Origin of the sequence: Spirillospora sp. NPDC000708 (assembly GCF_040299565.1) — a bacterium.
Lineage (GTDB): Bacteria > Actinomycetota > Actinomycetes > Streptosporangiales > Streptosporangiaceae > Spirillospora.
Genome location: NZ_JBEPCJ010000057.1, coordinates 1 through 54062, shown reverse-complemented (window position 1 = coordinate 54062; position 54062 = coordinate 1). Strand labels below are relative to the sequence as shown.

Genomic DNA, 54062 nt, shown 5'->3' with positions numbered 1-54062 from the left:
GCGGCCTCGCGACACCCCGCGCGCGCCCTGCGGCGCGAACTTGGCGGCGGCGACGAGCCGCCGGGCCTCGTCGGCGGTGCTCACCTGCGGGACGACGATGCCGTGCACGCCGAGGGTCAGCGCGCGCGCCACCAGCGACGGATCCAGCGTCCGCACCCGGTACATGGCGGCCATGTCCCACAGCTCGCAGGCCCGGCTGAGGTCGCCGATGCGGTCCCAGGTCACCGCGCCGTGCTCGCCCTCCAGCCACAGCCCGTCGAAGCCGAGCTGCCCGACGAAGTCGGCGGTGTCGGACGACGCGGAGTGCCCGGCCACGACGACCGCGACCTCTCCGCCAGCGAGGGCCCGCTTCACCCGGTTGCCGCGCGCCGGCCCGGTCATCCCACGCTCCTTCCGCCCGCGGGCCAGTAGGCGGCCCGCAGCTCGCGCTTGAGGATCTTGCCGCTGGGGTTGCGGGGCAGGTCGTCCACCACGTCGACCGAGGTCGGGCACTTGTAGTGGGCGAGCCGCTCCCGGCAGAAGGCGATCAGCTCGTCCGGCGCGGGCGGCTCGCCCCGCGCGACGACGAGGGCCTTCACGGTCTCGCCCCAGCGCTCGTGCGGCACCCCGATGACCGCCGCGTCGGCGACGGCGGGATGCGCCATCAGCGCGTTCTCGACCTCGACCGGGTACACGTTCTCGCCGCCGGACACGATCATGTCCTTCACCCGGTCGGTGACGAACAGGTAGCCGTCGGCGTCGAGGTGGCCCGCGTCGCCGGTGCGGAACCAGCCGTCCGGGGTCATCGCGGCGGCCTGCTCGGCGGGCCGGTCGCGGTACCCGGCCATCACCATGTCGCTGCGCGTCCAGATCTCGCCGACGCTCCCGGCGGGCAGCGGCTCGCCGGTGGCCGGGTCGCGGACGGACAGCTCGACGCCCTCGACCGCGCGCCCCGCCGACGCCAGCCGGTGCTCGGGCGCGCCGGGCGCGTGGTCGGCGGGGCCGAGGAACGTGATCGGCCCGCACGTCTCGGTGAGGCCGTAGCCCTGGACGAGGTCGCAGCCGAGCAGCTCCCGGGCCTCGACGAGGACGGCCGGCGCGATCGGCGAGCCGCCGTAGATCAGCGTCCGGAGCCGGGAGAAGTCGGTCTCCCGCGCGACCGGGTCGCGGACGAGCATCCGCAGCAGCGCCGGGACGACCAGGGCGTGCGTCACCCGCTCCGACTCCAGCAGCCGCAGCACGCCGGCGGGCACGATGTCGCGGACGTACAGGGCGTGGGCGCCGACGCCGAGGCACAGGAACAGCCAGCCGCTGCCGGAGACGTGGAAGGTGGGCGCGGGCACGAAGACGGTGTCGCCGGGGCCGATCGTCCACGGCGCGGGCTTGGCGAGGTTCGCGGCGACGTTCCGGTTGGCGAGCTGCACGCCCTTCGGGCGGCCGGTCGTGCCGGACGTGTAGAAGAGGAACGCCACGTCGTCGGGCTCGGCGGGCAGGTCGGGATCGTCGGCGTCATGGCCCGCGAGCCACGCGTCCAGCGGGACGGCAGTGCTCTCGACGACCACGTGGGGTTCGGCGCCGTCCGCCGCCGGGAGCCCGAGCAGCGGCAGGAACTCCGGCTCGCACACGACCGCGAGGGGCGCGGCGTCGGCGATCACCTCGGCGGTCTCCGGCCGGGACAGCCGCCAGTTCAGCGGGACGCCCATGGCCCTGGCCTTCGACGCCCCGGCCAGGGTCACCGCCCAGGTGGTGGCGTCCCGGCCGAGGAAGGCGACGCGGTCGCCCGGCGCGGCGCCGGCGGCGAGCAGCGCCCGCGCGAGGCGGGAGCTCAGCGCGTCCAGCTCGGCGAACGTCAGCGAGCGGCCGCCGCCCGTCGACACCGCCGGGGCGTCCGGGCGCGCCCGCGCCCAGCGCCGGACCATCCCCGCCGGAGATCCGTCCGTCCCCATGCGGCCTCCTCTGCCGAAAATAAATCTGACGTTGGAATCATGTTAGAGCCGGACGAGGTTTGACAAGCCCCCCGCCCCGTCAGAGGTCGGCCCTGGTCGCGAGCCCGATCAGCCCACCCGGTCGGCCCGCCCGGTCGGCCCGCCCGGTCAGCCGTCCTTGCCGTCGGCCTGGTCGTCGGCCCGCCAGTAGATGGCGCGGTACCAGATCTCGCCGAGCGTGCGGATCGCGGCCTCGTCGTCGATGTCGGCGTCCTCGCCCGCGCCGGCGAGGCGGTCGTAGCAGAACTGGTTGAGCATCGCGACGATCGCCGCGGCGGTGAGGCCCGGGTCGACGCCGGGGCAGTAGCCCTCCCGCTGGGCGCGCCGGACGCTCTCCGCGATGCTCTCCACGGCGTCGTCGCACAGCTCGCGCCAGTGCCCCGCGAACTCCTCGTTGATCATGGCGAGCTGGAAGACGCCGACCATCTCGGCGAGCCGTTCGCGATAGGTCATCCAGTGCGCGCGCGCCGACTCCATGACGCGCTCGCGGTGCGGCACGCCGTGCTTGTAGGCGACCACCGCGCGGGCCTTGGCCTCGGCGCGGAAGTCGTCCGCCCAGTGGGCGAGCAGGTCTTCCTTGGAGTCGTAGTAGTTGTAGAACGAGGCGGGCGAGCGGCCGGCCTCCTGCGCTATGTCGGCGACCGTCATCGCGAGGAAGCCCTTGCGGGCGATGATCCGGCGGGCGGCGGCCTCGATCGCGGCGAGCGTCCTGCGCCCGCGCACGGTCGGACGCGTGGTCTGATCCTTCTCCACACCTGAACCTAACACCGGTTTCTCCTCGCACCGTGGCGCTCCGCGTCCCGCCAGGGGGCGCCCCCGGACCTTTACAGCGAGGCCCCCGCGAGGGAGCATGTAAATCTGACGTTAGCATTAGGTTATCCGCCCATCCGAGGAGTGAGCATGAGCGCAGAGACCGCCGGCGAGGAGCCGGCCTTCCGCATCCGCGGCTTCAACCACGTCGCGCTGGTCTGCTCGGACATGAAGCGCACCGTGGACTTCTACAGCGGCGTCCTCGGCATGAAGCTGATCAAGACCCTGGACCTGCCGGACGGCATGGGCCAGCACTTCTTCTTCGACGCGGGCAACGGCAACTCCCTCGCCTTCTTCTGGTTCCCGGACTCCCCGGAGGCCACGCCCGGCGTCGCCGCGCCGGTGACCGTGCCCGGCTTCGGCGAGTGGACCAGCGGCATCGGCTCGCTCAACCACGTCGCCTTCGACGTCCCGCCCGACATGTTCGAGGAGTACCGGGCCCGGCTGAAGGCCAAGGGCGTGAAGGTCGCGCCGATCGTCAACCACGACGACAGCGAGACCCAGGTGGCCCGCGAGATGCACCCCGGCGTGTACGTCCGGTCCTTCTACTTCCAGGACCCCGACGGCATCCTGCTGGAGTTCGCGTGCTGGCTGCGCGACTTCACGCCCGAGGACGTCGCGCACGAACCGCGCACCGCCGCCGACCGCGACACGCCCCTCAAGGGCTGACGGGGCGCCGGCCGTGCAGAGCTGGATCCACGTCCTCGAATGGCGCGCGTCCGCGCACCGCGACCGGACCGCCGTCCGCGACGACCGCGGCGCCCGCCTCACCTACGGCGAGCTGCTGGACGCCGTGGAGCGCCGCGCGGGCGGCTGGTCCGCGCTCGGGATCGGTGACGGCGACGTCGTCGCGGTCATGGCGCGCAACAGCGCCGACTTCCTCGTCCACGCGCTCGCGCTGATGCGGGCGGGCGCGATCCCCGCCTTCGTGAACTGGCGGCTCGCCGCGCCCGAGCTGGCGCGGCTCCGCGCGCTGCTCACCCCCGTCGCGGCCGTCGCCGACCCCGCCTTCACCGCCACGGTCGACGCGGCCGCCCCCGGCCTGCGCGCGCGTGTGGTGATCGGGACGGCGGACGGCGGCTGGGTCCCGGACGCCGGGCTCGACGCTCCCCCGCCTCCCCGCCCGGCCGAGCGGCTCTCCGCCACGGGCGTGTTCGGGCTGATGCACACCAGCGGCACCACCGGGCGCCCGAAGGCGATCCCGCTGGACAACGCCTCGCTCATCCGCAGCCTGTCCGGCTTCGCCATCGAGATCGGCGACCAGGTCCCCGGGTCCCGGCACCTCCAGCTGATGCCGCTGTTCCACCTCGCCGGGTTCGCGCAGGCGATGCAGTGCCTGCTGACCGCCGGGGAGCTGATCGTGCACGCCGCGTTCCAGCCCGGCGCCGTCGTCGACGCGATCGAGACGGACCGCGTCGAGTTCTTCACCGCCGGGCCGACGCTCATCGACATGCTGGTCGCCGAGGTGCGGGGCCGCGCCGTCCGGCCCGACCTGTCCGCGCTGCGGGAGATCCAGTACGGGTCCGCGCCGATCACCCCGGCGTCGCTGCGCGCCGCGCTCGACACCCTCGGCTGCCGGTTCCGGCAGATCTACGGCAACACCGAGTGCCAGTCGTTCATCAGCCTCCTGCACCCCGACGACCACGTGCCGGACGGCCCGCACCTGGCCAGCGCCGGGAACGTCACCCTCGGCTGGGAGGTCCGCGTCGTCGGCCCGGACGGGGCGGAGGTGCCGCCCGGCGAGCCCGGCGAGCTGCTGATCCGCGGCGACTCCCTGACCAGCGGCTACTGGCGCGACCCCGACGCCACGGCCGCCGCGTTCACCCCGGACGGCTGGTACCGCACCGGCGACGTCGTCCGCATCGACGCGGACGGCTACCTGTTCGTCGTCGACCGCGCCAAGGACATGATCATCAGCGGCGGGGAGAACGTCTTCCCCGCCGAGGTCGAGGCCGCGCTCGCCGAGCACCCGGACGTGGCGGAGGTCGCGGTGATCGGCGTGCCGGACGAGCGGTGGGGCGAGGCCGTCCACGCCGTCGTGGTCGCCGCCCCGGGCACCGCGCCGTCCGGCCCCGACCTCATCGACTGGGTCCGCACCCGGATCGCGCACTTCAAGTGCCCCCGCACGATCGAGTTCACCGACGCCCTCCCCCGCAACGCCACCGGCAAGGTCGTCAAGACCGACCTCCGGAACGCCCGCCGCCGGCAACCGGAGACCGACCGAGCCTGACCCGCCCCTCCGCCCCTCCGCCCCGTCAGGAGGCGGCGCGGAGGGCGTGGGTCTGGAGGATCGCGGCGAAGCGCTCGTCGGCGCGGTCGAGCTGGCCGGTGATGTGCTGCTTGACCGGGGCGTCCAGCGGGGTGTCCGGGCGGTTGACCAGCTCGCGGAGCCGGGGGACGAGCGGCCGGTACTTGCGGGCGAGCTTGCGGACCTTCGGGCCCGTGGTGTGCATCAGCCCGACGCCGTTGTCGGTGAAGTCGGACACCTTGATGATGCGCGCGGCCGGTTCGCGGTCCAGGCTCTCGGCGACATGGGCGCGGTACTGGGCGTGGACGTCGCCGCCCCGGTCGTAGACGGGGTTCGTCACCGCGCGGACGAGCCCGGCGACGCGCGGCCCGAACTCCGCCTCCAGCACGTCCAGCGCGGCCTCGCGCGGATCGTCGTGCCCGTCGCCGGCCAGGTCGGCGGGATGGTCCTCGACGGAGTCGTGCAGCAGCGCGGCGGCGAGGACGTCCACGTCGTCCACCCGGTAGTGGCACATCACGCGCAGCGTGACGCGGAGCAGGTGGTTGACGGCGGGCTCGCTGACCCGGCGGTCCTGCCGGTGCAGGTCGCTCGCCAGGGCCAGAGCGGTGCTGAGGCGCCGCCAGTCCGCCTCGGGGAAGCGGAGGATCTCGCGGGCGAACCGGTCGCGGAGGCCGGCCTCGCCGTACACCGCGGTGATCGTGTGAAGCGGAAGGGTCTCGAGAAAGCCGGGCACCGTGCTCCCCTCTCGCGGGAAGGAGTCCCCGGGTCCGGAGTGTGCGATCCGTTCCCGCGTGCAGATCGGACGCGGACCGTGATCATCCGGTTCCGCGTTCCGGGACGGATCACGCGGTGCGCGAGAATCGGCCCCTCCCGGCCCGACGCGCCCCGCACCACACCGCCCCCCGCCCCGCACCGCACGGCGAAAGGACGACTCGCATGGCCTACTCTCTCGCCGACTTCCCGGACCTGGTCGGCAAGGAGCTGTTCCGCTCGGACTGGGTGCCCCTCCGCGACGAGGACGAGGAGGCGTTCGGGCACGCGACGTTCCTGCGCGAGGACTTCCTCGGCCGGCCGCCGTCCGGCGCCCCGGACGGCGAGCGCCTCGTCTCCGGCTTCCTGCTCCTGTCGATGCTGGTCGCGTTCCACAAGCGGGAGCTGGAGCTGCGCGGCGCGAACGGGCTGAACTACGGTCTCGACAAGGTCCGGTTCCTGCGCCCGGTGCCGACCGGCAGCCGCGTCCGCGTGCGGGCGACGCTCCTCGACGTCCGGGAGAAGGACGCGGGGACGCGCGTGCTCACCCGGAACGAGCTGGAGGTGGAAGGCGCGGGCGCCCCGGCGATGGTCGCCGACTGGATCACGTTCTTCGCGCGGGACGGAGCGCGGAGCGCGGAAGCGGGTTCCCGCTGAGCGAGACACCGCGCTGCCAACGGCGGCGCCGTCCTGCACAGTCCGAAGGTCAGGTCCCTCGTCGCGAAGGAACCGCAGCATGGCCGGCTGGACTCATCGGTACGCGCGCATCAACGGCCTCGACGTCCACTACGTGGAGCAGGGCGAAGGGCCGCTCGTCGTCCTCCTGCACGGGTTCCCGCACCTGTGGTTCAGCTGGCGGCACCAGATCGGGCCGATCGCCGACGCCGGCTTCCGGGTCGTCGCGCCCGACATGCGCGGCATGGGCGGGACGAGCGGCCCGGACGACCCCCGCGAGTACGGCGTCGAGCACATCGTCGGCGACGTCGCCGGCCTCCTCGACCACCTCGGCGCGGAGCGGGCGGCGTTCAGCGGCCTGGACTTCGGCCTGTTCGCCGCCTACGACCTCGCCTACCACCATCCCGAGCGCGTCGCGGCGATCATCGGGCTGGAGAACCCGTTCTTCACGCCGAGCGAGGAGTCGCCGCTGACGCTGGCCGCCCGGCAGGCGAAGCGGCACTTCAACCACATCCACTACTTCGCCGAGCCCGGCGTCGCCGACCGCGACCTCGGCGCGGCGCCCCGCGAGTTCCTGCGCAAGGTCTTCTACGCCCTCTCCAGCGACTACCACTACCTCGACGTCTGGCGGAAGCCGCCCGGGACGACGTACATCGACGCGCTGCCGGAGACCCCGGCGCTCCCGTGGCCGTGGCTCACCGACCTGGAACTGGAGTTCTACGTCGACGCCTACAGCCGCAGCGGGTTCACCGGCGGGCTGAACTGGTACCGGGCGATGGACCTGTCCTGGGAGCACCGGAAGTCGTACGCGGGCCGCAAGAACCCCGCGCCGTTCTCCTTCATCGGCAGCGAGCAGGACGCCGACCTGGAGGGCTGGCACGGCGACGACCCGCTGGACAGGCTGCACGAGCACCACGAGGACGTCCGCGACGTCCGGATGCTCAAGGACGCGGGCCACATGATGCAGATGGAGCGACCCGAGGAGACGACCGCGACCATGCTGGAATTCCTCGCGAGGAGCGGCGAATGGGCCTGACCGGAGACCGGGTGGCGGTGGTCACCGGGGCGAGCCGCGGCGCCGGGAAGGGCATCGCGCTCGCCCTCGGCGAGACCGGCGCGACCGTCTACGTGACCGGACGCACCCGCGCCGACGGCGACGCCGACCTGCCCGGCAGCGTGTACGCCACCGCGCAGGAGATCGGCGAGCGCGGCGGCACCGGCGTCCCGGTGATCTGCGACCACTCCGACGACGACCAGGTCAGGGCGCTGTTCGAGCAGGTCGAGCGGGAGCGCGGCGGGCTGGACGTCCTCGTGAACAACGCGTTCACGATCCCGGACGGCCTGACCCGCAAGGGCCCGTTCTGGGAGAAGCCGCTGGCGCTGCAGAGCATGCTGGACGTGGGGATGCGGTCGGCCTACGTCGCGACGTACTACGCGGCGCCGCTGCTGATCCGCGGCGGCGGGCTCGTCGTCAACACGTCGTCGTTCGGCGGCCGCTGCTACATGCACGGCCCCGCCTATGGCGCCGGAAAGGCCGCCGTGGACAAGATGGCCCACGATATGGCGGTCGATTTCCGCCCCTACAACGTCGCGGTCGTCTCGCTGTGGATGGGCCTGCTCAAGACCGAACGGAACAGGGCCCTTTTCGACGGCGTCCCGGACAAGTACGCCTCGTTCGCCGCCGGAGCCGAGTCGCCGGAGTTCAGCGGCCGGGTCATCGACGCGCTCGCCCGTTCCCCGGAGCCGATGAAATGGACGGGGCAGGTCCTCATCGGCGCGGAGATCGGGGCGGAGCTCGGCGTCACCGACGTCGACGGGAGCCGGCCGCGCTCGCACCGCGCGATGCTCGGCGACCCGCCGGAATTCAACCCGGCCGTGGTCGAGTAGCGACGCCGCGCCACCGTTCCGGAAAGGCGCGCCTTTCCGTTCTCCGGGCGCCCGCGCGATGCCTTATCGTCCAAGCGTGGCCTCGATCCTGCTGGTGGAAGACGACGAGCACGTGCGGCGCGCGCTGATCCGGGAGCTGACGGAGCTCGGGCATTCGGTGCGCAGCGCGGGCCGGGCGCTCGACGCGCTGCGGGAGGCCACGGCGAACGCGCCGGAGGCCGTCGTCCTGGATCTCGGGCTCCCCGACCTCGACGGCGGCGAGGCGCTGAAGATGCTGCGCGCGGTCTCCGACGTCCCGGTGATCGTGGCGACCGCGCGGGACGGCGAGGCGGAGATCATCCGGCTGCTCGGCGCGGGCGCCGACGACTACGTGGTGAAGCCGTTCTCCGCCGACCACCTGCACGCCCGGCTGGAGGCGGTACTGCGGCGCGCCCGCTCCCCGCGCCGCCGCGACGCGGTCGTGCTCGGCGAGCTGCGCGTCGACCTGGAGCGGCGGCAGGCGTCCATGGGCGGCGCGCCGCTGCGGCTGTCGCGCCGCGAGTTCGACCTGCTCGGCTACCTCGCGGAGAACGCGGGCCGGGTCGTCGGGCGGCGGGAGCTGCTCGCGAAGGTGTGGCAACAGCCGTACGGCGACGACCAGACCATCGATACGCACCTGTCGTGGCTGCGCCGCAAGATGGGCGAGAACGCCGCCGCGCCCCGCTACCTGCACACCGTCCGGGGCGTCGGCGTCATGCTCGTCTCTCCCGAGTAGCGCCCGAGCGGTGCCCGAGCAGCACCCAGAGCGGCACCCGGCGGGGACACGGAAACCACCCCGCATTGGCCTATCATCTCCGGAACCAGTTGCGGTCCGTCCATAGACCAACTGAATGCGCGATTCCGGGGGGAAGCCGATGAGAGGTGCGCTGGCGCGGATCGCGACGGCCGTGACCGCCATGGTGGCGCTGTCGTTCGTCGTGCCGCTCGGCCTCCTGGTCGGGCAGATGGCGCACGACCGGGCGCTGTCGGCCGCCGCGCAGCAGGCCGCCTCCCTCGAACCCGTCCTCACCGTCACCTCCGCCCCCGCCTCGCTCGCCGACGCGGTCGGCTCCACCCCCGCAGGGGCGGCCGGCCGGCTCGCGCTGCACCCGTCGCAGGGCGCCGCGATCGGCGCCGCGCACGCGTCGGACGCCGACGTGCGGAAGGCGCGCGGGCTGCGCCGGGCGTTCACCGCCGCCGCGGCCGGCGGGACGGTCCTGCTCACGCCCGCGCTGCTGGACTCCGACCGCGTCGCCGTCATCGAGGTGTACGTGCCCGACGCGGACCTGAACCGGGGCGTCGCCCGGTCCCGCACGGTCCTCGGGCTCGTCGCGGTCGCGCTGGTGCTGGTGTCGGTGGCGATGGCGGACCGGCTCGCGGTCCGGGTCGTCCGGGCCGCCGACGGGCTGGCGAGCGCGGTGACCCGGGTCGGCGACGGCGACCTCGCGGCCCGCGTCGCGCCCGGCGGGCCGCCGGAGCTGCGCGCCGCCGGGACGGCGTTCAACCGGATGGCGGACCGGCTCGTCCGGCTGCTGGAGGCCGAGCGGGAGTCCGCCGCCGACCTGTCGCACCGGCTGCGGACCCCGCTGACGGCGCTGCGGGTGAACCTCAACGGGCTGGCCGCGAACCCCGCCGACCCGGTCCGGATGGCGCACAGCCAGGACGCGCTGAGCCGCCTGGAGGAGGCCGTCGACCGGATCATCGCGACGGCGCGGCACCCGGCGGGCGAGCCGCCGGGGTGCGACGCGGCGGCCGTCGTCCGGCGGCGGCTGGAGTTCTGGTCGGAGCTGGCCGCCGACCAGGGCCGCGACTGCGAGGCGGTGGTCCCGGACGGCGCCGTCCCGGTGCCGGTCGGCGAGGACGACCTCGTCGCCGCCGTGGACGCGCTGCTCGGCAACGTCTTCCGGCACACGCCGCAGCGGACCGCGCTGTCGGTCACGCTGCACCGGGGGCGGTACTCCACCGGCCTGCTGGTCGGCGACGCCGGGCCCGGCATCCCGGACGCGGAGGCGGCGCTGCGGCGCGGCGCGAGCGGCGCCGGCTCGACCGGCCTCGGCCTCGACATCGCCCGCCGGCTCGCCGAGTCGACGGGCGGGACGCTGAAGATCGGCACGTCGCCGCTGGGCGGCGCGCAGATCGAGCTGTGGCTGCGCACCGAGTCCCGCGCGCCGTCCCGCCGGTCCGCGCGCCGGCCCCGCCGCCCCCGCCGCCCTCGCCGCGGCGCCCGCGGCTAGCCGCCGCGGGCGCCGCGGGCACCACGGGCGCCGTCGCTCAGCGGGTCACCTGTCCTTGCGGGGGACGTAGAGGCGGATGTCGTCGATGACCGCCTCGCCCTCGTAGTAGTTCAGGTGCGGGTCGCCAATGACGAACGAGTCGGGGTACGCCGAGCCCTTCGGCCAGGTGTGCCGGGTGACCCACGTCCCGTGCGGGCCCTTGTGGACGAGCCTGCGGTCGAAGCGGCCGTCGTACTCGCCGGGCGTCTGGTTGTAGTGCCAGATCGGGCGGCCGTGCTCGACGAAGTCGTGGTGGACGCGCAGCGTCGCCTGCCCGATGAACCGGAACGGGCCGCTCATCTCCAGCGTGTACCCGGTGTCGTCGCGCTCCACGGCGAACCGGTACGACGCCTTCGGCAGCAGCTGCGGCTGGAGCTCCGCGCTGGTCAGGTGCCCCTCGAACCGCTTCCCCGGCCCGTAGGGCTTGTCCAGGGACGCGTTGCCGCAGGCGGTCTTGGCGTAGTACTCGGTGCTGATGTTGTTGTCCGGGCCGCCGATGAACTTGTCGCCCCGCGCGAACAGCGCGTTCACGCCGTTGAAGGTGCCGTCGAACGTCCGGTACATCTTGCGGGTCTTCGGGTTGCAGGTCGCGGCGTGCTTCCAGCGGGGGAGGTCGCTGTAGTAGCCGTCCATGATGACCTTGCGCCGGAAATGGATGTCCGGGTTGCCGTGCGGCGCGGGCGTCGCGTAGTCGAGGATCGTCATGTAGTAGAAGCCGTTCTCCCGCGTCACGTCGTGGTACTGGCACCGCGACTGGCCGGGGAGCGCGCCGGTGAACGTCCACGGGAAGCGGGTCTTGCACGGCTCCTTCGTGTAGCCGTTGTGGCGGCCGTTGTAGTCGAACGTGCCGTTCCGCTTCCCGCCGAAGTCGATGCCGCGCAGCGTCATCTCGACGCGGTAGTGGCGGGGCAGCGGGCGGGTCGGCCGGATCAGCACGCCCGCGTCCCAGCTCGGCTCGGAGAGCCGCGCGGCCCGCTGCCCGCCGGGCAGCGTGACCGTCGACAGGCCGGGACGGGAGTCGGGGCGGCCGTCGTGGTCCTTGTCGACGGCGGCCACCTCGGCGGTCAGCCATCCCTTCCGGCCGAACGCGACGCGCTTGCGGAACACGTTCAGCGTGGCCATCTGCTTCTTGAACAGCGGTCCGCTCATCCTCGTCCACGCCTCGCCGTCGTCGTCGAACGCGTCGACGTTCCACGGGCTGCGCCTTCCCTGCGGGTCCAGCCGCCACGGCGCGCCGTCGACGCGCAGCGGCCGGTCGAAGTCCTCGGCGTCCAGCAGGACCCAGCGCCCCTTGCCGGACGCGCCGACGCCGTTCCCGGACGCGTTCCCGGCGGGCGCGGGCCATGCCACGGAGGCGGTCGTCATGGCGGTCGCCCCGGCGGCGGCGATCGCGGCCTTCCAGCTTCTCTTCACGGCGTGACTCCTCGGTTGCCCGGACCAGGGGGGCGCTGTGCCCACCGGTGGTCAATCAGAGAGCCCGGCCTTCGTGGTCGTGCCGTCCGACATGCGGTCTTGCCCCTTTCTTGGCCCGTCCCGGCGCCGCGTCTTGGGCGCTTCTGAAGAAGCCCTGGATTTTTGGTTATCGCCCGTCCCGCGCGGGGTCCGCTGCGTGTTCGCACAGCCCCGACGAGAGAAGGATGTGGCATCGCCATGAGCTACCCCCCTGCCCGCGGCACCGGACGGCCGCGTCCCGCGAGGCCGCGCCCGGGACGGCCGCGCAGGGCGTCCCGCCGCGTCGCCGTCTGGACGGCCGCGGGCGCGGCGGGCCTGCTGGTGATCGGCGGCGTCGCCGGGACGGCCGCCGGCGCGTTCGGGGACGGCGCGGACGGCGCGCCCACCGCGAGCGGCTCGTCGTTCTCTCCGAGCGCCGCGCCGACCGCCCCGGTCGCCGACGCCCCGCGGACGGCACCGAGCCGCGCCCCGCAGCCGAAGCACAGGAAGGCCAAGGCGTCGCACAAGCCGGCGCCGCGCGCGACGCACCGCCGTCCCGCCACGAAGGCACCGACGAAGGCGCCCGCGAAGCCGAAGGCCCCGGCCGCGCCCGCCGGCGGGACCGCCGGACGGTACGCCTCGCAGGTCGTCGCGCTGGTCAACGCCGAGCGCGCCAAGCACGGCTGCGGCGCCCTGACGGTCAACAGCAAGCTGGCGCGGGCCGCGCAGGGCCACTCGGCCGACATGCACGCCCGGAACTTCTTCGACCACACCAACCCGGACGGCAAGGACCCCGGCGACCGGATCACCGCCGCGGGCTACCGCTGGTCCTCCTACGGCGAGAACATCGCCAAGGGCCAGGCGACCCCCGCGAGCGTCATGGACGCGTGGATGAACAGCTCCGGCCACCGCGCGAACATCCTGAACTGCGGGTTCAAGGAGATCGGCGTCGGCGTGGTGCTGAGCGGCGGCCCGTACTGGACGCAGGACTTCGGCACGAGCCGCTGACCGCGCCGGGGCCTCAGGCGGGGGTCGCGAAGTCCTGCGTCCACCAGGGGCCGCCGGACCCTGGCACGAAGCCCACCCCGATCATCGTCAGGCGGCAGTTCAGGATGTTGGCGCGGTGCCCCTGGCTGTTCATCCAGGCCGTGACGACGGCGGGCGGGGACGCCTGGCCCTGCGCGATGTTCTCCGCCCACGCGCTCCAGCGGAAGCCGGCGGTGGTGATCCGGTCGCCCGGATCGTCGCCGCCCGCGCCGCCGTGGTCGAGGGCGTGCCGGGACGCCATGTCCTCGGTGTGCGCCTGCGCGGCCTTGTGCAGTGCGGGCGAGACGCGCAGCGGGCGGCATCCGGCCTTGGCCCGGTTCCGGTTGACCAGCGCGACGACCTGCTGCTCGACGCCCGGCTTCGCGGTCTTCGACGGCCGCGGCGGCGCGAGGTGCTCCTTGACGGACGTGGCGCCGGGACGCGGCGCCGGGGTGCGCGACGGGGTCCGGTGCGCGGCGGCGGGCGGGTCGTCGCGGGGCGGCGGTTCGGCGGGCGAGCCGCCCCGCGTGCCCCAGAAGACCACCGCCGCGCCCGCGACGCCGACGGCCGCGGCGCCCGCCACCCACTTGGCGGCCGCGAGACCGGCGCCCTTCCCCGCGCCCGCCGTGCCTGCCCCGGATGCGGCGCCCGCGCCGGAAACGGCGGACGCGGCCGTCGGCGTGGACGAGGCCGTGAGCGCCGCCGGGAGCGCGTGCAGCGGGTGCGCGGCGGGCAGCGGCACCATGACCAGGCCCGCGAGCAGCGCCTCCGGCGGGAGCAGGTCCCGCTGCCGGGAGCCGCAGTCCCGGCAGCCGCGGACGTGCTTGGCGACGCGCTTGCGCCACAGCGGCGACGGCCGCCCGTCCCATCGCGCGAGGACCGGGACGAGCGCCTCGCAGCGCCGCTCCGCCCCCACGACCCGCACAACGGCGCGGCACGTCGCGAGCTGCTTCTTCATCCGCTGCACCCGGACCGCCGCGTGCGCCGCCGACACGCCCAGCGCGTCGGCCAGCTCGCCGCGGGTGAGGTGGCCGGACGCCTCCAGCCACCACAGGCCGAGCAGCTCGCGCTCCCCCGCGTCGAGCCAGCGGGTCGCCTCGGCGATCTCGCGGCGCTGCCCGGACAGCTCCAGCCGCAGGACGGCGGCCTCGGCGAAGTCGGCCTCGGACGCGGCGACCCGCGCGAGGGCGTCGGGGTCCATGGGCGTCCCGCGCTGGAGCGACGTCCAGCGGCGGCGCACCTGGTTCATCGCGATGGACACGAGCCAGGAGCGGAACCGTCCCGGCTCGCGCAGGCCGTGCAGCCCGCCGAGCGCGCGCAGCACCGAGTCCTGGACGACGTCGTCCACGTCGGCGTGGCCGTCGAGGGCCCAGCCGACCACGTTGTAGAGCAGCGGCAGGTGCTCGGCGACCAGCCGCTCCCTGGCCTCGGGGTCGCCGTCCTGCGCCGCCCGGACCAGCAGGTCCACGTCCTCGCCCACGCGCGTCACCGTCCCTCCAGCGGATCGCCCCCGACCCCCTGGAGACCTCCTGGAACACCGCAGATAACAACAAGCACACCATCTCCGGCAAGTCCCCCACCCTCTGTACGGCGCCGGGCGCCCCGGAGGTTCCGCTCCCGCCCCGTCCAGGGGGCCGGGTTGGTAGCGTCGGCGAGCGTGCGGGATCGGTATGCGGCGGTGTTGCCGTCCTGGTGGCGAGCGGTGTCCGGGGCTTGCGCGCTCGGCGCGGCGGGAGCCGTCCCGTTCCTGGACGCGGGCTGGACCGCACGGGCGGCCATCCTCGCCTTGCTCCTCGTCCAGGGAGCCGCGGCGGGATGGCTGATGCGCGACCGCCCGGAGGCCGCGCTCGCGGTGACGGCCGCCGCGGGCGCCGGGATCCAGGCGCTCGGGCCCGAGCTGGGCCCCGGCATCCTCTTCGTGGTGCTGTGCGCGTTCGCGTGGCTGCGTCCCGCGCGGACCTCGCTGTGGGGCATGGGCGCCGTCGCCGCCGTGACCGCCGCCGTCGCCGCCGCGCAGGACCGGCTGGTCGCCCTGTGGCCCATCGCCGCCCTGCTCGCCTGGAGCTGGGGCGCGCTCGGACGCGCGGAAGCGGCGCGGCGGCACGCCGAGGCCCGGCGCGCGGCCGTGGAGGAGCGGGCGCGCATCGGGCGGGAGCTGCACGACGTCCTCTCCCACACCGTGTCCGTCATGGTCGTGCAGGCCGCCGCCGCGGACGACGTGTTCGACGCGAACCCCGGGCTCGCGCGGCGGGCCGTCCGGAACCTGGAGGCCGAGGGGCGGCAGGCGCTCGCGGAACTGCGGCACTTCCTGCGGTCGGTCCGGGACGCCGACGGCGGCGAGCCGGACGGGTCCGTCCCCGGCCTGGGAGACTTGGACCGGCTCGCCGCCTCCGTCACCGGCGCCGGGCTGCGGGTCCGGATCCAGCGGGAGGGGATGGCCGAGGTGCGGGTTCCGTCCGGCGTGGGCCTCGCGGTCTACCGGATCGTCCAGGAGGCGCTGACGAACGCGCTGCGGCACGCCCGCGCGGGCCGCGCCGACGTGGTGCTGCGGTACGCGGGCGGGCGCCTCGACGTCGACGTCCGCGACGACGGCCCCGGCGCCCTCACGGCCCCCGGCGGCCCGGGTTCCGAGGCGGCGGGGCTCGCCGGGAGCGGGCAGGGCATCGCCGGGATGCGGGAGCGCGCCCTGCTGCTCGGCGGCACGTTCGAGGCCGGCCCCGACCCGGACGGCGGGTTCCGGGTGCGGGCGTCGCTGCCGGTCGGGGAGGCCGGGTGACGATCCGCGTGCTGGTCGCCGACGACCAGGACCTCGTCCGCGCCGGGTTCAGCATGATCATCGAGGCGCGGGACGACCTCACCGTCGTCGGCGAGGCCGGGGACGGCGAGTCCGCCGTCCGCGCGGCCGAGCGGCTGCGCCCCGACGTCGTGCTGATGGACGTCCGGATGCCCGGCGTCGACGGCATCGCCGCCACCCGGCGCATCACCGCGTCCGCCGACCCGCCCAAGGTGATCATCCTGACGACGTTCGACCTGGACGAGCCGCTCTACGCGGCGCTCCGGGCGGGCGCCGCCGGGTTCCTGCTCAAGGACGTCCGGCCGGACGACCTGGCCGAGGCGATCCGGGTCGTCGCGCGCGGCGACGCGCTGCTCGCGCCGTCGGTGACCCGGCGGCTGCTCGACCGGTTCACCGCGACCGAGCCGCGCGCGCCCGTCCGGCCGGAGGCGCTCGCGGAGCTGACCGACCGCGAGATGCAGACGCTGGAGCTCGTGGCGCGCGCCGCGTCCAACGCCGAGATCGCGGCGCGGCTCGTCGTCACCGAGGCGACGGTGAAGACGCACGTGTCGAGCATCCTGCGCAAGCTCGGCCTGCGGGACCGCGTGCAGGCGGTCGTCCTCGCCTACGACCTCGGCCTGGTCCGCCCCCGCCCCTCCGCCTAGGAACCCGCGTTCCGGGGCGGGTCTCCGACGAAAGTCGCAGGGCGGAGACCGATCCATCGTTGGAAGCGCCCCGGGCCGCGCGTTCCTAGCGTTGGCGGCATGACGAAGCAGCGTTCTGAGACGGCCCCGCCTTCGAGGACGGCCCCGCGGTCGCGGCGGGCGGCGTGGACGCTGGTCCTGGTCGCGCCCGCGGTCGCCGAGCTCACCCTCGGCACCGTCCCGGTCCGGATGTTCTGGCTGGTGCTGCTCTACGTGCCCGTCTACGGCGCCGGGGTGCTGCTGATCCGGGAGCTGGTCCGCCGCTTCGGGGGCGGGTGGAGCAGCGTCCTGGCGATGGGCCTGGTGTACGGGCTGGTCGAGGAGGGGCTGGCGCTGCAGAGCCTGACCAGCCCGCACCTGTACGGCGCGGCGGACTGGGGGCCGCGCCCCTTCGGCGTCAACGCCCCGTACGCGGAGCTGAACCTGCCGTACCACGCGGTGTTCAGCGTCCTCATCCCGATCGTGCTCGTGGAGCTGGTGTTCCGCCGCCACGGCCGGGCCGCCTACCTGCGGCGCGGCGGCCTGGTCGTCACGGGTCTCGTCGCGGCCCTCGGGGCGCTGCTGCTCCGCGTCTCGGTCCCGCCGTCCGAGGACCCGCACTACGCGCTGCCCGGCGGGGCCGCGCTGATCATCCTCGCGCTGTGCGCGGCGCTGACCGTCCTGGCCCTGGGCGTTCTGCCCCGCCTGCCCCGCCCGCCGCTGCGGGGCGCCCTGCCTGCGCCCCGGGTGCTCAGCATCGTCTGCGGCGCCGCGTCGTTCGGGTATCTCGCCCTGCTGTTCCCGTTCGCCGGCGCCGACCACTCCGCCTTCGTCCCGCGCTCGTGGACGCCCGTCCCGATGGCCGCCGCCGCGCTCCTCGCTGCCGCGACCGCCGTCTTCCTGCGCCGGGCGGGCGGCTGGACGGACCGCCACCGCCTCGCCGCGATCTCCGGCGCCCTCGTCGCGCACACCGCGTTCGGGCTGGTCGCGAACACCGGGAACGTCCCCGACGCACTCGGCCTGATCGTCGTCGCCGCCGCGATGGTCGCCCTACTCGCCGCCCTCGGCCGCCGCCTCGCCGCACCCGGACCGGCCCGCCCGGCTCACACCACCCGGGAGACCTTGTAGGCGATGCCGCCCTCGACGAGGTAGCCCGTCCCCACGCAGACGGCGTCGTTCAGCCACGCGTACCGCTCGGCGCCCGTCTCGAAGAGCGGGGTCGTCCTGAAGTAGTAGCGGGACGGGTCGACGCGGTGCCGGGTGGCGGTGTCGGCCATCTCGTCGCGCAGCTCCGGCGGGGTGGTGTAGCGGCCGCCGTAGGTCATGTGCACGAGGGCTCCGTCGTCGGTGCGCAGCGCGAGCCGGACGTCCAGGCACATCGTCCCGCCGGGACGGAACAGCGCCCAGTCACCGCCACCCGGCAGCACCTCGCCGCGCAGGCGGGGTCCCTCGAAGGCGCCGCCCGCGGCGCCGAACAGGACGCGCCGCCCGGCCGGTCCCCTGCCGAAGTCCAGCGGCGGGTCCAGGTCGACCACGATGTCGAACAGGAGCTCCGTCCGGATCTCCCCGACGTCCTTCACACGCGGGTCCGCGAGCATGCGCCATCACCTTTCCCGGTCGCGGAACAGGCGGCGCCGGACGGCGTCGGCCGAGACGCCGGACTGCGCGCACAGCTCCGCGAGGTCGAAGAAGAAGTACTCACCGGCGATCAGATCGTCCTTGAACGCGAACCGGATGAACACCGGCAGCTCGGCGCGGCGCCCGCTGGGCTCGACGCCGAACCGGGTGCCGGTGAGGGTCATCCGGGCCGTCCCCCAGCAGACCAGGGCGTCGCGGTTCGCGGCATGCCCCTGCAAGGCGACGTCGTAGTCCGGGAACGAGGCGAAGAACCGGCGCAGCGCCGCCGCGTTCTCCGCCGGGCCGCGCGCGGTCGTCCCGAAGGCCGGGCTCTCCAGCACCATCTCCGGGTGCAGCAGCGCCATGGCCGCGGGCACGTCGTGGCGGCTCTTGGCGGTGGCCAGCGCCTCCGCCAGCTCGACCATGCGATCGGGGTCCATGCCCGCTCCTCTCCCGCCGACGAGAAAACAATACGATCGATCGTACGTATAGGCAATCTGGCACGATGGACCCGATGAGCGAGGACGACCTCCCGGCCGACGGCCGGCTGCTGCGCGGTGCGCGGACCCGGAAGACCGTCACCCGGCACGCCGTCGACGTCGCCTCCGCCGAGGGGCTCGACGGCCTCAGCCTCGGCCGCCTCGCCACCGACCTGCGGATGAGCAAGAGCGGCATCCAGACCCTGTTCCGGTCCAAGGAGAACCTGCACCTCGCGACCGTCGAGGCGGCCCGCGAGCTGTTCGTCGACGCGGTCGTGCGCCCCGCGCAGTCCGCCCCGCCCGGCGCGGCCCGGCTGCGCGCGCTCGTCGCGAACTGGATCGACTACGCCGAGAAGCCGCTGTTCACCGGCGGATGCTTCTGGGCGGCGAACCTCCCCGACTTCGACAGCAGGCCCGGCCCCGTCCGCGACGCCCTGGCCCGCCAGCACCGGGACTGGCTGGCCCTCCTCGCCGCCGAGTACCGCCGCGCGGCGGCCGCGGGCGAGATCGCGCCGCTCGACGCCGACCTGGCCGCCTTCCAGACCGACGCCGTCCTCACCGCCGCCAACACCGCCCTGCGCCTGGACGAGCCCGGCGCGACCGCCCTGGCCCGCCGCGCGATCGACGGCCTCCTCGCCCCTCCCTGACCCGCCGGACGATCTCCCGGCAGAACTTTCACGATTCGCGGAACGAAGCTGTCCGCATTGTCCGCGAGGCTTGCACCATGACCTCGAACACCAGCGGAACGCGCGCCGTGACGGCCCGTGAAATCCAGATCACCTTCGACTGCGCCGACCCGGCCGCCCTGGCCGCGTTCTGGGCCGAGGCCCTCGGCTACCGGCTCCAGGACCCGCCCGGCGACTTCCGGACCTGGGACGAGGCCCTCGACGCGATGGGCGTGCCGCCCGAGCGCCGCAACGACGCCTCTGCGGTCGTCGACCCGGCGGGCGACGGGCCGCGCCTGTTCTTCCAGCGCGTCCCGGAGTCCAAGCAGGTCAAGAACCGCGTCCACCTCGACGTGCGGGCGGCGCCCGGCCTCACGGGCGACGCGCGGATGGCGGCCCTGGAGACGGAGGCGGGGCGGCTCGTCGCGCACGGCGCCTCCCGCCTCCAGCGGTTCGAGCCCGCTCCCCCGCTCGGCGCCGGCCACATCATCATGGCCGACCCCGAAGGCAACGAGTTCTGCCTCGACTGACCCGCGTCAACCGGGGCGGCGGGGGCGTCCGCGCTAGGCGCCGGGTGCCGTGGCCGGACGGTCCTGCGGCGCCCAGGAGAGCAGGATGCGAAGCGCGTCGTCGGACGGCGTCCCCGGCTCGGCGGTGAGGACCATGAGCCGCTGGCCGCTGCCGTCCGGGCTGTTCCAGGTGTCGCAGTCGAGCGTGAGGTCGCCGACCACGGGGTGCCGGTAGCGCTTCGTGCCGTGGCCCGCGGAGTTGACGCGGTGCTCGGCCCACCAGGTGCGGAAGTCGGCGTCCTGGACGGAGAGCTCCCCGACGAGCCGCGCGAGCTCGGGGTCGTCGGGGTCCTTCGCCGCCTCCATACGCAGGGCCGCGACGGCGTCGCGGGCGTCGTGCCGCCACTCCAGGTGCATGCCGCGGATGCCCGGGTCGGTGAACATCAGGCGGACGTAGTTGCGCTCACCGGCGGGCACCCGGGCGAAGTCGGTGTAGAGGGCGGCGGCCGCGTCGTTCCACGCCAGGACGTCCATCCGCTTGCCGAGCACGACCGCCGGCGTCCCCGGGAGCCGGTCGAGCAGGCGCCGCACCGCCGGCCGCACCCTCTGCACGGCGCGGCGGCGGCGCGGCCGGGCGTCGGTCTTGCCCGCGATCTCGTAGAGGTAGGTCTGCTGGTCCTCGTCCAGGCGCAGCGCGTCGGCGAGGGTCTTGAGCACCCCGGCGGACGCCCGGACACGGCCCTGCTCCAGCCGGGTGTAGTAGTCGACGCTGATCGCGGCGAGCCGCGCGACCTCCTCGCGGCGCAGGCCCGCGACCTTGCGGCGCCCGTCGTCCTCGGGCAGGCCCACGTCGCGCGGCGTGAGCTGGGCCCGGCGCGCCTTGAGGAAGACCCCGAGGTCCCCGGCCTGCGATGAAGCGGTCATACCGTCCATTGTCGGCGGACGGGGGACGCGTTGGGAGGGCAGGATCCTTCCCAGGCAAGAACCCGCCTCTTACGGGCGCCTCATGGGAGCGCCACCGTGGAACCACGCCGCCGGAATCACCGGCGGCGGCCCCACGAAGCACTGGAGCGTCCCATGAAGATCGACGTCGCCTTCGACAGCAACGGCATCACCCTCGCCGGTCACCTCCACCTGCCCGACACCCCTGCCGACCGCCCGTGGCCGGGCGTGGTCGTCGGCCATCCCGGCACCGGCGTGAAGGAGCAGACCGCGGGACTCTACGCGTCCCGGCTCGCCGCCCGGGGCTTCGCGGCCCTCGCCTTCGACGCCGCCTACCAGGGCGAGAGCGGCGGCGAACCCCGCGGTCTCGAGGACCCGGCCCAGCGCGTCGAGGACCTCAAGGCCGCCGTCTCGTTCCTCACCACGCGCCCCGAGATCGACGCCGGACGCATCGGCGCGCTCGGCATCTGCGCCTCCGGCGGCTACGTCCTGCCCGCCACCGCCGGCGACCACCGCGTCCGGGCCGTCGCCACCGTCAGCGCCGTCGACATCGCCCGCCAGTTCCGGCTCGGCGCCGACGGCACCCAGGACCCGGCCGTCTTCCAGGGCATGCTCGACGCCGCGGCCGTCGCCCGCACCACCGCCGCGCGCGGCGAGGACCCGGGCGCGCTGCCCCTGTTCCCCGCCACCGCCGAGGAGGCGCGCCGGCTCGGCGGCGAGCACGGCGCCGAAGGCTTCGACTACTACCGGACCCCACGCGCCGCGCACCCGCGCTCGGCGACGGCCCTCACCTGGTCCAGCGTCGACAGGATCGCCGCCTTCGACGCCTTCGCGCCCGTCCCGCTGATCGGCCCGCGCCCGCTGCTGATGATCGTCGGGACCCGCGCCGTCACGTCCTGGATGAGCGTCGAGGCGTTCCAGAAGGCCACCGGACCCAAGGAGATCCACTGGATCGACGGCGCGAGCCACGTCGACCTCTACGACAGGGAGCGCCACGTCGGGCCGGCGGTGGAGAAGCTCGCCGCGTTCTTCACCGCCGCGCTCGCCGAGCCCCAGGCGCGGGCCGCCTAGCCGGGGGCGTCAGCGGACGACGTCGAACACGTTCTTCTGGATGCCGTTCGCGTACGCCTCGTGCTCGACGAGCTTCAGCTTCTGCGCGTCCTTGTCGGTGCCGCTGAACAGCCGCTTGCCCGCGCCGAGCAGCACCGGGAAGACGAGCAGGTGGTAGCGGTCGATGAGGCCCGCGTCGGAGAGGTCCCGGTTGAGGGTGGCGCTGCCGTGGACGATGATCGGGCCGCCGTCGGTCTCCTTCAGCGCGGCGACCTCGTCCAGCGAGCGCAGGATCGTGGTCTCGCCCCAGTCGGAGACGAGGTCATCGTCGGTGAGGGTGGTGGAGACGACGTACTTCGGCATGACCTTGTAGTCGGCGAACTCCGCCATGCCCGGCCAGACGGGGCTGAACGCCTCGTAGCTGACCCGGCCCATCATCATCGCGGCGGCCTCCTTCTGCTCCCGGCCCTTGAGCTCGTACGCCTCCGGGAGGAACTCGATGTCCTTGAAGGTCCATCCGGAGTTGCGGTACTCCGGCTCGCCGCCGGGACCCTCGACGACGCCGTCGAGCGAGACGAAAGCGGTGCTGATCAGAGTGCGCATCTGGGATCTCCCGAGCCTCTCGTGATGGTTCTCAACGGGCGGACGGGATCACGTCCGCCCTGGGGCCATTCGCCCCACCTTGACAGACCGCCCGCCGGTTCAGAACTCATCGCCGCCGAAGACCACTTCCGGCCGCCCGCACTCCGGTAGGTCGCTACTCGGAGTCCGGCGCCGCGCTCTTCAGGACGTCCAGCGCGTCCGCCTTCACGATGACCGCCTTACCCGGCACACCCCGCACCAGACCACGCACCCGCCTCCGGCACTGAGGAGCGCCGCCGGGTTCAGTGGGAGGGGCGGACGAAGACGCCTCGGCCGCGCACGCCGATCACTTCGCCGGACTCGCGAAGGATGCGGATGGCATCTGAGACGGTGCGGGAGGATATGTCGAATTCCTCGGCGAACTCGCGTGCCGTGGGCAGCTTCGTGCCGGGCTGGTACTTCCCGGTTGCGATTCGCTCGCGGATCACCGCCACGAGCTGATCCCGCAGCGCTTCGATGCCGTCCAGGCTGGCCATAGCGCTACGGTACGGCGCTGATCACAATGGTTCTGTTCGCTTCATTTCGCTTCTGTTCCTATGTCTGCGTAACTCTGCAAGACTTTGACCAGGCAAGGAAGCGCCCCGGCCGGACGTTGCACCGTCAGGCCGGGGCTAGGACCGGACGCCCCAGGAGGCGAACGACCCATGACACCCGATGCTAGGGCGCGGCTTGAGGCGCTCGGGACCGTTCTGCGCGCGCACGGGCTGAGCGCGTGGTTCACGCCGGACGGCCTTCATGTGGAGAACCCGGACGCGGACGGCTGCTGCACCGTCCACCCCTGCCTCGTCCTGACCGTGGAACCCCGCCCAGAGGACGCGGGGCGGCCGTGGTTCTGGACGGGGTGGCGCCATCCGGTCGCGGAGGCGGACCGGGTGGCGGATGCCGTCCTCGCGATCAAGGGCCTGCTGGACGGGGCGCCGGGAGCGGCCCCGTGACCGCGCTCGTGACGGCGGCGATCGCGCTCGCCGCGGCGGTGTCGGCGAGCTGGGCGACCGCGCTCACCGTCGGCCGCCGCCCCAGGTACGTCGGCAGGCACCGCGCGCCGTTCTAGCGCTCGTTGGCGAGGGTCCGGACGGCGTCGGCTATGGCGGGACGGAGTTCGTCCAGGGAGTGGTCGGGGCCGAGGAGCATGCGCCTGATCTGGGGCATCGCCAGGGGCCAGGCGACCAGGCCCAGGGTGAGGAGCATCAGGGTGGCCGGGTCGCCGGAGGCGCTCGCCGCGGCGTCGGCCTTGTCCCGGTAGTGGGCCGTCCGGGCCGCCTCGTCGGGGACGGGGCCGTCGCCGAGTTCGAGCGCCTCCCACAGCAGCAGGCGCAGCGCCCCGGGATGGTCGCGGTGGTAGTCGAACAGCCGCTCGGCATAGGCGCCGAGGTCGCCGCCGTCCGCCGGGACCGCCGCGGCGAGGTCGGTCATGAGGCGTTCGAGGACGGCGGCGAAGAGCCGGTTCTTGTCGCCGAAGTAGTCGTAGATGGCCCGCTTGTTGGCCTCGGCGTTCGCGGCGATGCGGTCGACGCGGGCGCCGGCGACACCGTGCTCGGCGAACTCGGCGGACGCCGCCGCGAGGATGCGCTCCCGGGTCGCGGCTGAGTCGTAGCCCATGGCCCGCATTCTAACGAACCGGTTCGTTTGACGCGGGCCGCGACTGTACTCCAAGATCGAACCAACCAGTTCGTTCGATTGGAGGACCGGATGGTCGCAGTACGCGCGCCGGCGGCACGGCCGGCGCTGTTCACGGCGATGGCGGTGTGCAGCGGCGCCGCCGTCGCCAACGTCTACCTCGCCCAGCCGCTGCTGGACCTGTTCGCTCGCGGGCTCGGCGTCTCACCTGCGGCGGCCGGAACCGTCGTCACCTGCGCACAGTTCGGGTACGCGGGCGGCATCCTGTTCCTGGTGCCGCTCGGTGACGCGCGCCGCCGCAGGCCCCTGCTGGCCGCGATGCTGGGCGTCACCGTCGCGATGCTGCTGGCGGCAGCGGCGGCGCCCGGCCTCGGTGTGCTCGCCGCGGCGACGGCTCTGGCCTGCGGTGCGACGGTCGTGCCGCAGGTGCTGGTTCCGCTGGCCGCCGAACTGGCGCCGCCCGAGAGGCGGGCCGGCGTCGTCGCCAACGTCCAGATCGGCCTGATGACCGGCATCATCGGCGCGCGGGTCGTGGGCGGCGTCATCGGCGAGGCGCTGGGCTGGCGGTCCGTCTACCTTCTGGCGGCCCTCCTGACCGGCCTGGCGGGTCTGGTCACCGTGTGGCTGCTTCCCGCGGAGAGCGAGCGCGGCGGCGCGTCCTACGGACGGCTTCTGGCGTCACTGCCAGGACTGGTGCGGCGAGAGCCCGCACTGCGGCACGCCTGCCTTCTGCACGGCGCCTTGTTCGGCGCCTACACCGCCACCTGGACGACGCTGGTGCTCGTCCTGACGCACGAGCCGTACGGCTACAGCAGCGCGGAGGCCGGGTTGTTCGGCCTGCTCGGATTGTCCGGAACGGTCGGGGCGCCATGGGCGGGCCGGTTCGTCGACCGGCGCGGGCCGACCCCGATCCTGGCGGCGTCGGCCGTGCTGACGCTGGTCGCCGCCGGGGCCTACGCCGCCGGGCGCGCCGTCCTGGCGTGCATGGTGGCGGCCATCCTGCTGGGCAACCTCGCCGTCCAATGGAGTCAGCTCGCCAACCAGGCGCGCATCTTCGCGCGCGTCCCGGACGCGCGCAGCCGCGCCAACACCGTCTACATGGTCGCGGCGTTCCTGAGCGGCGCCGTCTCCGCGGCGCTGGCGAGCGCCGTCTACGGCTCGTACGGATGGGGCGGCGTCTGCACCGTGCAGGCCCTGCTCGCCCTCGCCGGGCTGGCGGTGGTTCCCGCCGTCCGGCGCCACGACTCGAAAGGATCGTCATGACCTTCCCCGCCATGCCCGCAGCCGTCCTGCGCTTCTTCGCGGCCTCGCAGGAGGGCGACGCCGCGGCCTGGGCGTCCGCCTTCGCCGAGGACGGCGCGTTCCATGACCCGGTCGGGCAGCCGCCGATCGTCGGCCGGGACGCGATCCGCGGCTTCATCGCCTCGGTGCTGCCGAGGTTCCGGCCCTTCCTCGGGCTGACCCCGGTGGAGGCCCACACGGTGGGCCGGTCCGTCGCCGTCTCCTGGCGCGGCGCGGCCGTCTCGCTGTCGGGGGCGCCCGTCAACTGGTCGGGCATCAACGTCTACGAACTGGACGGCGACGGCCTCATCCGCGAGGCGCGTGCCTATTTCGACCAGAGGATCTTCCAAGCACAGCTCGGCTGACGCGGAGAGCACCGCGCGCCGTTGCGCTCGTTGAGTTGTGGCGTGCTGCCCTTCGGGCGGATCGCGTAAGCGCAACACGCCACAGGTCAACGCTCGAAGTGGGCGGCGGTCTCCGCGTCGGCCGGGTAGTAGGACTCGATGGCGACCTCGTCGAGGGTGATGTCCTGCGGGGTGCCGAACGTGGTGATGGTGGAGAAGAGGCGCAGCTCGCGGCCGGAGTGGCGGACGATCATCTGGATGACGACGTCGGAGTCGGCAGGAGGGTCGTCCGGGCCGGGTTCGAGGAGTTCCTCGTAGAGGGCGGCCAGGCCGGGGTCCGGGGCGGCGGCGAGCTGGCGCCGGACCCGGGAGCGGAACACCGCGCGGACGTCGGCCATGTTGACGACGAGGCGGGCGAGCCCGCGCGGGTCCAGGCCGAGCCGCAGCAGGTTGACGGGCGGCCGGAGCAGCTCCGGGTCGACCTCGGCGAGGAACGGCTCGACGGCGGCGTTGGTCATGACGATGTTCCAGCTGCGGTCGAACGCCAGCGCCGGGTACGGCTCGTGCGCGCGGAGCACGCGTTCGACGGCGTTCCGGGCGGCGGACAGCGCGGCGTCGTCGAGCGGCCGTTCGGCGTACCGGGGCGCGAAACCGGCCGCGAGCAGCAGCCGGTTGCGGTCGCGCAGCGGCACGTCGAGCTGGTCGGCGAGCCTCAGCACCATGTCGGCGCTCGGGTTGGAGCGGCCCGTCTCGACGAGGCTGACGTGCCGCGCCGACACGTCGGCCGCGATCGCGAGGTCGAGCTGGCTGAGCCGCCGGCGATGCCGCCACTGCCGCAGGAGCTCCCCGACCGTGTGCACGGTTCCCGAGCGTACTCATCGTGGCGCCGGACGCCATGAAATGGGATTTCATCGACAATCCGCAGCCGCCGCGGAAACACTGCGGCCATGACGAACAAGGACACCGTTCAGCGGGCACTGTCGGAACTGATCGCGACCGGCAGCACCGCCGGGCTCGCGCCGCTGCTCAGCGACGACTTCATCCACCACAGGCCGGACGCGACCTCCTCGACCAAGACCGAATGGCTCGCCAACGTGCAGGCGGCGCTCACCCCGCTCGCCGATATGCAGGTCGAGATCCGGCACCTGCTGGCCGACGGGGACCACGTGGTGCTGCACACGCGGCGCCGGCTGCCGGACGGCGGGCCGGAGATCGCGGTCGTCGACATCTGGCGGGTCGACGGCGGGCTGATCGCCGAGGCGTGGGAGATCATCGAGCCGACCGCCCACGCCGCGGCCAACCTCACCTGGTGGGAGCCCGCCGCCGCCCGGTGACCCGCTGGGCGGGGCCGGCGGTCACAGCTCGAACTCGGCGGGCGGCAGGCCGACGGCGAAGCACGCCTCGCGGACGACGGCCTTCTCCGCGTCGTCGAAGTCGCCGTCGGCGCCGCCGATGACGATGCCGATCTGGATGACGGCGCGGGCCTCGGCGGGCTTCTTCTTCACCTTGCCGATGTCCTGGAGGACCGCGACCTTGCCGAAGTCGAAGTCGGCGGTGAGCTTGGCCACGTAGTCGTTGAAGCGGCGCTGCAGGTCGTCGGCGGGGAAGTTCTGCAGCACCTCGTTGCCCATGATGAGCGACGCGGTGCGCTGCCGCTCGGCCGGGTCCACGTCGCCGTCGGCCGCCGCGACCAGCGCGCACATCGCCATGCTCGCGTCGCGGAACGCTCCGCTCGTCAGTTCGTTCTTCTTGTTGAGCAGCTGCGTCTGCATCGTCTGGGTCGACTCGCGGAGCCTGTTCCAGAGAGCCATCGCTTCCCTTCCCATCGCCGTGCGGACGGTCCGCACCTTCTTCTACAACTGTAGTAATTGAGGGAAGGTTCCCGGGCGCGGAACGAGGGCGGGGCCGCCGTCGGCCCCGCCCTCGGAAAGCGGCGTCTCAGGCCCGCAGGCCGCTCACGTAGTCGGCGAACCGCTCGTCCACCTCTTCGGCGGTCAGGCCGAAGTCCTCCAGCGAGTAGCGGTGCGCGGGCTTCGCGGCGCTCGTGGTGCTCTCGCCGTGCAGGCGCGCCATCGCCGTCCGGGCCTCGCCGGTGAACGGCAGCCCGAAGTGCGCGTAGACGCCCTCGACCGTGCCGATCGGGTCGCGGACGAAGTCGTCGTAGTGCACGTCCGCGAACCGCGCCTGGTCGTGCCGGGCCCGCTCGGCGCGGAACGCCTCCAGGCCGCGGCTCCACAGGTCGAGCTGGTCCCGGCCGATCGTCGCGCCGGTGAAGACGTCCGACCAGCCGGCGGTGGCGTGCGCGGCGAGGCTGCACATGGACGCCATGGCGGTGCGCGGCGTCCGGTGCGTCTGGACGATCAGCGCGTCCGGGTAGACCTCCAGCAGCGCGTCGAGCGCGAACAGGTGGCTCGGGTTCTTCAGCACCCAGCGGCGGCCGGGGTCGTTCATGCCGATGAGCTGGAGGTTGCGGCGGTGCCGGGCGTAGGCGGGCGTCCAGTCCTGCCCGGCGAGCCAGGACGAGTACGTCGGCAGGTGCGCCAGGCACTCGAACGAGATCGACAGCATGTTCTGGCGGAGGAGCTGCCAGCACTCCTCGACGGAGTCCGCCGAGATGTAGTGGACGCCCATGAACTCCGGGTTCTCGACGTGGTGCTTGCGGTACGCGGCGTCGATCGCCTGGTAGAGCGGGTCGTCCGCCCAGGTCTCGCGGGGCGGGCGCGGCTGCGGGATCTCCGCGAGCCACAGGTCGAGGCCCTGGTGGGCGGGGTCGGCGGTGAGCAGCCGGTGCAGCGCCGTCGTGCCGGTGCGGGGCAGGCCGGTGACGAAGATCGGCCGCTCGATCGGCACGTCCGCGTACCCGGGGTGCTTCTTCCAGGCGGCCTCGGAGAACTGCCGGGCGGCGAGGGCGCCGCGCAGCATCGCGCGCTGCGCCTTGTTCCCGGCCGGGGTGAGGCCGGCGTCCTTCGCCAGCGAGTCGAGCAGGACCTCCAGCCCGCCGAGGTAGTCGTCGTCACCGAACTCCGTCATGCCGGTGACCTTGCTCGCGGACGCGTGGAGGTCCTCGACGGTCCCCACGCTGTCGCGGCCTGCGCTCATCGCTGTGCCTTCCTCAACAGGGCGCCTTCCTAGTGGTGCCACTCGCCGGAGTTGACGTCCAGGCATTGCCCGGTGACCGCGCGCGCCAGCGGCGACAGCATGAACACGACGGCGTCGGCGACCTCATCCGGTTCCGGGAGTTTCCGCAGGTCGGTGGTGGCGGCGTTCTCGTCGTACACCTGCTGCGTCGGGACGCCGCGCTTCTCGGCGAGGTGGTTGAAATACCACTGGAGGTTGTCGGCCCAGATGTAGCCGGGCGCGATGGTGTTGACGCGGATGCCGCGCGGCCCGAGCTCGGTGGACAGGTTCTGCGTCATCGCCAGCAGCGCGGCCTTCGCCATCTTGTAGGCGCCGAAGGTGCGCCGCGAGTGCCGCAGCACCGCCGAGTTGATCATCACGACGGAGCCGCCGCGCTCCTCCAGGGCGGGGACGAGCAGCTTCGTCAGGCGCAGCGCGGCGAGCACGTTCGTCTCGAACCCGGCGCGCACCGCGTCGATGTCGACCTTCATCAGGTCCCGCAGCGGCGGCGTCGCGAACGCGTTGTTGACGAGGCCGTCGACCCGTCCGAACGACGCGACGGCGGTCTCGGCGAGCCGTTCGCACGCCGCGGCGTCGTTGATGTCGGTCGGGACGGTGACGGCGCGGCGGCCGAGGTCCTCGACCTCCTTGGCGACCTCGGCGAGCCGGGTCTCGTTGCGCGCGGCGAGGACGACGTCGGCGCCGGCCTTGGCGCACTGGAGCGCGAGGCCGCGGCCGAGCCCGGGGCCGACGCCCGACACGACGACGACCTTGTCCTTGAGCAGTTCGGAACCCATCAGCCGAGCATCCTCCGCGCCACGGCGACCTGGCGGGCCGCGATCCGTTCCTTCCACTCCCCCGGGGTGACGCGCTGGGCCTCGTAGTGCGGCAGGACGCGCGGCAGCTCGTCGAACTTGACGATCTCGGCGGTCGGGCCGTCGGCGGGGGTGAGGTCGCGGGTGAGCCGCTGCCAGCGGAACTGCAGGTAGCCGCGGCTGTGGCCGGTCCGCTCGATCCAGTTGGCGAGGCCGGGGTCGCGCTCGCTGACCACGTAGCGGATCTTGCCGTCCGGGTCCACGCGGGCCTGGTCGCGGGTGAGGCTCGTCTGGTGGTTGATGTAGTCGAGCGAGATGTACCACATGCTGCCGAGCTGGAAGCCCATGTACGGCGCCACGGACGGGTCGGCGGCGGGCGCGGTGATGACCATGACCTCGTCGTCGGCCAGGTCGTAGTGCCCGACGGACGAGAACTGCGTCGCGAGGCCACCGGGCGTCGCGCGCGGTTCGGTCAGCGTGTTGACCGGCAGCTTCAGGTAGTGCCACTCCGGGAACGCCAGGAAGGTCTTGATCCGGGACACCAGCATCTTCCCGGCCACCGCGTACCGCCGCGCCATCTTGGACGACGGGACGGGCTCCGGGGACGTCCCGAGGGTGTCGGCGCGGTGGATGCGGATCTCGCCGGGCCGGTCGTTGTCCCAGTCGGAGAACACCTCGCGGACGATCAGCATCGCCGAGCCGGGCGCGAGCGCGACGTAGTCGTCCCCCTCGCCGTCCTTCGGCGGGCCGAACCGCACCCGGAAGCTCCCGTCCTCGCCGATCGTCAGCTTGCGGTCGTCGAACGCGGTGAGGCTGTCGGGCGACTGCGTCGGCGAGTAGTCGCCGTTCATGATCTGGAAGCTGAGGTCGGCGGTGGTGCCGCGGCGGCCGGTGACGACGTACTCGGCGTCGTCCCTGAGGTAGGCGTGGAAGTACAGCGTGTCCGGGTTGTCCAGGCCCAGCTTGGTGTAGGGGCCGGTGGACGAGGCGAAGTACGGGTGGTCGTGCTGGTAGGCGCCGACCATGTGCAGCGACGCCTTGATGCTGCCGGCGAGGTAGTCCAGGCCCTCGGCGAGGTCCTGGTCCGTCTTGACGAACGGCGCGTTGCGGATGATCTGCTCGGCCTCGACGATCGCGTCGGCGAACGGGCGCGTCGCGGCGTCGGAACGGTCTGTTGCGTCGGTGGCCACCGGGCTCTCCTGGGGACGCGGGATCGGCGCGTGCGCGGGGCGCTGCTCGCGCGCATCGGACCGGACGGTAGAACGCGTTCTATGTGCGGGTCAACGAACGGGTCCCGATCACCGGGAGCCGGGCACCGGCGTGGTGAACTTCAGGCTCGGGACGTCGTCGAGCGACACCATGTACTCGTACGTCCGCTTGTGCCCGGTCCTCTCCACCAGCCAGCGGCCGTCCTCGCCGCGCCGGTAGACGTCGCGGTAGAACGCGGCGCCCCGGATGAGCAGCCGGTGCTCCGGGATGATGATCGTGTCGTCGAGGGACCAGACGCCGGTCGCCCGGTCGCCGTCGATGTCGATCTCCGGGGCGCCCGCGGTGTGCGCGCTGATCTTGTCGTCGCCCAGGTTGCCGCGCATGTACTCGACGATCGCGTCCCGCCCCTCCAGGCGGAGGGTCTTGCGGAGCACGGGGGCGTCGTACTCGGCGACGGCGCCGGGGAGGAACAGCCCGGCGAACTCGTCCCACTGCTTGAGGTCGACGCAGCGCAGGTAGCGGTGCTTGAGCCGGCGGATCTCTTCCAGGGCTTCCAGGTCCATGCGAGACAGCCTGACCGGTCCGCCCGCGCAAGACAAGAACACGTTCTAAAAATCCCCGGACGCGGCGGCCCGCGCCGCGCGCCGGCGGCGCTGCTCCGCCACGTCGGCGACCGGGGCCGAGAGCAGGAGCGTGCGGGTGTACGGGTGCTCGTGGGCCGCGGTGACCTGTGCGGACTCGCCCGTCTCGACGATCCGGCCGCGGTGGATCACCGCGACGCGGTGGCTCATGGAGCGCACCACCGACAGGTCGTGCGAGACGAACAGGTAGGCGACGGCGGTCTCCTCCTGGATCTCCAGCAGCAGGTCGAGGATGGTGCGCCGGGTCGTGAGGTCGAGCGCGGACACGGGCTCGTCGCAGACGATCAGCCGCGGCCGCAGCGCGAGCGCGCGGGCGATGGCGATCCGCTGCCGCTGCCCGCCGGAGAACTCGCGCGGGAGCCGGTGCGCGGCGCCGGCGGGCAGGTGGACGCGGTCGAGCAGCGCGGCGATGCGGGCGCGGGTGCCGCGCGCGTCGCCGCCCTGCGCGATGAGCGGCTCGGCGAGGGTGTCGCCGATCGTCAGCGACGGGTTCAGCGACGTGTACGGGTCCTGGAAGATCACCTGGAGGTCGCGGCTGAGCGCGCGGCGGCGGGCGGCGGTCGCGGTGTCGATGCGCTCCCCGTCGAAGACGACCGTGCCGGACGCGACCGGGACGAGGCCGAGGATCGCCCGGCCGATCGTCGTCTTCCCCGAGCCGGACTCGCCGACGAGGCCGAGCGTCTCGGCGGGCCGGACGTCCAGGTCGACGCCCTTCAGCACCTCGGTGCGGGCGCGCCGCCGCCCGCCCGGGAAGGACACGCGCACGTCGCGCAGCGACAGCAGCGGGCCAGTAGGTGACGCGGTGGTGCTCACGCGGTCTCGCTCCTCGCTTCGACGGGCCGCCAGGGCGGGCGCGGGGGCGCGTCGTCCAGCACGGCGTCCAGCAGCCTGCGGGTGTAGGGGTCGCGCGGGTCCCGCAGGACCCGGTCGGTGGGGCCGGTCTCGACGATCCGCCCGCCGTTCATCACCGCGACGCGGTCGCAGAGGTCGGCGACGACGCCGAGGTCATGGGTGACGAGCAGGACGCCGAGGCCGCGCTCGGCCTGGAGGCGGCGCAGCAGGTCCAGGACGTCGGCCTGGACGCGGACGTCCAGCGCGGTGGTGGGCTCGTCGGCGACGAGCAGCGCCGGGTCGCAGGACATCGCCCCGGCGATGAGCACCCGCTGCGCCATCCCGCCGGAGATCTGGTGCGGGAAGCGGCGCAGCACCCGCTCGGGCTCGGGGATCTCGACCATGCGGAGCAGGTCGAGGGCGCGCTCGGCGGCCTGCCTGCGGGACAGGCCCATGACGTGCCGCATCGGCTCGGTGAGCTGGCTGCCGATGGTGAACGCCGGGTCGAGGTTGCTCATCGGCTCCTGCGGGACGTACGCGACGGTCGTCCCGCGCAGCCTGCGGTGCCGCCGCTCGGACAGCCCGGCGACCTCCTGGCCTGCGACGATCACGCTGCCGCGGGTGACCCGCCCGCCGTCCGGCAGGATCCCGAGCACCGAGAACGCGGTCTGCGTCTTCCCGGACCCGGACTCGCCGACCAGCCCGACGATCTCGCCCGGCCGGACGTCCAGGTCGATGCCGTGGACGACCTCGGCCTCGGAGCCGTCGGGACGCGCGTAGGCGACGGCCAGCCCGCGGATCGACAGCAGATCGGCGCGGTCGTCCCCGGGGACGTCCCCCGCCGGGGCCTCGACCGGAGCCGGGGCTGCGGCGGCACGGCGGCGGCGCCGGGCGGGCGGCGTGCCGGTGCGGTCCTCCAACGCGTCCCGCAGCGCGGTGGCCAGCAGGACCAGGGCGCCGGTCGTCACGCCGAGGGCGAGGCCCGGCCACAGCAGCAGCATCGGGGCGCGCTGGATGTTCTGGAACGCCTCGTTCAGCATCGCGCCCCAGGTCGCGGCGGAGCCGCTGCCGACGCCGAGGAACTCCAGGCCCGCCTGCAGGCCGATGGCCAGCCCCGCGACCAGTGCGATCTGGATGATGACGGGCCCGCGCACCACGATCAGCACGTGCCGGGCGACGATCCGGAGGTCGGACAGCCCGGACACCCGCGCCGCGTCCACGTACGGTTCGCCGCGCACGTCGGCGACGATGCCGCGCACCAGCCGGAAGAACGACGGCGCGACGAGGAACCCGAGGACGACCATCAGGACCCACACGTTCGAGCCGAGGACGGCGCGGGACGCGAGCAGCACCACCATCGCGGGCAGCGCCATCACCAGGTCGGCCGTCCAGCTCGCGGCGGCGTCGAACCCGCCTCCGCGGTACCCCGCGTACAGGCCCGCGGGGACGCCGAGCACCAGCGCGATCGCCACGCTGACGACCGCGCCGCCGAGCGTGCCGCGACCGCCGTACAGCAGGCGGGACAGGATGTCGCGGCCCGCGGAGTCCATCCCGAGCGGGTGCCCGCCGCTCGGCCCGTCGAAGGCGTGGGCGAGCGACGCGGCCTGCGGGCCCTGCGGCGCGAGCAGCGGCGCCAGCACCGCGGCCACCACGAGCAGCGCCAGCAGCAGCAGCGACGCTGCGCCGAGCGGGTTGCGGACCAGCCGGCCGAACGCGCCCCGGCGGCGGACGCCCTCGGTCGCCCCCTCGGTCACGCCCTCGGTCACACCGGTGGTCACTCCCCCGGTCACGCCCTCGGTCATGACCGCCTCGCCTTCGGGTTCAGCCAGCCGATCAGCACGTCGGTGACCAGGTTGATCAGGACGACGCCGACGACGGTGAGCATGACGAGCGCCATGACCACCGGGATGTCGCCGCGCGAGGTGTAGGTGACGGTCATGCCGCCGATGCCGGGCAGCCCGAAGATCTGCTCGACCAGCACCGCGCCGCCGAGCAGCCCGACGAACTGCATGCCGAGCAGCACCAGCGCCGGCGCGGACGCGTTGCGCAGCACGTGCTTGAACACGATCCGCGGCGCGGACAGGCCGCGGGCGCGCAGCGTCCGGACGTAGTCCTGGCGCAGGACGTCGATGACGGCGCCGCGCACCTGCTGCGAGACGCCCGCGACGGACGCGATCGACAGCGACGCCACCGGCAGCGTGATCGTGGACAGCCAGCCGCCGGGCGACTCGGCGAACGGGGTGTAGCCGATCGCGGGGAACCAGTCCAGCTTCACCGCGAACACCAGCACGAGGACGAGCGTCACCAGGAAGCCCGGCAGCGCGTACCCGGCGACGCCGAGCACCTGCACGAACCGGTCGACGGCGCCGCGCCGCACCCCGGCCCACACGCCCAGCAGGAACGACACGACGGCGGTGACGAGCGTGACGCCCACCATCAGGCTGACGGTCACCGGCAGCCGGTTGGCGATCGCCTGCGTGACGTCCTCGCTGGTGAACCAGGACGCGCCGAGGTCGCCGCGGACGGCGTGCGACAGCCAGTCGGCGTACTGGACGGGCACGGGCCGGTCGAGGCCGAGCGCGGCGTTCTTCGCGTCGACCGCCGCCTGGTCCGCGCTCTGCCCGAGCAGCTGCCGCCCGACGTCGTTGTCCGGGATCGACAGCAGCAGGTACGACAGCAGGGAGATGACGAACAGGAGCACCGCTCCCCCGGCCAGCCTCCGCACGACGAACCTCAGCATCGGCCTCCTCCTTCTCCGTCCCCGTCCTCGGCCCCGGCCCCGTCCCCGGCGTGGGCCGCCCCGGCCGCGTCGGCGGCCGGGACCGCGACCGCGTCCGGGGGCGCGAGGAGCCGCATCACGTCGGCGATCGGCTGCTCCATGTCCATCGAGCGGTCCACGAGCCACTGCATCTGGACGCCGTCGGCGACCGCGACGAACAGCGCCGCGAGCCGGTCGGGCGGGACGTCCGAGCGCATCCGCCCCTCGTCCATGCGGGCGCGCAGGAACGCGGCGACCTGGCCGCGGATCAGCGGGTACCGCTCCGCGAAGTGGCCGTGCGCGGGATGCCGCGGGTCGCCGGCCGCCGCCGCCATCGACACGAACAGCTCCACGAGCCCGGGCGTGGACGTCCCCTCCCGGACGATCCGCCGGTAGGTCTCCGGGGTGTGGTCCGGATGCCGGAGGCGGGCCGTCTCGTCGCGCATCCGGAGCACCTGCGCCAAGAGGTCCTCCTTGGACTCGAAGTAGTGCATCAGGCCGGGCAGGCTGAGGCCGCACCGGTCCGCGACCTTGCGCAGGGAGGTCCCCCGGTACCCCTCCGCCGCGAAGACCTCCAGCGCGGCCAGGAGGATCTCCTTGCGCTTGGCCTGGCCCTTCTCGTACGGCCCCCGTCTCGCCATGGCGGTGTCGGCTCGCGCTTGCGCCGCGTCAGGACGCGGGCGCGTAGTCGTAGACCGACGGGACGCCCATGCCCGACTGCGGCACCGCCTTGACGCCGTCCCCGGCGACGAGCAGGTACTTCATCCGGTAGAAGGGCGCGAACCACGCCTGCTCGACCAGGTGCTCGTTCAGCTCCTTGGACGCGGCGGCGGCCGCGGCGTCGTCGCCGGCCTGCACCTGCCCGAGCAGCCGCCGCACGGTCGGGTCGGTGGTGCCGAACATGTTGAACGCCCCGGGCGTCACGAGGTCCTGGTCGGTCAGCCAGTCGACGTCCGACTGCCCGATGTTCATCACCATCGCCGAGTAGGCGCGGTCGCGGTACACCTTCTGCACGGCGCCCGCGGCGTCCATCTGGTCCCAGGCGACCTTGATGCCGACCGCGCCGAGGTCGGTCTGGATCGAGGAGGCCAGCGCGTCGCCCATCGACGGCACGCGCGGCAGCTTCAGCGTGAACCCGCTCCCGTACCCGGCCTGGGCGAGGAGCCGCTTGGCCTTGGCGGGGTCGTGCGGGTAGTAGGCGTCGAGGCTCGGGTCGTAGCCCTTGGTCCCGGGCCCGAACACCTGGTCGGTGACCTCGCCGCGGCCCTGCCGAATCTTGTCCAGCATCGTCTTCCGGTCGAGCGCGTAGTTGATCGCCTGGCGCACCTCGGGCTTCTTCAGCGCCGGGGTGCGGACGCCGTTCCGGTCGAACAGCAGCAGGCCCTGGAAGTCGAAGGCGAACGGGGTCCTGGTCAGCCGCCCGTCGGACGCCACGGCCTGCTGCTGCCCCGCGTCCTGGAGGACCGCGGTGTCGATCTGCCCGGTCTTCAGCCCGTTGACGACCGCGGTCTCGTTGTCGAAGACGCTGATCGTCAGCGTCGTGAACTTCGCCTTCTCGCCCCAGTAGTCGTCGCGGCGGTCGTAGACGTACTTGGTCCCGACCGCGGTCTTGGACTTGTCCAGGACGTAGGGGCCGGTGCCGACCGGGGCGGTCTTCAGGCTCCCGTCCTTGAGCTTGGCGGGGCTGGCCATGAGCCCGGCGGCGTCGCTGAGGTAGAACAGCAGGCCCGGGTCGGGCTCGGACAGCTCCAGCACGGCGTGCGCCGGGTCGACGACCTTGACGTCCTTCACCGACTTCGCGTACTTGGCGCCGCCCCCGCCGCCGTTCTTGAAGTGGTCCAGGTTCGCCTTGACGGCGGCGGCGTCGAAGGCCGTCCCGTCGGTGAACTTCACGCCGGTGCGCAGGGTGAGCGACAGGTGGGTGCGGTCCTTGTCGTAGGACCACTGCGTGGCGAGCATCGGCTTGTACGAGCCGTCGGCGTCCCGCTTGATCAGCGTGTCGTACGTCGCCTGGAAGAAGGGCAGCGCGCTGCCGATGGCGTCGGCCGGGTCCAGACTCTGCGCGTTGGTCAGCGTCGCGACGTCGAGCTCGGCGGCGCCGCCGCTCGCCGAGCCGCCGCCTCCGCAGCCCGTCAGCACCAGCGCGGCCGCGGCGCAGGCCGCCGAGGCCGCGATCCGGGTGGAGTACCTCGTCATGATCTCTCCGTCTGGAGGGCCGGGACCAGCGTCGCCGGCGGACGTCCGGGACGGCGCCGCAGCGGGGACGGCGGTCCGTCGATTGGCGAAAACCGTAATCTGATCGGTTTCTGCGCGTCAATGCTTCCGAGCGAGAAAACCGATCGTTATACGGTTTTGACCCGCCGCCGGCGCGACCGGCGGCCGACACCGGCCGTACTCGTGTCCGTCGAGCGTGCTTTACCCTCTTTGACCTGGGCGTGGGCGCCCGCCGACGCGTCCCGGGCCGTCAGCCGACCGGCCCGGGGAAGGCCATGACCGAGCACAAGATCGGCCCCCGGTGTGCCACAGGGGGCGTGAGGGATGTACGGTCGGCCGTTGAGCGGCTCGCGCAGGGTCCCGCCGGGCCGTCGTGGGGAAAAGAGGGCTGAGCCGTCCGCGCGCTACTCCTGCGCCCCGAGGGGCGCCGCACCGGCCACGACACCGACGTCCGCCGGCCGCGCCGCAAGCGGCCATGGCTGATCGGCGAGCTGGCGATCGTCTTCGTGCTGCTCCAGGTCTACGGCTACATCCGGTCGCTGGCCGACACGCGCTACGGCCCGGCGCTCTCCCATGGCCGGGACGTCCTGAGCATAGAGAAGCACCTCGGCCTCGATCTCGAACTCCGCACCAACCACTGGTTGACGCGGCATCACGATCTGTCCGAGGTCGCCGTCTGGATCTACCAGCACATGCACACCGGCTTCACGATGGGCATCCTGCTGCTGTGCTACCTCGCCGGGCCCGGCGTCTACCGGCCCGCGCGCAACGCCCTCGTCCTGACCAACCTCGCCGGGCTGGTCGTGTTCTTCGTCCTGCCGGTGATGCCGCCCCGGCTGCTGCCGGACGAGGGGTTCGTCGACTCGGTGGCGATGGCCGGCTTCGGGACCGTCCACAGCCCCGGCGGCGTCGAGGCCGACCAGTTCGCCGCCATGCCGTCCCTGCACATGGGATGGGCGGTGTGGGTCGCGGTCGTCATCATGGCGCTGCTGCCGCGCCACCGCGTGCGCTGGATCGCCGTGCTGCACCCGATCGTCACCGCGATCGTCGTCGTGGTGACCGCCAACCACTACGTGCTGGACGTGATCGCGGGCGTGGCGGTGTCCATGGCGGCCCTCTTCGGGACCGGCCTGGTCTGGGCGGGCAACGGGACGACCTACGCGGCCGGCCAGCTGATCAAGCGCAACCGCCCCGCGCCCGTCCCCGACCCCGCACCCGCGGACGTGCCCGACCCCGCGGACGTCGCGGACGTCGTCGGCGTCACGGACGTCGTGGACGCAAAGCCCGGCGAGGCGGACGGCGAGGCCCCCGTCCCCGCCGAACCGGCGGCGAGCGCGGGCGCGCTGGAAGCCGGCCGGCCCGTGGCGGACGCCGGCTAGCCCGTGAGGGACTGGGTGCCGAGGACCGCGAGGAGCGCCAGCCGGTCCGCGTCCTCGGTGCCGGGCTCCGCCGTGTAGATCATGATGCGCAGGTCGGGGCCGCGCACCGTCAGCACGTCGCAGTCCAGCGTGAGCGCCCCCACCCGCGGGTGGTCGATGGTCTTGCGGGACGCCTCGTGCCGGCCGACCGTCCCGGTGTCCCACAGCTCGGCGAACAGCGGGCTCTTGGCGTGCAGCTCCGCGATCAGCCGCTGGAGCCCCAGGTCGGCGTGGTAGCGGCCGGCGGCGTCGCGCAGGTCCCCGGCCAGTGCCGCCAGGAACGCGCGCCGCTCCTCCGGCGTGTACCGGACGCGGTTCTCCGGCCCGAGGAAGTTGCGCCACACGCCGTTCCGCTCGATCCCCCGCCAGCCGGACGTGTCGCCCATCAGCGCCGTGTACATCGGGTTGGCGAGCAGCAGCGTCCACGCCGCGTCGTAGACCGCGACGGGCGTCCCGGACAGCCGGTCCAGCAGCCGCTGGACGCTCGGCGTGATGTACGCGGGCACCGCGTCCGGGCCGGGCGGCACCAGCCCGGCGAGGTGGAACATGTGCTCGCGCTCGTCCGCCGAGAGCCGCAGCGCGCGGGCCAGCGCCTCGACGACCTGCGGCGACGGGTTGGACGCGCGGCCCTGCTCCAGCCGGGTGACGTAGTCGACGGAGATCCCGGCGAGCTGGGCCAGCTCCTCGCGGCGCAGCCCGGCGGTGCGCCGGTGCCCGCCCGCGGGCAGCCCCGCCGCCTCCGGGGGGACCCGGTCGCGCCAGCGGTGCAGCGTCCTGCCGAACTTCCCCGGTGCCATGCCCCCAGTCTGCCCGCTCGCGCCGGGGGCCTGCCTGGTACCGCCGTTCCCAGGAAGACGGGACGACTGGCTGCCCGCCCCGTCCCGCCGCAGGCTGGAGACATGACGACGACACTGATCACCGGAGCGAACAAGGGCCTGGGCCACGAGACCGCACGGCGGCTCATCGCCGCGGGCCACACCGTCTACATCGGCAGCCGCGACGCCGAGCGCGGCCGCCGCGCCGCCGCCGAGCTGGGCGCGCGGGCGGTCGTCCTCGACGTCACCGACGACGCGTCCGTCGAGGCCGCCGCGAAGACCATCGAGGCCGACGGCGGCCTCGACGTGCTGGTCAACAACGCCGGGATCGAGGCCCGGCTGCCCGACAACGGCGTGCCCGGCGCCGCCGACGTCACCGCCGACCAGATGCGGACGGTCTTCGAGACCAACGTGTTCGGCGTGGTCCGCGTCACGCACGCGTTCCTGCCGCTGCTGCGCCGGTCGGAGGCGCCGGTCATCGTGAACGTGTCCAGCGGGCTCGCCTCGCTGGCGGGGGTCGGCGACCCGGCCTCGCCCGCGTACGCCTACCCGGGCGTCGCGTACCCGGCGTCCAAGGCGGCGGTCAACATGGTGACCGTGCAGTTCGCGAAGGCGTTCCCGGAGATGCGGATCAACGCGGTCGAGCCCGGGTTCACCGCGACGGACCTGAACGGCCGCACCGGCACGCAGACCGTCGAGGAGGGCGCCGAGATCATCGTCCGGATGGCGCGGGTCGCCCCGGACGGCCCGACCGGCGGCTACTTCGACGCCGAAGGCCGCCTCCCCTGGTGACCTACCCGGGGGTGTGGACGATCTCGCGCTGCCACTCGCCGCGCGGCTGGACGTGCAGGCGCCAGTAGTGCTCGGCGATGCGGTCGGGGTCGAAGAACGTCCCCGGGGCGACGGGGCCGTCCACGGTCACGCTCGCCGCGTGGACGCCGGACGGCCCGTACTCCTGGTCGAGCAGGGTCACCAGCGTCCGCACCCCGGCCTTGCCGAGCGAGAGGCCGACGTACTCCGGCTTCGGCTCCGGCATGCCGCCGGTGACGATGAACGTGCCGCTCCCGCGCCGCGCCATGTCCGGCGCGACGCGGGCGGCGGCCGTCAGCGCCCCGCCGACGTTGACCGCCCAGGCGTCCAGCTGCGCGCGGGCGGACAGCTCGCCGATCCGGTCCGGGCGGACGAGCGCCGCGTTGTAGACCACGGCGTCCGGGACGCCGAACTCGGCCGACGCCGCGTCCAGCGCGCCGCGCAGCGCCGCCTCGTCGGCGGCGTCGGCGGCCAGCTTGAGGACGGGCTCCTTCGCCTCCTGGATCTCGGCGAGCTTCTCTGGGTTGCGTCCTATGAGGGCGATCGGCATCCCCTCGCGGGCGAACCGCCGCGCGACGGCCGCGCCGATCCCCGGCCCCGCCCCGATGACCACTGCTCCCGGCATGTCGTCTCCCTTCGTCGGCCGCGACGCTAGGGCCTCACACCGGTGTCAAGGTCAAGCGCTAGTCGTCGATCTCGGCGAGGGCGGGCACGGCGCCCGCCTCGGCGCGCTCGCCCCGAGAGCGGACGTACCGCGACAGCCACCAGCTGAACCCGCTGAGCGCGACCAGCCCGACCGGCGCGATCCACACCATCGGGGACCCGGGCTCGCGCAGCGCCTTGCCGAGCCCGGTGTAGACGAGCGTCCCCGGGATGATCCCGGCGAAGGTGCCCGCGATGTAGGGCGCGAACCGGACGCCCGCGACGCCCGCGCCGTAGTTCACCACCCCGAACGGGAACAGCCCGACCATCCGCAGCACGAGCACCGACTCGAACGCGCGGCGCGACAGGTACGCGTCGAGCCGGGCGAGCCGCCCGGACCCGGCATAGCGGGCCACGGCCGGGCGCCCCAGCGCCCTGGCCAGCGCGAACGAGATCGCGGCGCCCGCGGTGGCGCCGACCAGGACCGACCCCACGCCGACGGCGACGCCGAACAGCGCCCCGGCGGACGCGTTCAGCACCGATCCGGGCACCAGCGCCGTGACCGCCAGGGCGTAGCAGACCGCGAACACGAGCGGCCCCCACCAGCCGAGCGAGTCGACCCAGGCGCTGACGTCGCCCCACACCGCGCCCCCGGCGATCGCCACGACCACGCCCACGCCGAGCAGGACCGCGCCCAGGACCAGCAGCTTCACGACGGCGGCCCGCGACACGGGCGGGCCCCCGCTCGGCTCCGGTTCCTGCGCGGTCTCGCCCGCGCCCGGCGGCGGCACGGGCGCGGCGGCGGGATGCGGGCTCATGTGTCTCCTGCCGGTGTGGATGGGTGTCCGTTTCAGGCTACGAGGCGAACCTGAGAGAACACGACCGGCCGCCTCCGCGGCCACCGCCGGACGCGAGATCGCCGTAGGGACCGACAAGCCGGCACATCTTGTCTACCATCCGGACTGCCGGGGATCGCGAGGCGAGGGCGGGTGCGTGGGGCAGTGGCCGACGAGCGGGTGCATCTGGCGAACGCCGACCGGCTCCGCCGGCGCTGCGAGTACGAGGCGGCCGAGGCCGAACTGGCCGCCGCGGCCGAGCAGGCGGACGGGGCGGGCAGGGCGGCGGTCGAGCTGGCCTGGGGGCGGCTGGAGTTCGACCGGGACGACTTCGCCGCCGCGCTGGCCCGGCTCACCGAGGCGGCGGCGCTCGACCCCGGCTCGGAGGACGCGATCGGCTGGCAGGTGGCCGCGCTGGAAGGGCTGTGCCGCTTCGACGAGGCGCGCAGGACCGCCGAGGACGGCTTGGCGCGCTTCCCGCACAGCGCGACGATCGGGGTGGCGCTGGCCCGGCTGCTGAACGTGCTGAAGCACCCCGACGCGGCGCTGGCGCGGCTCGACCACGTCCTGGACCGGTGCCCGGACGACGAGAACGCCCTGGAATGGAAGATCGAGATCCTGGCCGGGCTGGGCCGGTACGCCGAGGCGGAGCGCGTCGCGGAGATCGCCCTGGCCCGCCACCCCGAGTCGCCCGGCATCAGCGAGAGCGTCGGCGACATCTACCGGAAGCAGCATCGCTTCGACGCCGCGCTCGACCGCTACGAGAAGGTCCTGGGCGCCCACCCCGACGACAGGGTGATGCTCTGCGAGCGCGTCAGGGTGCTGCGCCGCGCGGGCCGGTACGACGACGCGCGCTCGGCCGCCGACGAAGCCGCACGGCTCCTCCCCCGGTCGGCGAACGTCCTCGTCCACCGGAGCTACCTCGCCGAGGACGAGGGGCGCCTGACAGACGCGCTGGACGACGCCGACGCGGCACTCCGCCTCCAGGGGAACTGCCCCGACGCGCTGGAGCAGCGCATCGACATCCTCCGCAAGCTCCGCCGCTACGAGGAGGCCGAGGAGGCCGTCGAACGGGCCATCGGCGCGCATCCCCGGTCCGCGAACCTCCTCGCGGCGCTCGCCTGGCACTATCTCCTGCTCCGGCGGTACGAGAAGGCCCTCGCCATGGCGGAACGCGCCCTGGCCCTCCACCCCCGGCACGCGGGGGCTCTGGACGGCCGCGCCACCGCCCTGCGGAGCCTGCGCCGCTTCCCGGACGCGGAGGCCGCCATCGCCGACGCGGTCGCGCTCGTGCCCTTCGCGCCCCGGCTCCGCGACGAATGGGGACTGCTCCTCGACGAGCAGGAGCGCTACGCCGAGGCGCTGGAGCAGTTCGAGAAGGCCCTGGAGGCGGACCCCCTCGATGACTTCGCGCTGAGCTGGCGGGTGACCGAGTTGCGGCGCCTGCGCCGCTACGAGGAGGCGGAGGAGGCGTCCCGGGCCGCGCTCGACAGCGTTCCCTCGGCGGGCAACTTCCTGGAGCGCGGAAGGCTGTACCGGGACCAGGAACGCTATCCGGAGGCGCTGGCGGACTTCCGCCGCGCGCTCGACCTCGATCCCGGCGAGGTCTGGGCGCACGTGTCGATCATCGACTGCCTGCGGCGGTCGGCGCGGTTCGACGAGGCTGAGGAGGCCGCGGAGCAGGCGGTCGCCAGGTTCCCCAACGACCCCGCCCTGCGCCGCGAGTGCGGCTACCTCCACGTCTCCCGCGACATGGACGAGCGGGCGCTCCAGGAGTTCCGCAAAGCGGTCGAACTGGATCCCGTCGACCCGTATTACCAGGTCGACGTCGGCTATGCGCTGCTCTGGCTCAACCGGTACCGCGAGGCGGAGTCGTTCCTGCGCGACGCCTTGCGGAAGAAGCCCGGCAACGCGCAGCTGATCCAGGCGCTCGCCGCCGTCCTGACGGCGCAGGACCGCCATGACGCGGCCTTCGACGAGCTGACCGGAGCGGAGCAGGGCGACGTCGGGATCATCACCGACCTGCGCATCTCCTCGCTCCGGCAGGCGAGGCGGTTCGAGGAGGCGGAGGCGCTCGCGCTCGACGCGGTGGAACGGCGGCCGGACATCGTGCGGCACCACCTCGAACTCGCGCAGGTCCATTCGGACCGGGGGCGCCATGCGGAAGCGGAGAGCGTGCTGCGGGACGCCCTGCACCGCTTCCCCCGGGATCCCGACATCCTGCAAGCGCTGCTCAATCTCCACAGGTGGCTCGGACGCTACGAGGACGCGCTCAGCGAATCGCAGTGCCTGCTGGAGTCCTCGCCCCGGTCCGTCACGGTCCTGTTGCAGCACGCCGACCTCCTCGACGACCTCGACCGGCAGGACGAGGCCGTCCGGACGATCCAGGAAGCGATGCCGCTCCACCCGGGAAAGGCGCGGCTCCGCCAGCACCTGGCCTGGTCGCTCTATGACCGGGGCAAGTACGGCGACGCCCTGGCCGAGTTCGAACAGGCGTCGGCCACGGAACCCACCCGCGCCGCCTGCTACGGACGCGCGGCCGCGCTGTGCAGGCTGGATCGCCACGACGAGGCGATGTCCCTGCTCCGGGCCGAGGCCGCGTTCCGCCCGAACTACGCCCAGACCTGGGTCGAGTTGGCGGACGTGTACGAGGACCTGGGGCGGTACGGCGAGGCGCTCACCGCGGCCGAGCAGGCCATCGGCGTGGACCCGTTCCACGTCGAGGCCCACGAGAAGCGGATCAGGGTCCTGCGCCTCCAGCAGCGGCCGAACGAGGCGGAGGCGGCCGCGAACGAGGCCCTGACGCGCATGCCGGGGAACGCCGCCCTCGTCATCGCGCGGGGCAGGGTCTTCGACGACCGGAACGAGTACGCCGAGGCGCTGGAGGACTTCGACCGCGCGCTGGAGCTGCTCCCCCTCTTCAACGTCGCCGTCATCGCGAGATCGTCCACGCTGCGGTCGCTGCGGCGCTTCTCCGAGGCCGAGCGGACGGTCTCGGCCGCCGCCGAGCGCTACCCCCGCAACGCCTCGCTGCGCATGGAGCTCGGCTGGATCCACCGCGACCAGGGCCGCCCGGCGGAGGCGCGGCGGGTGTTCGAGAGCCTGCGCGACGAGGCGAGGAGCCCCGGCCGGCGGGCCGAGGCGTGCGCCGGCCTGGGCTGGGCGGCGTTCACCAGCGACGACCACGCGGCGGCGGAGCGGCACTTCCGCGCCGCGTGCGAGGCCGGCGCGGGCGCCGGCGACTGGCAGGTGGGGCTGGCCTGGACGCTGGCCGGCCGGCCCGACCGGGCGCGCTGGGACGAGGCCGAGCGGCTCTGCCTGGACCTCCTGCAGAGACGCCCGGGGCACCTGATGGCCCACACGTGCCTGGGCGTCCTCTACTACCGGCGCGAGGAGTACGCGGCCGCCGAACACCATTTGAAGCGGACGATCGAACTCGACCCGTACGACGGCGGCTACGTCGACCTGGCCTCCTTGTACGTCCACCTGGGGCGTTTCGAGGAGGCGGAGGAGATGCTCGACAAGGCCCTGCGGCGGGACGCTTACGACGCGCAGGCGCACATCGAGTACGGCAACCTGTGCCTGCAGTGCGAGTCGGACGAGGCGGAGGCCGACGCGCGGGCCCGGCAGGCCGTCCGGCACTTCCGGCAGGCGCTGACGCTCAGCCCCGCGAGCGGCCCCGCCGCGATCGGGCTGGCGATCGGGCTGGCCCGCTCGCCGGGCGACCTCCTCGCCGCCGAGCGCGTGCTGCGGGACGCGGTGGAGCGCGCCGGGAACGGCCCGTCGCGTCCGAAGCTGCTGCTGGCGCTGGCCCGGCTCCTGGTGGAGCGGGGCGACGCGACGCAGCGTCCCGAGCTGTACCGGGAGGCGGTGACCACGGCGCAGGAGGCCATCGAGCGGGCCTCGGGCGAGGCGGAGGCCTACTTCGTCGCGGGGGTCGCCACGTACAAGACCGCCGCGGCGGGGGCGGAGGTGCGGACCCGCCCGTTCTACCGCCGCCGCGCCGTCCGGTACCTCAAGGAATGCGTCCGGCGCGACGCGGGGCACGTGGAGGGGCGCCGGCTGCTGCTGCTCGCCGAGGAGAGCGCGCGGACCGCCCGCGGCGGGGCCGCGGGCAGCGCGATCCTCATGACCATCGCGACGTCGCTGCTGGCCGCCCTGTGGATCGGGTTCTTCCTGTCGAACCGGATCAGCTCGACGGTCCTCGCCACCCTCACCCCGGTGCTGGTGGGCCTGGTGGCGCTGGGATTCGTGCTGCCGCTGCTGGTCCGCCTCAAGCTCCCCGGCGGCGTGGAGGCGGACCTGTCGGCGAGCCTCCAGCAGGTGTCGTCCGGCCCCACGGGAGACGTGAGCATCGGCCCCGGCCGGTTCGGCGGCCAGGGCGCCGACACCATGAGCATGGCCCCGTTCGTCTCCGGTCCGAGCGGCCAGCTGCCGCGCCTGGAATCGGAGCGCTAACGGGCCTTCACACCGGATCGGCCGGGTTCGCGGGGATAGGCTCCGTCCGTGGACGGAGCCAACGAGATGCGTCAGGTGTTCGAGGGCGCGGGGCTGTCAGCGCCGCCCGTCCCGCCGGACCTGGAGCCCCGCGTGCGGCGGCGGGGCGAGTGGCTGTACGCCACCCGCGGGATCGACCCGATGGCGATGTACATGTTCCGGGACCACGTCACCGAAGCGATGAGCCGCCGCGTCGGCGACTACATGGCCGTGTGCCACGCGGGCCACGGGGTGAACTCGTACTGCGTCAACTACCACCTCGTCTGGGGGCCGGTCGCGATCTTCGCCCAGACCGGCTGGGGCGGCGTCTACATGGACCGGGAGCGCTCGGCGGCCGACGTCCGGGACCTGCTCGCGCAGTGCGGCGACGTCCTCGCCGCGGCCACCGAGGCGCGTCCGGCCCTCGAACGGTCCGGGCGGCGGCTCGTCGTCGCCGAGAGCCGCATCCGGGGGCGCGCGACCTACGGCTGGCTGGACGAGGACGGCCGGTACACCACCGTGGAGGACACGCGGAAGGCGCTGTCCGACGCCGCCGCCCTCCTGCGCTCGCCGGCCTAGCGGTCCTTGCGGGCGACGGCCGTCCAGCCCGCGCCGGTGACGTACTCGCCGCCGACCGGGCGCCACTCGTGCAGCGGGACGACGCCGGGCTCCAGGATCGTCAGGCCGTCCAGCAGCCCCGCCACCTGGTCGCGCGTCCGGGCGATCAGGGCCGCGTTCGCCGACTGCGAGCGGTAGGTCGCCCCGACGTTCACGTTGCGCCGCTCCTCCACCGCCGCGTGCGACAGGATCACGTGGCTGCCGGGCGGCACCGCCTCGGCGAACCGCCGGACGATCCCGGCCGGATCCCGCTCGTCCGGGACGAAGTGCAGGACCGCGACGAACAGCACGCACACCGGCCGCCCGAAGTCGATCAGCGCGCGCACCTGCGGATCGCCCAGCACCGCCTCGGGATCCCGCAGGTCGGCCTGGACGACGGCGGTCCGGTCGTCGGCGTCGACCAGCGCCCGCGCGTGCACCGCCACCAGCGGATCGTTGTCGACGTAGGCGACCCGCGCGCCGGGCCGCACCGCGCGGGCGACCTCGTGCACGTTGCCCTGCGTCGGCAGCCCGGTGCCGAGATCGAGGAACTGGTCGATCCCGGCCTCGGCGACGAACCGCACCGCCCGCTGCAGGAACGCCCGGTTCGCCCGCGCGACGCCCTCGACCGTGGGCAGCGCCCGGACGACCTCCTGCGCGGCGACGCGGTCGCACTCGTAGTTGTCCTTGCCCCCGAGGAAGTAGTCGTACATGCGCGCCACGCTCGGCGTGGTCATGTCCACCCCGGCCGCCGGCGGGACCTTCGCGGAGCCCTCCATCGCGCACCCCTTTCCAGCCGAATTCTCGGCGATCACCGCCATTCTCCGGCATTTCGCTCTAAAGGCCCCCATTCCGTCCGGGGCGGCCGGCGGCCCGGCCGCCCCGGAGCGGACTCCCGTCAGTGGTAGGCGTGCTCGGCCGCCGGGAAGGCGCCGCTCACGACCTCCTCCGCGAAGGTACGGGCCGCCTCGTCCAGCGTGTCGCGGAGACCCGAGTACTTCTTGACGAACCGGGGCAGCCGTCCCGGCGTGAGGCCCATCGCGTCCGTCCAGACGAGGACCTGCGCGTCGCAGTTCGGGCCCGCGCCGATGCCGACGGTGGGGATGTCCAGCGCGGCGGTGATCTCGGTCGCGACCTCCTCCGGCACCGCTTCGAGCACGACCGCGAAGGCGCCCGCGTCCTGCACGGCGCGGGCGTCCCGGACGAGCCGCCGCGCCGCCGCCTCGCCGCGGCCCTGCACCCGGTACCCGCCGAACGCGTTCACCGACTGCGGCGTCAGCCCGAGGTGGCCCATGATCGGGATCCCGGCCGACACCATGATGTCGATCTGGCGGGCGCTGCGCTCCCCGCCCTCCAGCTTGACCGCGCCGACCCCGGTCTCCTTGACCAGCCGGGTCGCGCTGCGGAGGGCCTGCTCCGGGCCCGCCTGGTAGGTGCCGAACGGCAGGTCGCCGACGATCAGCGCCCGCTCGGTGCCGCGGACGACGGCCGCGGACAGGACGAGGATCTCCTCCAGCGTGACCGGCACGGTCGAGTCGTAGCCGAGGTGGCACGCGCCCATCGTGTCGCCGACCAGGATCACCGGGATCCCGGCCTGGTCGAAGACGGACGCGGTCATCGCGTCGTAGGCGGTGAGCATCGGCCACTTCTCACCGCTCTCCTTCGCGGCGGCGATGTCCCGCACGGTGATCCGGCGGGAGAACTCACCCCCGTACAGGGACGTGCGGCGCTCTGCGGGCTCCTGCTTTCGGGCATGCGAAATACGCGTCATGACGACGGCTCCCGTTGCTCATCTCGAAGCGCCCTGACGGCGTCTCCGGACTCGCGCCCATCCTGACACGCCCCCGCCCACGGATCGAGCCCCGCCCGCCGACTCCGTTGAGTCGCGACATGTCACCCTCATGCCGACGCGCCGCGACGCGCGGATGTGGATGTGGATGTTCCAGCTGGCTGGGTACGCCGTGCGTAAGGACGCGATATGCGTACGGAGGACAGCATCATGCCTATGACGACCAGGACCGGCCGGGTCAAGAAGGGCGAGCTGCCCAGCACCATCCAGCGTTCGGACGCCAAGGCGCAGCGCACGTTCGCGGAGGCGCACGACTCGGCCGCCAAGGAGTACGGGAGCGTGCAGCGGGCCTACCGCGTCGCCTACTCCGCGCTCAAGCACACGCACGAGAAGATCGGCGACCACTGGGCGCCGAAGCCCCGGGGCGCGAAGGGCCCGTCCGACCGGCAGGCGGCGGGCGGCGTCAGGACCTCCCGGAAGACCGCGGGCGGGGTGGACGCCAACGCGTCGAAGAAGCACCTGTACGACGTCGCCAAGCGGCTGGACGTCTCGGGACGCTCCACGATGAGCAAGAAGCAGCTCGTCAAGGCCATCGAGAAGGCCAACACCCGCAAGACCGCCAAGGCGCGGTCCTGACGTCGGAATGCGGCGTGTCGCCCTTGTCCCGCGCCGGATAAGGGCGACACGCCACGACTCGGCGGGCTAGTCGGTGCCGGACTCCATGGCGGCGGCGTCGAGGAGCTCCTCGCCGGTGGTCGTCTCGCCGCGCGAGGCGATCGCCTGGGCGCCGCCGGCGGACATCGCGCCGATCAGCCCCGTCGAGGCGGCCTGCGCGGCGCCGATCAGCGCCGGGTGGGCGTCCCCGACCATGCCGAGCCCCGCGTACTGCTCCAGGCGGGCGCGGGAGTCGGCGATGTCGAGGTTGCGCATGGTGAGCTGGCCGATGCGGTCGACGGGCCCGAACGCGGAGTCCTCGGTGCGCTCCATGGACAGCTTGTCCGGGTGGTAGCTGAACGACGGGCCGGACGTGTCGAGGATCGAGTAGTCCTCGCCGCGCCGCAGCCGCAGCGTCACCTCGCCGGTGACGGCGGTGCCGACCCAGCGCTGCAGCGACTCGCGGAGCATCAGGGCCTGCGGGTCCAGCCAGCGGCCCTCGTACATCAGCCGGCCGAGGCGGCGGCCCTCGCTCTGGTACGTGGCGAGGGTGTCCTCGTTGTGGATGGCGTTGACGAGCCGCTCGTACGCGGCGTGCAGCAGCGCCATGCCGGGCGCCTCGTAGATGCCGCGGCTCTTGGCCTCGATGACCCGGTTCTCGATCTGGTCGGACATGCCCATGCCGTGCCGGCCGCCGATGGCGTTGGCCTCCAGCACCAGGTCGACGGCGGTGGTGAACTCCTTGCCGTTGATCGTCACGGGGCGGCCCTGCTCGAAGCCGACGGTGACGTCCTCGGTGAGGATCTCGACCTCGGGGTCCCAGAACCGGACGCCCATGATCGGGTCGACGATCTCGATGCCCGCGTCGAGGTGCTCCAGGGCCTTGGCCTCGTGGGTCGCGCCCCAGATGTTGGCGTCGGTGGAGTACGCCTTCTCGGTGCTGTCGCGGTAGGGCAGGCCGCGTTCGAGCAGCCACTGCGACATCTCCGTCCGGCCGCCGAGCTCGCCGACGAAGTCGGCGTCCAGCCACGGCTTGTAGATGCGCAGGGACGGGTTGGCGAGCAGGCCGTAGCGGTAGAACCGCTCGATGTCGTTGCCCTTGTAGGTGGAGCCGTCGCCCCAGATCTGCACGTCGTCCTCGAGCATCGCGCGGACCAGCAGGGTGCCGGTGACGGCGCGGCCGAGGGGGGTGGTGTTGAAGTAGGCGCGGCCGGCCGAGCGGATGTGGAACGCTCCGCACGCCAGCGCCGCGAGCCCCTCCTCCACCAGGGCCTCCCGGCAGTCGACCAGCCGGGCGACCTCCGCCCCGTAGGCGGTGGCGCGGCCCGGCACCGAGGCGATCTCGGGCTCGTCGTACTGGCCGATGTCGGCGGTATAGGTGCAGGGCACGGCGCCCTTCTCGCGCATCCACGCGACCGCTACCGAGGTGTCGAGGCCGCCGGAGAAGGCGATCCCGACGCGCTGGCCGACAGGCAGAGAGGTGAGCACCTTGGACATGAGTAGAAGTATGCACGCCAATGCATGATCATGCAACACGGCGGATGGTGATCCAGCGCACTGCGGCACGGGCAAGGCCGCCCGCCCCGGGGGACGGACGGCCTTCACGGCGGTCTTGACGATGGTCCGGACGGCCTGGACGACGCCCTGGACGACGGGCGTTTTCCGAGGTGCGGGACGTCAGCCGGTGACGGTGGCCAGGTACGCCTCGGTCTTCGCGGGGTCGAGCAGCCAGTTCGAGAAATCGCTCGGGTTGGCGTAGCCGTAGGCGAACCGGTACGCGACCGCCTCGTTCTGCGCCGCGATCGCCAGCACCTTCTGGACGTGCTCCGGCAGCGGCCCCAGCATCATGTTGGTGTAGGCGGTCGGGTGCTTGGCGTACTCCCAGTAGGCGTCGAACGTCCGCTGCATCCACGCCGCGTCGAACGGGCGGTCGGCGTTGCGCAGGATCTCCTGGAAGTAGATCTCGGCGCAGCGCGCGGCATTGTTGGCGCCCTGGCCCGTCACGGGATCGTTCGCCACCACGACGTCGCCCATCCCGAGGACGAGCGCGGAGTCCGACAGCCGCCCCACCGGGCGCCGCACGACCGGCGCGTACCCTCCGTACAGCGTGCAGCGGGCGTCGGTGGGCTCGGCGTTGACGGTCCGCTCGTACTCCCACGGCGCGTACTGCCGCATCAGTTCGAGCGTGCGGGCGAGGTGCCCGGCGGGGTCCGGACGGTCGTCCCACACGTCGAACGGGCCGCCGGGGACCGCCTCCCAGAGCAGGATGTCGCAGGGCCCGGTGTTGGTGTAGCCGGGCATGAAGAACAGCTCCCCGACCCCGGGCGTCGCGGTGATCCGCACGTGCGGCTCGGGGTGGTCCGGCCACGGCGTCATCCCGTGCAGGTAGATGCACGACAGCTTGCGCTGCGGACGGTCGTACGGCGACCGGCTCGCGTCGCGGTCGAACAGGTCCACCAGCTCGCCCTTGCCCGCCGCGATGAGGGTCAGGTCGTACAGGGCGGAGAGCCCTTCCAGGTCGGACGTCATCACGCTGTGGTAGACGACGTTGCCGCCGCGTTCCTCGAACAGCTCCAGCCAGCCCGCCATCTTGACCCGCTGGTCCACCGACTGCGCGTAGTCGTCCCAGCGGCCGAGGGTCTGGAACGCGCGGGTGCCGGGCGGCGCCGCCACCGTGACCCGCTGCGCGACGATCTTCGGCGCCCGGTCCTCCCACAGGTTCAGCCCGTGCTCGCGCTCGATCCGCAGCTGCGGCCAGAACACGCACTGCGTCGACATGATCCGGCCGGTGCGGATCTCGTCCGGCGTCCGCGCCGACATCACGGTGACCTCGTAGCCCGCCGACTGGAGGCTCAGGGCCAGCTGCAGGCCGGCCTGCCCCGCTCCGACGATCAAGATCCTTCGCAACGCTTCCTCCTTGTGCGGGGCGTCATGGATGCGGGGCGGCCCGGCACGCCCTGCCCGGAGGCGCCGGCGCGGCCGGGGCCGGGGTCAGCGGGCCGCGGCGGTCCCGCGTCCCGCGGTCCGGTCGAGGGTGTGGCCGAGCGCCGCCGTCAGCGTCCCGACGACCGAGCCGCGGTCGCGGGCGTCGCAGGCGACGACCGGGACGCCCGGGTCCAGCCGGAGCGCCTCGGCGACCTGCTCCAGCGAGTGCGTCCGCCGCCCGTCGAACAGGTTCACCGCCACGATGAACGGCACATCGGAGTCGTTCTCGAAGTAGTTGACGGCCGGGAACGACACGTCCAGCCGGCGCGTGTCCACCAGGACCAGCGCGCCGCTCGCGCCGCGGCACAGGTCGTCCCACATCGGCCAGAACCGCGGCTGGCCCGGCGTCCCGAACAGGTACAGCACCAGGTCGGAGGCCAGGGTGACGCGGCCGAAGTCCATCGCGACCGTCGTGGTCGTCTTGCCGCCCGCGTCGGCGAGCGGGTCCACGGTCCGGGCCGCCTGCGTCATCCACGCCTCGGTGTTCACCGCCGGGATCTCCGAGATCGCCTCCACCAGCGTGGTCTTGCCGACGCCGAACCCGCCCGCGACGACGATCTTGACCGAGGTGCGGGGCGCCGCCGGACGCGCGCCCGGAGACCGGCGCCCGTCCTCCGGCCCCTGCCCCGGGTCAGGCGAGCTCGCGTAGACCATCGATCACTCTCTCCAGGACGTGCGGGTCGTACGGCGAGGCGCCCTCGGCGGCGATCACGATCCGGTCGCCCGCGGCCAGGTCGGCGAGCAGGACGCGGGTGACCCCGAGCGACACCCCGCAGTGCGCGGACAGTTCGGCGACCGACTCGGCGGCGGTGTGCGCGCGCTCGTACAGCGCCCGCGCCTCGGGCAGCAGCCGCTCGGCGAACGCCGCGTCGTAGCCCGCGCCGGACACCACGGTGTGCACGAACAGGTGCCGCCTGCCCCGGGTCCGCCCGCCGGTCAGCACGTACGGCCGCACCCACGGATTGGCCGTCATGTCCCTCCTCCCCGCAGGCCCGGACGGACCGGGCCCACCGGACGCACCGGCCGGGGCGCGGCGCCCGCGGCGCCGGTCACGGCATCGCCTGTTCGGTCATGCGGCGCAGATCGTCGCGCATCTGCGGGGTCAGCACGTGCCCGGCGCCGTGCACGAACTTCGTCATCTCGTGGGCGACCGCGCCGAGGTTCGCGCCCTCGCCGACCAGCACGACCAGCCCGGCGAGCTGCCCGATCCCCATGAACAACAGGTGCCCGGACGCGAACTTCAGCATCACCTGGTCGCAGCCGCCGGCGCCGACGTGCTTGGCGATGTTGTTGCCCAGGCTGATCATCCCGCTGGTCAGCGCGGCCATCGGGTCGACGAACTCCGACGGCATCGGGCCCGACTCGACGAGCGCCAGCCCGTCCGACGAGACGATCAGCGCGAACGTCACGCCGGGGGTGGACGAGGCGAACTGCCGCAGCAGCCACCCGAAGTCCTGGGGGCCGCTGGGGCCCGTGGAGGCGATGCTCACTGCCGTCCTTCCTCCAGGTCGTGCGCGGCTTTCGGAGCCTCATCAGGGGCGTCGGCCGCCTCGCCCGGCGCGGCGCCGCCGGGCGCGGACTCATCGGCCGGCGCGGCCGCGTCGTCCGGCGCGGCCGCCTCGGCGGGCGCGTCGGGCGCGTCGGGCAGGCGCGTGCCCGCGGTGAAGGCGGCCAGGTCGTCGGCGAAGGACGACCCGGGCGCGGCGTCCGCGGCGGGCGCGTCCGCGGGCGGCGGGTCCGGCGGCGGCGACGCGACGGGGCGCAGGCTCGC

The 54062-nt window shown here is 73.6% G+C and carries 56 protein-coding genes and 1 pseudogene (1 of these 57 running past the window's edge); 23 read left to right on the top strand and 34 right to left on the bottom strand.

Translation table 11 applies throughout. The features are described 5' to 3' along the window. The 3 genes from ABT299_RS32990 to ABT299_RS32980 all read right to left on the bottom strand — a co-directional run. Positions 1 to 381 carry the 5' end (the start) of an HpcH/HpaI aldolase family protein gene (locus tag ABT299_RS32990; protein WP_500253126.1) on the bottom strand. 453 nt of this gene lie to the left of the window's left edge, so the window shows 381 of its 834 coding nt (coding positions 1–381); it begins with the start codon at positions 379 to 381; its stop codon lies off the left edge, out of view. After that, the gene (locus ABT299_RS32985; protein WP_500253125.1) at positions 378 to 1925 is read right to left on the bottom strand and encodes a long-chain-fatty-acid--CoA ligase; all 1548 of its coding nucleotides are present in this window, start codon (positions 1923 to 1925) and stop codon (positions 378 to 380) included. Before ABT299_RS32985 ends, ABT299_RS32990 begins: the two co-directional genes overlap by 4 nt. A gap of 147 nt (positions 1926 to 2072) precedes the next feature. Continuing rightward, positions 2073 to 2717 (bottom strand): TetR family transcriptional regulator, encoded by a 645-nt coding sequence (locus ABT299_RS32980; RefSeq protein WP_190864616.1) that lies wholly within the window; start codon positions 2715 to 2717, stop codon positions 2073 to 2075. Positions 2718 to 2864: 147 nt separating this feature from the next. Here ABT299_RS32980 and ABT299_RS32975 point away from each other — a divergent pair, with 147 nt between their 5' ends. Next, entirely contained in the window at positions 2865 to 3443 is a 579-nt protein-coding gene (locus tag ABT299_RS32975) for a VOC family protein (RefSeq protein ID WP_190864618.1), read from the top strand. 13 nt (positions 3444 to 3456) lie between these two features. Next, positions 3457 to 5004 carry a class I adenylate-forming enzyme family protein gene (locus ABT299_RS32970; RefSeq protein WP_500253124.1) on the top strand — a complete coding sequence of 516 codons (1548 nt, stop codon included), beginning with the start codon at positions 3457 to 3459 and terminating at the stop codon, positions 5002 to 5004. 25 nt (positions 5005 to 5029) lie between these two features. Here the strand turns inward: ABT299_RS32970 and ABT299_RS32965 are convergent, their stop codons facing one another. Next, on the bottom strand, positions 5030 to 5755 hold the full coding sequence (locus ABT299_RS32965; protein ID WP_500253123.1) for an HD domain-containing protein: 726 nt from the start codon (positions 5753 to 5755) through the stop codon (positions 5030 to 5032). A gap of 203 nt (positions 5756 to 5958) precedes the next feature. On the opposite strand from ABT299_RS32965, the gene ABT299_RS32960 reads away from it, so the two are divergent. From ABT299_RS32960 to ABT299_RS32940, 5 genes are all read left to right on the top strand, one after another. Beyond that, positions 5959 to 6429 (top strand): MaoC/PaaZ C-terminal domain-containing protein, encoded by a 471-nt coding sequence (locus ABT299_RS32960; RefSeq protein ID WP_500253122.1) that lies wholly within the window; start codon positions 5959 to 5961, stop codon positions 6427 to 6429. 79 nt (positions 6430 to 6508) lie between these two features. After that, positions 6509 to 7483, top strand: coding sequence for an alpha/beta fold hydrolase (locus tag ABT299_RS32955; RefSeq protein ID WP_387030811.1), 975 nt, complete (start codon positions 6509 to 6511; stop codon positions 7481 to 7483). After that, on the top strand, positions 7474 to 8334 hold the full coding sequence (locus ABT299_RS32950; protein WP_500253121.1) for an SDR family NAD(P)-dependent oxidoreductase: 861 nt from the start codon (positions 7474 to 7476) through the stop codon (positions 8332 to 8334). Before ABT299_RS32955 ends, ABT299_RS32950 begins: the two co-directional genes overlap by 10 nt. 76 nt (positions 8335 to 8410) lie before the next feature. Then, positions 8411 to 9088, top strand: a complete 678-nt coding sequence (locus ABT299_RS32945; protein ID WP_190864628.1) for a response regulator — start codon at positions 8411 to 8413, stop codon at positions 9086 to 9088. A 139-nt stretch (positions 9089 to 9227) separates the two neighbouring features. Further along, entirely contained in the window at positions 9228 to 10586 is a 1359-nt protein-coding gene (locus ABT299_RS32940; RefSeq protein ID WP_500253120.1) for a sensor histidine kinase, read from the top strand. 45 nt (positions 10587 to 10631) lie between these two features. Here ABT299_RS32940 and ABT299_RS32935 read toward each other — a convergent pair whose 3' ends face one another. Continuing rightward, positions 10632 to 12038 (bottom strand): hypothetical protein, encoded by a 1407-nt coding sequence (locus tag ABT299_RS32935; protein ID WP_190866928.1) that lies wholly within the window; start codon positions 12036 to 12038, stop codon positions 10632 to 10634. 237 nt (positions 12039 to 12275) lie between these two features. Between ABT299_RS32935 and ABT299_RS32930 the strand changes: the two genes are divergently transcribed. After that, positions 12276 to 13064 (top strand): CAP domain-containing protein, encoded by a 789-nt coding sequence (locus ABT299_RS32930; protein WP_190866931.1) that lies wholly within the window; start codon positions 12276 to 12278, stop codon positions 13062 to 13064. Positions 13065 to 13077: 13 nt separating this feature from the next. On the opposite strand, the gene ABT299_RS32925 is transcribed toward ABT299_RS32930, so the two are convergent. Beyond that, a complete protein-coding gene (locus tag ABT299_RS32925) occupies positions 13078 to 14562 on the bottom strand; it encodes a sigma-70 family RNA polymerase sigma factor (protein ID WP_500253119.1) in 1485 nt (494 codons plus the stop codon). Positions 14563 to 14739: 177 nt separating this feature from the next. Between ABT299_RS32925 and ABT299_RS32920 the strand changes: the two genes are divergently transcribed. From ABT299_RS32920 to ABT299_RS32910, 3 genes are all read left to right on the top strand, one after another. After that, positions 14740 to 15858, top strand: a complete 1119-nt coding sequence (locus tag ABT299_RS32920) for a sensor histidine kinase (RefSeq protein ID WP_500253118.1) — start codon at positions 14740 to 14742, stop codon at positions 15856 to 15858. Further along, entirely contained in the window at positions 15855 to 16520 is a 666-nt protein-coding gene (locus tag ABT299_RS32915) for a response regulator (protein ID WP_190866937.1), read from the top strand. The genes ABT299_RS32920 and ABT299_RS32915 overlap by 4 nt, the downstream gene beginning before the upstream one ends. Before the next feature lie 99 nt (positions 16521 to 16619). Next, positions 16620 to 17666, top strand: coding sequence for an AF_0692 family protein (locus ABT299_RS32910; RefSeq protein ID WP_500253117.1), 1047 nt, complete (start codon positions 16620 to 16622; stop codon positions 17664 to 17666). Here ABT299_RS32910 and ABT299_RS32905 read toward each other — a convergent pair. Both ABT299_RS32905 and ABT299_RS32900 read right to left on the bottom strand, forming a co-directional pair. Then, the gene (locus tag ABT299_RS32905; RefSeq protein ID WP_500253116.1) at positions 17642 to 18136 is read right to left on the bottom strand and encodes a DUF3237 domain-containing protein; all 495 of its coding nucleotides are present in this window, start codon (positions 18134 to 18136) and stop codon (positions 17642 to 17644) included. The genes ABT299_RS32910 and ABT299_RS32905 overlap by 25 nt on opposite strands. A gap of 6 nt (positions 18137 to 18142) precedes the next feature. Further along, entirely contained in the window at positions 18143 to 18595 is a 453-nt protein-coding gene (locus tag ABT299_RS32900) for an ester cyclase (protein ID WP_500253115.1), read from the bottom strand. A gap of 74 nt (positions 18596 to 18669) precedes the next feature. Between ABT299_RS32900 and ABT299_RS32895 the strand changes: the two genes are divergently transcribed. Both ABT299_RS32895 and ABT299_RS32890 read left to right on the top strand, forming a co-directional pair. After that, complete coding sequence (locus ABT299_RS32895; RefSeq protein ID WP_387030830.1) at positions 18670 to 19281, top strand: TetR/AcrR family transcriptional regulator; 612 nt, start codon at positions 18670 to 18672, stop codon at positions 19279 to 19281. A gap of 77 nt (positions 19282 to 19358) precedes the next feature. Then, positions 19359 to 19829, top strand: coding sequence for a VOC family protein (locus ABT299_RS32890; protein ID WP_500253114.1), 471 nt, complete (start codon positions 19359 to 19361; stop codon positions 19827 to 19829). 33 nt (positions 19830 to 19862) lie between these two features. Here the strand turns inward: ABT299_RS32890 and ABT299_RS32885 are convergent, their stop codons facing one another. Beyond that, positions 19863 to 20732: a helix-turn-helix domain-containing protein gene (locus ABT299_RS32885; RefSeq protein WP_500253113.1), complete on the bottom strand. Its 870-nt coding sequence runs from the start codon at positions 20730 to 20732 to the stop codon at positions 19863 to 19865. A 153-nt stretch (positions 20733 to 20885) separates the two neighbouring features. On the opposite strand from ABT299_RS32885, the gene ABT299_RS32880 reads away from it, so the two are divergent. Further along, positions 20886 to 21821: an alpha/beta hydrolase gene (locus ABT299_RS32880; RefSeq protein WP_500253112.1), complete on the top strand. Its 936-nt coding sequence runs from the start codon at positions 20886 to 20888 to the stop codon at positions 21819 to 21821. Between the two features lie 9 nt (positions 21822 to 21830). On the opposite strand, the gene ABT299_RS32875 is transcribed toward ABT299_RS32880, so the two are convergent. Next, positions 21831 to 22403, bottom strand: coding sequence for a dihydrofolate reductase family protein (locus ABT299_RS32875; protein ID WP_500253111.1), 573 nt, complete (start codon positions 22401 to 22403; stop codon positions 21831 to 21833). A gap of 281 nt (positions 22404 to 22684) precedes the next feature. Next, positions 22685 to 22918, bottom strand: a complete 234-nt coding sequence (locus ABT299_RS32870) for a winged helix-turn-helix domain-containing protein (protein ID WP_387030845.1) — start codon at positions 22916 to 22918, stop codon at positions 22685 to 22687. A gap of 168 nt (positions 22919 to 23086) precedes the next feature. Here ABT299_RS32870 and ABT299_RS32865 point away from each other — a divergent pair, with 168 nt between their 5' ends. After that, the gene (locus ABT299_RS32865) at positions 23087 to 23377 is read left to right on the top strand and encodes a hypothetical protein (protein WP_387030846.1); all 291 of its coding nucleotides are present in this window, start codon (positions 23087 to 23089) and stop codon (positions 23375 to 23377) included. Between the two features lie 112 nt (positions 23378 to 23489). On the opposite strand, the gene ABT299_RS32860 is transcribed toward ABT299_RS32865, so the two are convergent. Further along, a complete protein-coding gene (locus ABT299_RS32860) occupies positions 23490 to 24041 on the bottom strand; it encodes a TetR/AcrR family transcriptional regulator (RefSeq protein WP_433142898.1) in 552 nt (183 codons plus the stop codon). Between the two features lie 90 nt (positions 24042 to 24131). Here ABT299_RS32860 and ABT299_RS32855 point away from each other — a divergent pair, with 90 nt between their 5' ends. Then, the gene (locus tag ABT299_RS32855; RefSeq protein ID WP_500253110.1) at positions 24132 to 25322 is read left to right on the top strand and encodes an MFS transporter; all 1191 of its coding nucleotides are present in this window, start codon (positions 24132 to 24134) and stop codon (positions 25320 to 25322) included. Next, positions 25319 to 25705 carry a nuclear transport factor 2 family protein gene (locus tag ABT299_RS32850; protein ID WP_500253109.1) on the top strand — a complete coding sequence of 129 codons (387 nt, stop codon included), beginning with the start codon at positions 25319 to 25321 and terminating at the stop codon, positions 25703 to 25705. The genes ABT299_RS32855 and ABT299_RS32850 overlap by 4 nt, the downstream gene beginning before the upstream one ends. 86 nt (positions 25706 to 25791) lie before the next feature. Here ABT299_RS32850 and ABT299_RS32845 read toward each other — a convergent pair whose 3' ends face one another. Continuing rightward, positions 25792 to 26544 (bottom strand): helix-turn-helix domain-containing protein, encoded by a 753-nt coding sequence (locus tag ABT299_RS32845; RefSeq protein WP_500253108.1) that lies wholly within the window; start codon positions 26542 to 26544, stop codon positions 25792 to 25794. Between the two features lie 87 nt (positions 26545 to 26631). Here ABT299_RS32845 and ABT299_RS32840 point away from each other — a divergent pair, with 87 nt between their 5' ends. Further along, complete coding sequence (locus ABT299_RS32840) at positions 26632 to 27018, top strand: nuclear transport factor 2 family protein (RefSeq protein ID WP_190866963.1); 387 nt, start codon at positions 26632 to 26634, stop codon at positions 27016 to 27018. 21 nt (positions 27019 to 27039) lie between these two features. On the opposite strand, the gene ABT299_RS32835 is transcribed toward ABT299_RS32840, so the two are convergent. The 10 genes from ABT299_RS32835 to ABT299_RS32790 all read right to left on the bottom strand — a co-directional run bounded on the left by ABT299_RS32835 (position 27040) and on the right by ABT299_RS32790 (position 37251). Then, a complete protein-coding gene (locus ABT299_RS32835; protein WP_190866965.1) occupies positions 27040 to 27495 on the bottom strand; it encodes a tellurite resistance TerB family protein in 456 nt (151 codons plus the stop codon). 127 nt (positions 27496 to 27622) lie between these two features. Further along, on the bottom strand, positions 27623 to 28783 hold the full coding sequence (locus ABT299_RS32830) for a sulfotransferase family protein (RefSeq protein ID WP_500253107.1): 1161 nt from the start codon (positions 28781 to 28783) through the stop codon (positions 27623 to 27625). 29 nt (positions 28784 to 28812) lie between these two features. Next, positions 28813 to 29598: an SDR family oxidoreductase gene (locus tag ABT299_RS32825; RefSeq protein WP_500253106.1), complete on the bottom strand. Its 786-nt coding sequence runs from the start codon at positions 29596 to 29598 to the stop codon at positions 28813 to 28815. Further along, the gene (locus ABT299_RS32820; RefSeq protein ID WP_500253105.1) at positions 29598 to 30806 is read right to left on the bottom strand and encodes a hypothetical protein; all 1209 of its coding nucleotides are present in this window, start codon (positions 30804 to 30806) and stop codon (positions 29598 to 29600) included. Before ABT299_RS32820 ends, ABT299_RS32825 begins: the two co-directional genes overlap by 1 nt. A gap of 108 nt (positions 30807 to 30914) precedes the next feature. Further along, complete coding sequence (locus ABT299_RS32815) at positions 30915 to 31388, bottom strand: nuclear transport factor 2 family protein (protein ID WP_387030864.1); 474 nt, start codon at positions 31386 to 31388, stop codon at positions 30915 to 30917. Between the two features lie 45 nt (positions 31389 to 31433). Next, positions 31434 to 32279, bottom strand: a complete 846-nt coding sequence (locus ABT299_RS32810) for an ATP-binding cassette domain-containing protein (protein WP_500253104.1) — start codon at positions 32277 to 32279, stop codon at positions 31434 to 31436. Further along, a complete protein-coding gene (locus tag ABT299_RS32805) occupies positions 32276 to 34099 on the bottom strand; it encodes a dipeptide/oligopeptide/nickel ABC transporter permease/ATP-binding protein (protein ID WP_500253103.1) in 1824 nt (607 codons plus the stop codon). Before ABT299_RS32805 ends, ABT299_RS32810 begins: the two co-directional genes overlap by 4 nt. Further along, positions 34096 to 35037, bottom strand: coding sequence for an ABC transporter permease (locus ABT299_RS32800; RefSeq protein WP_500253102.1), 942 nt, complete (start codon positions 35035 to 35037; stop codon positions 34096 to 34098). The genes ABT299_RS32805 and ABT299_RS32800 overlap by 4 nt, the downstream gene beginning before the upstream one ends. Continuing rightward, positions 35031 to 35696, bottom strand: a complete 666-nt coding sequence (locus ABT299_RS32795) for a TetR/AcrR family transcriptional regulator (protein WP_500253101.1) — start codon at positions 35694 to 35696, stop codon at positions 35031 to 35033. The genes ABT299_RS32800 and ABT299_RS32795 overlap by 7 nt, the downstream gene beginning before the upstream one ends. A 28-nt stretch (positions 35697 to 35724) precedes the next feature. Next, positions 35725 to 37251, bottom strand: coding sequence for an ABC transporter substrate-binding protein (locus tag ABT299_RS32790; protein ID WP_500253100.1), 1527 nt, complete (start codon positions 37249 to 37251; stop codon positions 35725 to 35727). A 524-nt stretch (positions 37252 to 37775) separates the two neighbouring features. Here ABT299_RS32790 and ABT299_RS32785 point away from each other — a divergent pair. Further along, positions 37776 to 38648: a phosphatase PAP2 family protein gene (locus ABT299_RS32785; RefSeq protein WP_387030875.1), complete on the top strand. Its 873-nt coding sequence runs from the start codon at positions 37776 to 37778 to the stop codon at positions 38646 to 38648. Here the strand turns inward: ABT299_RS32785 and ABT299_RS32780 are convergent. Then, positions 38645 to 39484, bottom strand: a complete 840-nt coding sequence (locus ABT299_RS32780) for a helix-turn-helix transcriptional regulator (protein ID WP_500253099.1) — start codon at positions 39482 to 39484, stop codon at positions 38645 to 38647. The two genes, ABT299_RS32785 and ABT299_RS32780, sit on opposite strands and share 4 nt — an antisense overlap. A gap of 102 nt (positions 39485 to 39586) precedes the next feature. Between ABT299_RS32780 and ABT299_RS32775 the strand changes: the two genes are divergently transcribed. Further along, complete coding sequence (locus ABT299_RS32775) at positions 39587 to 40294, top strand: SDR family NAD(P)-dependent oxidoreductase (protein WP_500253098.1); 708 nt, start codon at positions 39587 to 39589, stop codon at positions 40292 to 40294. Between the two features lies 1 nt (position 40295). Here the strand turns inward: ABT299_RS32775 and ABT299_RS32770 are convergent, their stop codons facing one another. Further along, a complete protein-coding gene (locus tag ABT299_RS32770; protein ID WP_500253097.1) occupies positions 40296 to 40937 on the bottom strand; it encodes an SDR family NAD(P)-dependent oxidoreductase in 642 nt (213 codons plus the stop codon). A gap of 58 nt (positions 40938 to 40995) precedes the next feature. Beyond that, positions 40996 to 41772 (bottom strand): TVP38/TMEM64 family protein, encoded by a 777-nt coding sequence (locus ABT299_RS32765; RefSeq protein ID WP_387030882.1) that lies wholly within the window; start codon positions 41770 to 41772, stop codon positions 40996 to 40998. Between the two features lie 171 nt (positions 41773 to 41943). On the opposite strand from ABT299_RS32765, the gene ABT299_RS32760 reads away from it, so the two are divergent. Both ABT299_RS32760 and ABT299_RS32755 read left to right on the top strand, forming a co-directional pair. After that, a complete protein-coding gene (locus tag ABT299_RS32760; protein WP_500253096.1) occupies positions 41944 to 46248 on the top strand; it encodes a tetratricopeptide repeat protein in 4305 nt (1434 codons plus the stop codon). A gap of 48 nt (positions 46249 to 46296) precedes the next feature. Beyond that, positions 46297 to 46845 (top strand): hypothetical protein, encoded by a 549-nt coding sequence (locus ABT299_RS32755; RefSeq protein ID WP_387030887.1) that lies wholly within the window; start codon positions 46297 to 46299, stop codon positions 46843 to 46845. On the opposite strand, the gene ABT299_RS32750 is transcribed toward ABT299_RS32755, so the two are convergent. Both ABT299_RS32750 and panB read right to left on the bottom strand, forming a co-directional pair. Then, positions 46842 to 47642, bottom strand: a complete 801-nt coding sequence (locus ABT299_RS32750) for an SAM-dependent methyltransferase (RefSeq protein ID WP_387030889.1) — start codon at positions 47640 to 47642, stop codon at positions 46842 to 46844. The genes ABT299_RS32755 and ABT299_RS32750 overlap by 4 nt on opposite strands. 119 nt (positions 47643 to 47761) lie before the next feature. Then, on the bottom strand, positions 47762 to 48634 hold the full coding sequence (panB, locus tag ABT299_RS32745) for a 3-methyl-2-oxobutanoate hydroxymethyltransferase (RefSeq protein WP_500253095.1): 873 nt from the start codon (positions 48632 to 48634) through the stop codon (positions 47762 to 47764). A 228-nt stretch (positions 48635 to 48862) separates the two neighbouring features. On the opposite strand from panB, the gene ABT299_RS32740 reads away from it, so the two are divergent. Next, positions 48863 to 49288, top strand: a complete 426-nt coding sequence (locus ABT299_RS32740; RefSeq protein ID WP_500253094.1) for a ChaB family protein — start codon at positions 48863 to 48865, stop codon at positions 49286 to 49288. 66 nt (positions 49289 to 49354) lie between these two features. Here the strand turns inward: ABT299_RS32740 and argG are convergent, their stop codons facing one another. The 6 genes and pseudogenes from argG to ABT299_RS32710 all read right to left on the bottom strand — a co-directional run. Next, a complete protein-coding gene (argG, locus tag ABT299_RS32735) occupies positions 49355 to 50803 on the bottom strand; it encodes an argininosuccinate synthase (protein WP_500253093.1) in 1449 nt (482 codons plus the stop codon). A gap of 180 nt (positions 50804 to 50983) precedes the next feature. Then, complete coding sequence (locus ABT299_RS32730) at positions 50984 to 52213, bottom strand: styrene monooxygenase/indole monooxygenase family protein (protein WP_190867005.1); 1230 nt, start codon at positions 52211 to 52213, stop codon at positions 50984 to 50986. A gap of 84 nt (positions 52214 to 52297) precedes the next feature. Further along, entirely contained in the window at positions 52298 to 52945 is a 648-nt protein-coding gene (locus ABT299_RS32725; RefSeq protein ID WP_190867007.1) for a GTP-binding protein, read from the bottom strand. Further along, complete coding sequence (locus ABT299_RS32720) at positions 52923 to 53264, bottom strand: DUF742 domain-containing protein (RefSeq protein WP_190867009.1); 342 nt, start codon at positions 53262 to 53264, stop codon at positions 52923 to 52925. The genes ABT299_RS32725 and ABT299_RS32720 overlap by 23 nt, the downstream gene beginning before the upstream one ends. A 76-nt stretch (positions 53265 to 53340) precedes the next feature. Beyond that, positions 53341 to 53781: a roadblock/LC7 domain-containing protein gene (locus ABT299_RS32715; RefSeq protein WP_208267354.1), complete on the bottom strand. Its 441-nt coding sequence runs from the start codon at positions 53779 to 53781 to the stop codon at positions 53341 to 53343. Further along, positions 53778 to 54062, bottom strand: a pseudogene (locus tag ABT299_RS32710) (hypothetical protein); the annotation flags it as partial. The gene ABT299_RS32715 and the pseudogene ABT299_RS32710, both read right to left, overlap by 4 nt.

What these genes read in the sequence shown, in the direction of transcription:
- ABT299_RS32740 (WP_500253094.1), top strand. Translation starts at nt 48,863, where the DNA reads ATGCCTATGACGACCAGGACCGGCCGGGTCAAGAAGGGCGAGCTGCCC.
- ABT299_RS32900 (WP_500253115.1), bottom strand. Translation starts at nt 18,595, where the DNA reads ATGGACCCCGATCGCATGGTCGAGCTGGCGGAGGCGCTGGCCACCGCC.
- ABT299_RS32850 (WP_500253109.1), top strand. Translation starts at nt 25,319, where the DNA reads ATGACCTTCCCCGCCATGCCCGCAGCCGTCCTGCGCTTCTTCGCGGCC.
- ABT299_RS32835 (WP_190866965.1), bottom strand. Translation starts at nt 27,495, where the DNA reads ATGGCTCTCTGGAACAGGCTCCGCGAGTCGACCCAGACGATGCAGACG.
- ABT299_RS32940 (WP_500253120.1), top strand. Translation starts at nt 9,228, where the DNA reads ATGAGAGGTGCGCTGGCGCGGATCGCGACGGCCGTGACCGCCATGGTG.
- ABT299_RS32865 (WP_387030846.1), top strand. Translation starts at nt 23,087, where the DNA reads ATGACACCCGATGCTAGGGCGCGGCTTGAGGCGCTCGGGACCGTTCTG.
- ABT299_RS32855 (WP_500253110.1), top strand. Translation starts at nt 24,132, where the DNA reads ATGGTCGCAGTACGCGCGCCGGCGGCACGGCCGGCGCTGTTCACGGCG.
- ABT299_RS32960 (WP_500253122.1), top strand. Translation starts at nt 5,959, where the DNA reads ATGGCCTACTCTCTCGCCGACTTCCCGGACCTGGTCGGCAAGGAGCTG.
- ABT299_RS32825 (WP_500253106.1), bottom strand. Translation starts at nt 29,598, where the DNA reads ATGGGTTCCGAACTGCTCAAGGACAAGGTCGTCGTCGTGTCGGGCGTC.
- ABT299_RS32775 (WP_500253098.1), top strand. Translation starts at nt 39,587, where the DNA reads ATGACGACGACACTGATCACCGGAGCGAACAAGGGCCTGGGCCACGAG.
- ABT299_RS32840 (WP_190866963.1), top strand. Translation starts at nt 26,632, where the DNA reads ATGACGAACAAGGACACCGTTCAGCGGGCACTGTCGGAACTGATCGCG.
- ABT299_RS32765 (WP_387030882.1), bottom strand. Translation starts at nt 41,772, where the DNA reads ATGAGCCCGCATCCCGCCGCCGCGCCCGTGCCGCCGCCGGGCGCGGGC.
- ABT299_RS32790 (WP_500253100.1), bottom strand. Translation starts at nt 37,251, where the DNA reads ATGACGAGGTACTCCACCCGGATCGCGGCCTCGGCGGCCTGCGCCGCG.
- ABT299_RS32890 (WP_500253114.1), top strand. Translation starts at nt 19,359, where the DNA reads ATGACCTCGAACACCAGCGGAACGCGCGCCGTGACGGCCCGTGAAATC.
- ABT299_RS32885 (WP_500253113.1), bottom strand. Translation starts at nt 20,732, where the DNA reads ATGACCGCTTCATCGCAGGCCGGGGACCTCGGGGTCTTCCTCAAGGCG.
- ABT299_RS32955 (WP_387030811.1), top strand. Translation starts at nt 6,509, where the DNA reads ATGGCCGGCTGGACTCATCGGTACGCGCGCATCAACGGCCTCGACGTC.
- ABT299_RS32795 (WP_500253101.1), bottom strand. Translation starts at nt 35,696, where the DNA reads ATGGCGAGACGGGGGCCGTACGAGAAGGGCCAGGCCAAGCGCAAGGAG.
- ABT299_RS32815 (WP_387030864.1), bottom strand. Translation starts at nt 31,388, where the DNA reads ATGGACCTGGAAGCCCTGGAAGAGATCCGCCGGCTCAAGCACCGCTAC.
- ABT299_RS32725 (WP_190867007.1), bottom strand. Translation starts at nt 52,945, where the DNA reads ATGGTCTACGCGAGCTCGCCTGACCCGGGGCAGGGGCCGGAGGACGGG.
- ABT299_RS32905 (WP_500253116.1), bottom strand. Translation starts at nt 18,136, where the DNA reads ATGCTCGCGGACCCGCGTGTGAAGGACGTCGGGGAGATCCGGACGGAG.
- ABT299_RS32895 (WP_387030830.1), top strand. Translation starts at nt 18,670, where the DNA reads ATGAGCGAGGACGACCTCCCGGCCGACGGCCGGCTGCTGCGCGGTGCG.
- ABT299_RS32805 (WP_500253103.1), bottom strand. Translation starts at nt 34,099, where the DNA reads ATGACCGAGGGCGTGACCGGGGGAGTGACCACCGGTGTGACCGAGGGC.
- ABT299_RS32830 (WP_500253107.1), bottom strand. Translation starts at nt 28,783, where the DNA reads ATGAGCGCAGGCCGCGACAGCGTGGGGACCGTCGAGGACCTCCACGCG.
- ABT299_RS32875 (WP_500253111.1), bottom strand. Translation starts at nt 22,403, where the DNA reads ATGCGCACTCTGATCAGCACCGCTTTCGTCTCGCTCGACGGCGTCGTC.
- ABT299_RS32975 (WP_190864618.1), top strand. Translation starts at nt 2,865, where the DNA reads ATGAGCGCAGAGACCGCCGGCGAGGAGCCGGCCTTCCGCATCCGCGGC.
- ABT299_RS32930 (WP_190866931.1), top strand. Translation starts at nt 12,276, where the DNA reads ATGAGCTACCCCCCTGCCCGCGGCACCGGACGGCCGCGTCCCGCGAGG.
- ABT299_RS32770 (WP_500253097.1), bottom strand. Translation starts at nt 40,937, where the DNA reads ATGCCGGGAGCAGTGGTCATCGGGGCGGGGCCGGGGATCGGCGCGGCC.
- ABT299_RS32985 (WP_500253125.1), bottom strand. Translation starts at nt 1,925, where the DNA reads ATGGGGACGGACGGATCTCCGGCGGGGATGGTCCGGCGCTGGGCGCGG.
- ABT299_RS32780 (WP_500253099.1), bottom strand. Translation starts at nt 39,484, where the DNA reads ATGGCACCGGGGAAGTTCGGCAGGACGCTGCACCGCTGGCGCGACCGG.
- ABT299_RS32860 (WP_433142898.1), bottom strand. Translation starts at nt 24,041, where the DNA reads ATGGGCTACGACTCAGCCGCGACCCGGGAGCGCATCCTCGCGGCGGCG.
- ABT299_RS32720 (WP_190867009.1), bottom strand. Translation starts at nt 53,264, where the DNA reads ATGACGGCCAATCCGTGGGTGCGGCCGTACGTGCTGACCGGCGGGCGG.
- ABT299_RS32800 (WP_500253102.1), bottom strand. Translation starts at nt 35,037, where the DNA reads ATGCTGAGGTTCGTCGTGCGGAGGCTGGCCGGGGGAGCGGTGCTCCTG.
- ABT299_RS32950 (WP_500253121.1), top strand. Translation starts at nt 7,474, where the DNA reads ATGGGCCTGACCGGAGACCGGGTGGCGGTGGTCACCGGGGCGAGCCGC.
- panB (WP_500253095.1), bottom strand. Translation starts at nt 48,634, where the DNA reads ATGACGCGTATTTCGCATGCCCGAAAGCAGGAGCCCGCAGAGCGCCGC.
- ABT299_RS32750 (WP_387030889.1), bottom strand. Translation starts at nt 47,642, where the DNA reads ATGGAGGGCTCCGCGAAGGTCCCGCCGGCGGCCGGGGTGGACATGACC.
- ABT299_RS32880 (WP_500253112.1), top strand. Translation starts at nt 20,886, where the DNA reads ATGAAGATCGACGTCGCCTTCGACAGCAACGGCATCACCCTCGCCGGT.
- argG (WP_500253093.1), bottom strand. Translation starts at nt 50,803, where the DNA reads ATGTCCAAGGTGCTCACCTCTCTGCCTGTCGGCCAGCGCGTCGGGATC.
- ABT299_RS32910 (WP_500253117.1), top strand. Translation starts at nt 16,620, where the DNA reads ATGACGAAGCAGCGTTCTGAGACGGCCCCGCCTTCGAGGACGGCCCCG.
- ABT299_RS32870 (WP_387030845.1), bottom strand. Translation starts at nt 22,918, where the DNA reads ATGGCCAGCCTGGACGGCATCGAAGCGCTGCGGGATCAGCTCGTGGCG.